This window comes from Treponema bryantii, from assembly GCF_900113965.1.
Taxonomy (GTDB): domain Bacteria; phylum Spirochaetota; class Spirochaetia; order Treponematales; family Treponemataceae; genus Treponema_D; species Treponema_D bryantii_A.
In genome coordinates this window covers 346,029-403,699 of record NZ_FORI01000002.1, presented here as the reverse complement: position 1 = coordinate 403,699, position 57,671 = coordinate 346,029, and the positions used below count along the sequence as shown (strand labels likewise).

54 protein-coding genes, 1 tRNA gene and 2 pseudogenes (2 of these 57 cut by a window edge) are annotated in these 57,671 nt (G+C 40.3%); 23 read left to right on the top strand and 34 right to left on the bottom strand.

Features of this window, described 5'->3' with window-relative positions; genetic code table 11:
* The 4 genes and pseudogenes from BM161_RS04535 to aat form a co-directional block, all read left to right on the top strand.
* Window positions 1–83, top strand: a pseudogene (locus BM161_RS04535) (Rid family hydrolase) (its annotated part extends 19 nt beyond the left edge of the window); the annotation flags it as partial.
* A gap of 90 nt (window positions 84–173) precedes the next feature.
* A complete protein-coding gene (locus BM161_RS04530; RefSeq protein WP_074930758.1) occupies window positions 174–401 on the top strand; it encodes a hypothetical protein in 228 nt (75 codons plus the stop codon).
* A 26-nt stretch (window positions 402–427) separates the two neighbouring features.
* Window positions 428–730 (top strand): Dabb family protein, encoded by a 303-nt coding sequence (locus tag BM161_RS04525; protein WP_074930756.1) that lies wholly within the window; start codon window positions 428–430, stop codon window positions 728–730.
* A gap of 26 nt (window positions 731–756) precedes the next feature.
* A complete protein-coding gene (aat, locus tag BM161_RS14175; protein ID WP_083425670.1) occupies window positions 757–2,307 on the top strand; it encodes a leucyl/phenylalanyl-tRNA--protein transferase in 1,551 nt (516 codons plus the stop codon).
* Between the two features lie 7 nt (window positions 2,308–2,314).
* On the opposite strand, the gene BM161_RS04505 is transcribed toward aat, so the two are convergent.
* The 3 genes from BM161_RS04505 to BM161_RS04495 are packed head-to-tail and all read right to left on the bottom strand — an operon-like array spanning window position 2,315 to window position 4,051.
* The gene (locus tag BM161_RS04505; protein ID WP_074930753.1) at window positions 2,315–2,527 is read right to left on the bottom strand and encodes a SlyX family protein; all 213 of its coding nucleotides are present in this window, start codon (window positions 2,525–2,527) and stop codon (window positions 2,315–2,317) included.
* Between the two features lie 42 nt (window positions 2,528–2,569).
* Window positions 2,570–3,427: a patatin-like phospholipase family protein gene (locus BM161_RS04500; protein WP_074930750.1), complete on the bottom strand. Its 858-nt coding sequence runs from the start codon at window positions 3,425–3,427 to the stop codon at window positions 2,570–2,572.
* 3 nt (window positions 3,428–3,430) lie between these two features.
* Window positions 3,431–4,051 (bottom strand): LexA family transcriptional regulator, encoded by a 621-nt coding sequence (locus BM161_RS04495; protein WP_074930748.1) that lies wholly within the window; start codon window positions 4,049–4,051, stop codon window positions 3,431–3,433.
* A gap of 94 nt (window positions 4,052–4,145) precedes the next feature.
* On the opposite strand from BM161_RS04495, the gene BM161_RS04490 reads away from it, so the two are divergent.
* Together BM161_RS04490 and BM161_RS04485 are read left to right on the top strand one after the other, a co-directional pair.
* Window positions 4,146–4,463 carry a S24 family peptidase gene (locus BM161_RS04490; protein ID WP_074930746.1) on the top strand — a complete coding sequence of 106 codons (318 nt, stop codon included), beginning with the start codon at window positions 4,146–4,148 and terminating at the stop codon, window positions 4,461–4,463.
* On the top strand, window positions 4,460–5,716 hold the full coding sequence (locus tag BM161_RS04485; protein WP_074930744.1) for a Y-family DNA polymerase: 1,257 nt from the start codon (window positions 4,460–4,462) through the stop codon (window positions 5,714–5,716). Before BM161_RS04490 ends, BM161_RS04485 begins: the two co-directional genes overlap by 4 nt.
* Window positions 5,717–5,722: 6 nt before the next feature.
* Here the strand turns inward: BM161_RS04485 and mfd are convergent, their stop codons facing one another.
* Window positions 5,723–9,361, bottom strand: a complete 3,639-nt coding sequence (gene mfd, locus BM161_RS04480) for a transcription-repair coupling factor (protein WP_074930742.1) — start codon at window positions 9,359–9,361, stop codon at window positions 5,723–5,725.
* A 56-nt stretch (window positions 9,362–9,417) separates the two neighbouring features.
* On the opposite strand from mfd, the gene BM161_RS04475 reads away from it, so the two are divergent.
* From BM161_RS04475 to BM161_RS04460, 4 genes are all read left to right on the top strand, one after another.
* On the top strand, window positions 9,418–10,398 hold the full coding sequence (locus tag BM161_RS04475; RefSeq protein WP_074930740.1) for a hypothetical protein: 981 nt from the start codon (window positions 9,418–9,420) through the stop codon (window positions 10,396–10,398).
* Window positions 10,398–10,970, top strand: a complete 573-nt coding sequence (locus BM161_RS04470) for a response regulator (protein ID WP_074930738.1) — start codon at window positions 10,398–10,400, stop codon at window positions 10,968–10,970. The genes BM161_RS04475 and BM161_RS04470 overlap by 1 nt, the downstream gene beginning before the upstream one ends.
* A complete protein-coding gene (locus BM161_RS04465; protein WP_074930737.1) occupies window positions 10,954–11,373 on the top strand; it encodes a double zinc ribbon domain-containing protein in 420 nt (139 codons plus the stop codon). The genes BM161_RS04470 and BM161_RS04465 overlap by 17 nt, the downstream gene beginning before the upstream one ends.
* A gap of 46 nt (window positions 11,374–11,419) precedes the next feature.
* Window positions 11,420–11,503 (top strand) — tRNA-Leu (locus BM161_RS04460).
* 108 nt (window positions 11,504–11,611) lie between these two features.
* Here the strand turns inward: BM161_RS04460 and BM161_RS14540 are convergent.
* The 8 genes and pseudogenes from BM161_RS14540 to BM161_RS04420 form a co-directional block, all read right to left on the bottom strand.
* Window positions 11,612–12,175: pseudogene (locus BM161_RS14540) on the bottom strand (pseudouridine synthase); the annotation flags it as partial.
* On the bottom strand, window positions 12,175–13,140 hold the full coding sequence (locus BM161_RS04450) for an RluA family pseudouridine synthase (RefSeq protein WP_074930734.1): 966 nt from the start codon (window positions 13,138–13,140) through the stop codon (window positions 12,175–12,177). The gene BM161_RS04450 and the pseudogene BM161_RS14540, both read right to left, overlap by 1 nt.
* Window positions 13,140–13,658, bottom strand: a complete 519-nt coding sequence (locus tag BM161_RS04445; protein ID WP_074930732.1) for a hypothetical protein — start codon at window positions 13,656–13,658, stop codon at window positions 13,140–13,142. Before BM161_RS04445 ends, BM161_RS04450 begins: the two co-directional genes overlap by 1 nt.
* Window positions 13,658–14,377 (bottom strand): YggS family pyridoxal phosphate-dependent enzyme, encoded by a 720-nt coding sequence (locus BM161_RS04440; RefSeq protein ID WP_083425669.1) that lies wholly within the window; start codon window positions 14,375–14,377, stop codon window positions 13,658–13,660. The genes BM161_RS04445 and BM161_RS04440 overlap by 1 nt, the downstream gene beginning before the upstream one ends.
* A complete protein-coding gene (rsmA, locus tag BM161_RS04435; RefSeq protein ID WP_074930730.1) occupies window positions 14,374–15,234 on the bottom strand; it encodes a 16S rRNA (adenine(1518)-N(6)/adenine(1519)-N(6))-dimethyltransferase RsmA in 861 nt (286 codons plus the stop codon). The genes BM161_RS04440 and rsmA overlap by 4 nt, the downstream gene beginning before the upstream one ends.
* Window positions 15,231–16,523 (bottom strand): ComEC/Rec2 family competence protein, encoded by a 1,293-nt coding sequence (locus BM161_RS04430; RefSeq protein ID WP_074930729.1) that lies wholly within the window; start codon window positions 16,521–16,523, stop codon window positions 15,231–15,233. Before BM161_RS04430 ends, rsmA begins: the two co-directional genes overlap by 4 nt.
* Window positions 16,514–17,689 carry a hypothetical protein gene (locus tag BM161_RS04425; protein ID WP_143090497.1) on the bottom strand — a complete coding sequence of 392 codons (1,176 nt, stop codon included), beginning with the start codon at window positions 17,687–17,689 and terminating at the stop codon, window positions 16,514–16,516. The genes BM161_RS04430 and BM161_RS04425 overlap by 10 nt, the downstream gene beginning before the upstream one ends.
* 31 nt (window positions 17,690–17,720) lie before the next feature.
* The gene (locus tag BM161_RS04420; RefSeq protein WP_074930727.1) at window positions 17,721–18,947 is read right to left on the bottom strand and encodes a flagellar brake protein; all 1,227 of its coding nucleotides are present in this window, start codon (window positions 18,945–18,947) and stop codon (window positions 17,721–17,723) included.
* A 126-nt stretch (window positions 18,948–19,073) separates the two neighbouring features.
* On the opposite strand from BM161_RS04420, the gene BM161_RS04415 reads away from it, so the two are divergent.
* Window positions 19,074–19,676: a CPBP family intramembrane glutamic endopeptidase gene (locus tag BM161_RS04415; RefSeq protein ID WP_177206204.1), complete on the top strand. Its 603-nt coding sequence runs from the start codon at window positions 19,074–19,076 to the stop codon at window positions 19,674–19,676.
* Here BM161_RS04415 and BM161_RS04410 read toward each other — a convergent pair.
* From BM161_RS04410 to BM161_RS04380, 7 genes are all read right to left on the bottom strand, one after another.
* The gene (locus tag BM161_RS04410; protein WP_074930725.1) at window positions 19,646–20,608 is read right to left on the bottom strand and encodes a DUF4340 domain-containing protein; all 963 of its coding nucleotides are present in this window, start codon (window positions 20,606–20,608) and stop codon (window positions 19,646–19,648) included. The two genes, BM161_RS04415 and BM161_RS04410, sit on opposite strands and share 31 nt — an antisense overlap.
* Entirely contained in the window at window positions 20,589–22,814 is a 2,226-nt protein-coding gene (locus BM161_RS04405; protein WP_074930724.1) for a GldG family protein, read from the bottom strand. Before BM161_RS04405 ends, BM161_RS04410 begins: the two co-directional genes overlap by 20 nt.
* Window positions 22,815–22,817: 3 nt before the next feature.
* Entirely contained in the window at window positions 22,818–23,561 is a 744-nt protein-coding gene (locus tag BM161_RS04400; RefSeq protein ID WP_074930723.1) for an ABC transporter ATP-binding protein, read from the bottom strand.
* 8 nt (window positions 23,562–23,569) lie between these two features.
* Window positions 23,570–24,496 (bottom strand): ribonuclease Z, encoded by a 927-nt coding sequence (locus BM161_RS04395; protein ID WP_074930722.1) that lies wholly within the window; start codon window positions 24,494–24,496, stop codon window positions 23,570–23,572.
* A 44-nt stretch (window positions 24,497–24,540) separates the two neighbouring features.
* Window positions 24,541–26,685 (bottom strand): HD-GYP domain-containing protein, encoded by a 2,145-nt coding sequence (locus BM161_RS04390; protein ID WP_074930721.1) that lies wholly within the window; start codon window positions 26,683–26,685, stop codon window positions 24,541–24,543.
* 97 nt (window positions 26,686–26,782) lie between these two features.
* Window positions 26,783–28,138 (bottom strand): MATE family efflux transporter, encoded by a 1,356-nt coding sequence (locus BM161_RS04385; RefSeq protein WP_074930720.1) that lies wholly within the window; start codon window positions 28,136–28,138, stop codon window positions 26,783–26,785.
* On the bottom strand, window positions 28,138–28,362 hold the full coding sequence (locus BM161_RS04380; RefSeq protein WP_074930719.1) for a hypothetical protein: 225 nt from the start codon (window positions 28,360–28,362) through the stop codon (window positions 28,138–28,140). Before BM161_RS04380 ends, BM161_RS04385 begins: the two co-directional genes overlap by 1 nt.
* A gap of 35 nt (window positions 28,363–28,397) precedes the next feature.
* Between BM161_RS04380 and BM161_RS04375 the strand changes: the two genes are divergently transcribed.
* From BM161_RS04375 to BM161_RS04365, 3 genes are read left to right on the top strand one after another with little or no spacing between them, the layout of a single operon-like run.
* Window positions 28,398–29,351 (top strand): AAA family ATPase, encoded by a 954-nt coding sequence (locus tag BM161_RS04375; RefSeq protein WP_074930718.1) that lies wholly within the window; start codon window positions 28,398–28,400, stop codon window positions 29,349–29,351.
* A 3-nt stretch (window positions 29,352–29,354) separates the two neighbouring features.
* Window positions 29,355–30,443: a DUF58 domain-containing protein gene (locus tag BM161_RS04370; RefSeq protein ID WP_074930717.1), complete on the top strand. Its 1,089-nt coding sequence runs from the start codon at window positions 29,355–29,357 to the stop codon at window positions 30,441–30,443.
* Window positions 30,427–31,875, top strand: a complete 1,449-nt coding sequence (locus tag BM161_RS04365) for a hypothetical protein (protein ID WP_143090496.1) — start codon at window positions 30,427–30,429, stop codon at window positions 31,873–31,875. The genes BM161_RS04370 and BM161_RS04365 overlap by 17 nt, the downstream gene beginning before the upstream one ends.
* On the opposite strand, the gene BM161_RS04360 is transcribed toward BM161_RS04365, so the two are convergent.
* Entirely contained in the window at window positions 31,844–32,650 is an 807-nt protein-coding gene (locus BM161_RS04360; protein WP_074930715.1) for a CE1 family esterase, read from the bottom strand. The two genes, BM161_RS04365 and BM161_RS04360, sit on opposite strands and share 32 nt — an antisense overlap.
* 115 nt (window positions 32,651–32,765) lie before the next feature.
* On the opposite strand from BM161_RS04360, the gene BM161_RS04355 reads away from it, so the two are divergent.
* On the top strand, window positions 32,766–34,154 hold the full coding sequence (locus BM161_RS04355; RefSeq protein ID WP_074930714.1) for an ATP-grasp domain-containing protein: 1,389 nt from the start codon (window positions 32,766–32,768) through the stop codon (window positions 34,152–34,154).
* Between the two features lie 6 nt (window positions 34,155–34,160).
* Here the strand turns inward: BM161_RS04355 and BM161_RS04350 are convergent, their stop codons facing one another.
* Window positions 34,161–34,763, bottom strand: coding sequence for a helix-turn-helix domain-containing protein (locus BM161_RS04350; RefSeq protein WP_074930713.1), 603 nt, complete (start codon window positions 34,761–34,763; stop codon window positions 34,161–34,163).
* A gap of 371 nt (window positions 34,764–35,134) precedes the next feature.
* Between BM161_RS04350 and BM161_RS04345 the strand changes: the two genes are divergently transcribed.
* From BM161_RS04345 to BM161_RS04330, 4 genes are read left to right on the top strand one after another with little or no spacing between them, the layout of a single operon-like run.
* Window positions 35,135–35,959, top strand: coding sequence for a class I SAM-dependent methyltransferase (locus tag BM161_RS04345; RefSeq protein WP_074930712.1), 825 nt, complete (start codon window positions 35,135–35,137; stop codon window positions 35,957–35,959).
* Window positions 35,960–35,961: 2 nt separating this feature from the next.
* On the top strand, window positions 35,962–36,150 hold the full coding sequence (locus tag BM161_RS04340) for a hypothetical protein (RefSeq protein ID WP_074930711.1): 189 nt from the start codon (window positions 35,962–35,964) through the stop codon (window positions 36,148–36,150).
* A gap of 1 nt (window position 36,151) precedes the next feature.
* Window positions 36,152–36,682, top strand: coding sequence for a hypothetical protein (locus tag BM161_RS04335; protein ID WP_074930710.1), 531 nt, complete (start codon window positions 36,152–36,154; stop codon window positions 36,680–36,682).
* Window positions 36,683–36,694: 12 nt separating this feature from the next.
* On the top strand, window positions 36,695–37,810 hold the full coding sequence (locus BM161_RS04330) for an alkaline phosphatase family protein (protein WP_074930709.1): 1,116 nt from the start codon (window positions 36,695–36,697) through the stop codon (window positions 37,808–37,810).
* A 27-nt stretch (window positions 37,811–37,837) separates the two neighbouring features.
* Here the strand turns inward: BM161_RS04330 and BM161_RS04325 are convergent, their stop codons facing one another.
* The 6 genes from BM161_RS04325 to BM161_RS04300 form a co-directional block, all read right to left on the bottom strand.
* Window positions 37,838–38,704 (bottom strand): DUF5718 family protein, encoded by an 867-nt coding sequence (locus BM161_RS04325; RefSeq protein ID WP_074930708.1) that lies wholly within the window; start codon window positions 38,702–38,704, stop codon window positions 37,838–37,840.
* 1 nt (window position 38,705) lies between these two features.
* Complete coding sequence (locus tag BM161_RS04320; protein ID WP_074930707.1) at window positions 38,706–40,007, bottom strand: lipid II:glycine glycyltransferase FemX; 1,302 nt, start codon at window positions 40,005–40,007, stop codon at window positions 38,706–38,708.
* Between the two features lies 1 nt (window position 40,008).
* On the bottom strand, window positions 40,009–40,758 hold the full coding sequence (nadE, locus tag BM161_RS04315) for an NAD(+) synthase (protein ID WP_074930706.1): 750 nt from the start codon (window positions 40,756–40,758) through the stop codon (window positions 40,009–40,011).
* A 108-nt stretch (window positions 40,759–40,866) separates the two neighbouring features.
* Window positions 40,867–43,185 (bottom strand): methionine--tRNA ligase, encoded by a 2,319-nt coding sequence (gene metG, locus BM161_RS04310; RefSeq protein ID WP_074930705.1) that lies wholly within the window; start codon window positions 43,183–43,185, stop codon window positions 40,867–40,869.
* 234 nt (window positions 43,186–43,419) lie between these two features.
* Window positions 43,420–44,490, bottom strand: a complete 1,071-nt coding sequence (locus tag BM161_RS04305; RefSeq protein WP_074930704.1) for a Fic family protein — start codon at window positions 44,488–44,490, stop codon at window positions 43,420–43,422.
* Window positions 44,491–44,752: 262 nt separating this feature from the next.
* Window positions 44,753–46,588 carry a S41 family peptidase gene (locus BM161_RS04300; protein WP_177206203.1) on the bottom strand — a complete coding sequence of 612 codons (1,836 nt, stop codon included), beginning with the start codon at window positions 46,586–46,588 and terminating at the stop codon, window positions 44,753–44,755.
* 137 nt (window positions 46,589–46,725) lie between these two features.
* On the opposite strand from BM161_RS04300, the gene BM161_RS04295 reads away from it, so the two are divergent.
* The 3 genes from BM161_RS04295 to BM161_RS04285 are packed head-to-tail and all read left to right on the top strand — an operon-like array spanning window position 46,726 to window position 48,536.
* A complete protein-coding gene (locus tag BM161_RS04295; protein ID WP_074930702.1) occupies window positions 46,726–47,037 on the top strand; it encodes a PadR family transcriptional regulator in 312 nt (103 codons plus the stop codon).
* Window positions 47,038–47,039: 2 nt separating this feature from the next.
* The gene (locus tag BM161_RS04290; RefSeq protein ID WP_074930701.1) at window positions 47,040–47,600 is read left to right on the top strand and encodes a DUF2812 domain-containing protein; all 561 of its coding nucleotides are present in this window, start codon (window positions 47,040–47,042) and stop codon (window positions 47,598–47,600) included.
* A 36-nt stretch (window positions 47,601–47,636) separates the two neighbouring features.
* Window positions 47,637–48,536 (top strand): hypothetical protein, encoded by a 900-nt coding sequence (locus BM161_RS04285; RefSeq protein ID WP_074930700.1) that lies wholly within the window; start codon window positions 47,637–47,639, stop codon window positions 48,534–48,536.
* A 5-nt stretch (window positions 48,537–48,541) separates the two neighbouring features.
* Here BM161_RS04285 and BM161_RS04280 read toward each other — a convergent pair whose 3' ends face one another.
* Genes BM161_RS04280 through BM161_RS04265 form a run of 4 tightly spaced genes read right to left on the bottom strand, consistent with a single transcriptional unit; the run spans window position 48,542 to window position 52,538 of the window.
* A complete protein-coding gene (locus BM161_RS04280) occupies window positions 48,542–49,363 on the bottom strand; it encodes a carbohydrate ABC transporter permease (RefSeq protein WP_074930699.1) in 822 nt (273 codons plus the stop codon).
* Complete coding sequence (locus BM161_RS04275) at window positions 49,360–50,268, bottom strand: carbohydrate ABC transporter permease (RefSeq protein ID WP_074930698.1); 909 nt, start codon at window positions 50,266–50,268, stop codon at window positions 49,360–49,362. The genes BM161_RS04280 and BM161_RS04275 overlap by 4 nt, the downstream gene beginning before the upstream one ends.
* Window positions 50,268–51,239, bottom strand: coding sequence for an ABC transporter ATP-binding protein (locus BM161_RS04270; RefSeq protein WP_074930697.1), 972 nt, complete (start codon window positions 51,237–51,239; stop codon window positions 50,268–50,270). Before BM161_RS04270 ends, BM161_RS04275 begins: the two co-directional genes overlap by 1 nt.
* 27 nt (window positions 51,240–51,266) lie before the next feature.
* Window positions 51,267–52,538, bottom strand: coding sequence for an extracellular solute-binding protein (locus tag BM161_RS04265; protein WP_074930696.1), 1,272 nt, complete (start codon window positions 52,536–52,538; stop codon window positions 51,267–51,269).
* A 229-nt stretch (window positions 52,539–52,767) separates the two neighbouring features.
* Here BM161_RS04265 and BM161_RS04260 point away from each other — a divergent pair, with 229 nt between their 5' ends.
* Window positions 52,768–54,384 carry a carboxylesterase/lipase family protein gene (locus BM161_RS04260; RefSeq protein ID WP_074930695.1) on the top strand — a complete coding sequence of 539 codons (1,617 nt, stop codon included), beginning with the start codon at window positions 52,768–52,770 and terminating at the stop codon, window positions 54,382–54,384.
* A gap of 103 nt (window positions 54,385–54,487) precedes the next feature.
* Here the strand turns inward: BM161_RS04260 and BM161_RS04255 are convergent, their stop codons facing one another.
* From BM161_RS04255 to BM161_RS04245, 3 genes are all read right to left on the bottom strand, one after another.
* Window positions 54,488–56,182 carry an AMP-binding protein gene (locus tag BM161_RS04255; protein WP_074930694.1) on the bottom strand — a complete coding sequence of 565 codons (1,695 nt, stop codon included), beginning with the start codon at window positions 56,180–56,182 and terminating at the stop codon, window positions 54,488–54,490.
* Window positions 56,183–56,191: 9 nt separating this feature from the next.
* The gene (locus BM161_RS04250) at window positions 56,192–56,743 is read right to left on the bottom strand and encodes a helix-turn-helix domain-containing protein (protein WP_074930693.1); all 552 of its coding nucleotides are present in this window, start codon (window positions 56,741–56,743) and stop codon (window positions 56,192–56,194) included.
* 220 nt (window positions 56,744–56,963) lie between these two features.
* Window positions 56,964–57,671, bottom strand: the final stretch of a protein-coding gene (locus BM161_RS04245) for a peptide ABC transporter substrate-binding protein (protein ID WP_074930692.1). Its footprint extends 1,038 nt past the window's final position; the window shows 708 of its 1,746 coding nt (coding positions 1,039–1,746); the start codon falls outside the window, past its right edge; the stop codon is at window positions 56,964–56,966.

Below are 57,671 nucleotides of genomic sequence, written 5' to 3'. Positions count from 1 at the left end.
AATCAGCACCGGCAGCAATCGGACCTTACTCACAGGCAATTCTTGCAAACGGATTTTTATATACATCAGGACAGATTCCTTTGTCCGACTCCTTTTAATTCAAGCTGAGATTTTAACACAAAGCACTGTATAAACTCTCATTTCGTGATAAAATGTTTTCAAAAGGGAACACTATGGCAAGCATTTTGATTAAAGACACAACCCGTGAACAGCGCGAGCAGATTGTACGCGAATCATTGGGGGATGATTATGATGTTGGCTGCGGATACGAATCTACAGGCATCAACTATCAGCTCTATATTGATGGAGTAAAAGAGCTCCGCGAACTCAACATGGAAGCCAACTGCGGCTTTGAAGTAGCACATCCGGAAGAAAGAAAATCCGGCTGTAATATGATTTAAACTGATATAAAAAGAGGACAAAAAAAATGGTAAAGCACATCATCTTATGGACATTAAAAGAAATGAGCGATTCTGAAAAAGAATCAGTAAAAGCCGGAATCAAAGAAGGTCTCGAAGGCCTCAAGGGAAAAGTCCCAGGCCTCGTAGATATCAAAGTAATCACCAGCGGCCGCCTCGCCTCTTCCACCGCCGACCTCATGCTGGACTCAACCTTCGAGAACGAAGAAACTCTCAAAGGCTACTCAAAACATCCGGAGCATGTAGCCGTAGCTGACAGCAAGGTTCGTCCTTATACTGCAAGCCGCGCTTGTTTGGATTTTGAAATATAAAAAATTAAACTGCAATAATTCTCATCATGGCTGAAGCAGAAATCAACATTGCAGAAATTTTTCGAAGAGTCCCGTTTGGAGAAGATAAGGCAGATTGCGGTTATTTTTCAGACCGTGAATGTACAAATGTCTTAACCTCTTTTAACTGGATGGGGTCAAATCTTCCGGTTGAAAAGCTGGACTGCATTCTTTATGAAAGGCTTCTCCGACAGGGCTTCCGCCGTTATCATTCGCTCGTTTATCACACTAAATGTCAGAACTGCCGTGAATGCATTCCAATACGAATCCATGCAAAAGACTTTACTCCTTCAAAAAGCCAGAGAAAAATCCTTCGTATAAATCAGGGTGTAGAAGTCACAATCATTACAAATCCTGATGATTTTTGCACTGACGAAAAAGCCCTTATGTATCGCAACTACTATAATCATCACAATGAGGGCACCCCTGGTTTCAACCGACTTACACTCCAGAAAGCTAAAGACGATCTCAAAAAAATGAATAGCGGCTACAGCGGAATTATCAATCTTGATTATAAGGTTCAGGGCCAGCTGATTGGAGTAAGCATTATTGATTACGTTTTTGATGAAGGCGGATTTGTCACCGGTATTTCTTCGAACTATTTTTATTATGATATCAGCAAGGAAGTACTCAAAAGAAGCATTGGAGTTTACAGCGTTCTTTTTGAGATTGGCTTCTGTGTTGAAAATCATTTCCCATATTATTATCTCGGACTTTATCTGCCTCACTGCCGGAAAATGAATTACAAGACAAACTATAAACCATATCAGCTTTTGCTTAATGGATTATGGACAGACAGTACCGGCCTCGAACAATGTCCTCAGGTTCTGGAAAACTATCTGCGGATTGAAAATGAAAAATCACGCTCGACAAAGATTGATACTTCAGATGTCTTTACGTTCCCTGAGCCAGGCCTGCTTTATGGTTACGATGAGATTTCTCTTATTACAGAAAATATTCCTCTGCGTCTGCTTTATTCAGCTTATAATCAGGGAGTATTTCCATGGTTCAATGAAGACCAGGGAGAGCCGGTAATCTGGCAGTCTCCAAAGAAACGTTTTGTGATTTCACCAGCCAAACTTCACGTTTCAAAATCGATTGAAAAGTTTTTGAAGCACAACCCCTACACTTACACAATCGACAAGGCATTTTGTGATGTTATAAAAAACTGTGCAAAACAAAAACGCCCGGACCAGAATGGCACTTGGATTGGCCCAAAGATGATCAAAGCCTACAAGAAGTTTCATAAAGCCGGATACGCCCATAGCATCGAAGTCTGGAAAGATGACAAGCTCGTCGGCGGTTTTTACGGAGTCTTACTCGGAAGCGTCTTCTGCGGCGAATCAATGTTCACGATTGAACCAAACAGTTCAAAAAGCGCCTTCGTTCTATTTGCCCGAGCCTTCCAGAAAGCCGGTGGCAAACTCATCGACTGTCAGACTTACACCGAAAACATGGCCCGCTACGGCGCTAAAGAAATTCCTCGCAAACAGTACATTGAAAAACTGGGGAAGTATTCCAAAGTGCCGCTTAAGTGCAAGATTGAAAATTTACTCTAAATTATTATTAATAATGCGGCGGCTTCCTATTAGGAATCTCCCCTTCCATCGCGTTGGACATTTCGCGGACTCGGTCGGACATTAGTTTCATTTCTTTCTGGAGTTTATCAATAGTCTTTGCCTGCTCAACGGCTACGTTCTGGATCTGGTTTACAAAGTCTTCCATGTAGGCAAGCTTCATTTCAATTGCGGTCAGGCGTTCATCAGTTTCTTTTTCCATTTGCTATTGTTCTCCTCTTTTGTTCTAAATACTTTACCAAAACTACTTCTTCAAGAAGCTCTTAATTTCCATCAGCTTTGATTTTGCTAAAAGACGGCCCTCGTTATATACACGGTCTAATTCAGCAGGATTGTTTTCGGTTCGGCTGATTCCTAAATCGTGCTCCGGGCAGAGAACAAAGGCGGCACCCTTCTCTTCCTGGCTGAACACGTATTCCTTTTCCTGATTATAAACAACGTGTCTTTGCTTCATTGCCTCAACCAGGGCCGGATATTTTTTCAAGGTGATTTTCATCAGGCCAATCAACTTGTTTGGTGATTTAGAAAAATTCTTTGGCTGTGTCAAAATCACAAGATTCTTTTTATAACCGATTTCTTCAAAATATTTCAAAGGAATAGAATCTGTCATGCCGCCATCTAAAAGCTTGTAGCCGTCAACCTCAACAACTTTTGAAGCAAGCGGCATACTGGCACTAGCGCGCATCCAGGTCAAATCATTCTTATCACAAGTTTCAAGTTCCTTGTAAACAGGCTTACCGGTTTCACAGTCGGAAGCAACACAATAAAACTTCAGTGGATTTGCTCTGTAAGTTGCAGTGTCAAAAATATCAAGCTGATTTGGAAGCGTGTCATAACAAAACTCGGCTCCATATAAATCACCAGTCTTAATCAGAGAACGGAGCGAACAATATCTCCAGTCCTTGCAAAAGCGTTTATTATATCTGATGGCTCGCCCAATCTGTTTTGATTTATAATTGCAGCCAAAGGTAGCACCGGCAGAAACTCCGATCGCACCGTCAAACTCAATGCCGTTTTCCAGAAGAACATCGAGCACGCCGGCGGTAAACATTCCGCGCATTGCGCCGCCTTCCATTACAAGACCTGTTTTTCCAGCTTCCATAATTTACCCCTGTACCTTGTGAACAACGTAGCGAACTTTCCCTACTACGCGGAAATCTTCACTTTCAGCACTCTCTGTCATTTCAGCGTATTTCTTGTTGTCGGAGATGATTCGAACAAAATTGCTGCCACGCTGTAGTCGTTTTACATAGCCGGCACCCTTATAGTTGATGACGTAGATTCCATCAGTACCATCATAGCCAAAGCGATCATAAATAATCACATCATCATCAAAAAGAGTTGGCTCCATTGAGTCTCCACGAACATAAGAGGCACTGATATTTGAACTGTATTTTTTCAGATGAGAAGGAATTGCAACCCAGTCCATAATTTCTGCTGTATCCGGAAGCTCCTGGCCACGGCCTGCAGAAAGCGCCTGCTCATAAACCGGAATGGTGATAACGTCCTTTGCAGGTACATCCGGATAAGCCTTGAACTCTTCCATTGTCATACCAAAGGCTTCAACAATTTTCAGAGCTTCATCAAAGGTCGGCAAACGACCAAGAGAGATTTTATTGCGCAGTGTTCCAATGATAATTCCAGTCTGTTCGCAAAGCCAGTCTTGGTTCACACCACGTTCAGAGAGAAGCATCTTCACTTTTTTCCAAAAGATTTCGGCATCCATGGCCTTTATTATACTGTGAGTTTTAAAATAAATAAATAACTATTTGGTTATTTTTATTGACAAACTGTTAATAGCGCATTATCATGTTTTTTGTATGGTAACAGGATTTCCAAGCCCGGCACAGGGCTATGAACAAAATACAATTGATCTCAACGCAGCTTTAATCAAGCATCCTTCGGCAACAGTTTTTATGCGGATGGATAATTCTCATTATACGAACATGGGGATTTTCGATGGTGACCTGCTCATCATAGACCGGGCAAAGAAAATAAACTCAAACAGCCTTGTTGTTTATGAATCCGATGGGCATTTCGTTTTAGGAAGAGTTTATAACATCAAAGCCAATGGCCAGACTGATGTCATAATCACAGGTTCAGTCACCCACGTAATTCACACGGTAAAAGAAATATGATTCTACACGCAGACGGCAATTCTTTTTATGCATCCTGTGAACAGATTTATCGACCGGACCTTCGCGGTAAGCCTGTCGCTGTTCTCTCAAATAATGACGGAATTATTATAGCGCTCAATAAGGAAGCCAAGGCTTGTGGTATTAAACGCGGGGATCCCTACTTCAAGGTGCGCGATATTTGTGACCTCAGGGGAATCACAATCTTTTCCAGTAACTACACTCTTTATGCAGATATCAGCCGCCGAATTTCTTCTATCTATCGTGAATATGCACCCGAAATTGAAGAGTATTCCATTGATGAGTCTTTTCTTTTTTTTGATAAATGCAACTGGAGCAAAAAGGATTATGAAGAAATCGGCCATGAGTTGAAGCACCGGATTTCTAAGGAAGTCGGAATTCCAATCTGTGTTGGTGCAGCACCTACTAAAACCTTGGCCAAACTCTACAATAAAAAAGCAAAGGAACATGGCGGAGTTTTTGTTTATGATCCTGCCGAGGTAGATGCCCTGCTCGAACAGACTGATTGCGGAACTATCTGGGGAATCGGCCATAAGCGGGCCCTGAAGCTTCAAATGCATGGAATCAACAATGCACTGATGTTAAAGCACATGCCTTTATGTGATGCAAAACGTCTGCTCACCAGTCAGGGCTTTGATACAGTCCAGGAACTGAACGGAATCCGCTGCATCGAAAAAATCACCAGAGAAAAAAAAGACATCATAACTTCCAGTCGTCAGTTTTCAATAAAGGTGTATGATCTGGAAACAATTGAATGTGCTGCCGTTGAATATGCAGAGCTTGCCGTGGAGCGCCTCAGACAACAGAACTCAGAATGCAAAGCCGTGCAGGTCACAATCTCTACCTGCAATTATTATTCTGATGATTTAGCGAGTCAGTATTCCAACGGCGTAATTGTAGAGCTCCCCCGCCTTACCTCTTACACTCCCGACATAGTAAATGCAATCCGCCTTGCCCTTCCTCATATCTTCCGTCCTGGCTACGGCTACAAGGTTGTTATGATTTCACTGTTAGATATTATGCCCGCGCAGTACCAGGGCTTGCTCTGGATAGATCCAAAAGAAGATATCAAAAAACATAAGCTGATGAATGCGGTTGATCATATAACATCAATGTACGGCCGCCGTTCAATCACCCTGGCCAAATCTTACACAAAGACTGGCTGGGAAATGAAACGGGATTTTTTGAGTCCAAATGTTACGACAGTTCTGGAGAATGTGCCAGCGATACTGTAGAGATCATCACGCCAGCTGACTGAGCTTCTCACGTATAAACTCTGACTTTTCCTTTAAGCCGATTTTTCCAAGTTTGATAAAAAGAACGTTCGGTAGTTTCTGATTAAGACGTACCGAGTTCGGATTGTCTTTAATTAGTTTGAGAATCTTATCAATTGAGATATTTGAAACCTGCTGGAACTCTACTGCTACTTCGCCCTGTCGTTCCTTAATAGATTTTATGCTGAGTTTGCGGCAGATAATGCGGATTTCGGCAAGGGCCAGAAGACTTGAAACTTCTTCTGGAATCGGGCCGAAACGGTCTGCGAGTTCTGCAAGTACTGCGTCGAATTCTGCATCGTCTGTAACGGCTGCAATCTTCTTGTAGATTTCCATTTTGATCTGCGGATTGATAATGTAAGTGTCCGGAATAAAGCCTGTGTATTCCATTTCCATAAGAACTTCGGTCTGTTCCTTGTAGTCCTTCTGGAGAGCCAGGCGGTTTACGGCTTCGTTCAAAAGACGAACGTACATATCAAAGCCGACAGAGTATACGTCGCCGCTCTGGTCACGGCCTAAGAGATTTCCGGCCCCGCGGATTTCCATATCTTTCATCGCAATTTTAAAGCCGCTTCCAAGCTCGGTAAAGTCGCTGATAACCTGCAAACGTTTCATTGCGACCTCGGAAAGTGCTTTGTTTTCCGGGTACAGAAGATATGCGTAAGCCTGACGGTCACTACGTCCAACACGGCCGCGCAGCTGGTAAAGCTGTGAAACACCGTACATGTCGGCACGGTCAATAATGATTGTATTTACGTTTGGAATATCAATTCCGTTTTCAATAATTGTAGTTGCAATGAGCACGTGGAAGCCGCCCATCTTAAAGCGATGGAAGATTTCTTCAAGCTGTGTGCTTGTCATCTGGCCGTGAGCTACATCTACGAGAACTTCAGGTACAAGAGTTTCTACCTTACGGCGTATTTCCTGCAAGGATTCAACACGGTTGTGTAAATAGAAGACCTGGCCGCCGCGCTCAATTTCGCGTCTGATCGCCTGAGTAATGCGGTCGTCGGTAAACTCGTCAACAACAGTTTCAATCGGCTGTCGGTTCTGAGGCGGTGTTGTTAAAAGACTCATATCACGGATTTTCAAAAGACTCATATGAAGAGTTCTTGGAATTGGCGTTGCAGACATTGTAAGACAGTCAATATTATTTTTCATAACCTTGAGCTTTTCCTTGTCCTTTACACCGAAGCGCTGCTCTTCATCAATAATCATAAGACCAAGTTTTTTGAAGCTTACGTCCTTCTGAATGATTCTGTGAGTTCCAACAAGAATATCAACTTCGCCTGCAGCAACCTTTGCGAGAATCTTTTTCTGTTCTGCTGGTGCAACAAAGCGTGAAAGGCGCTCAATCTTTACCGGGAAGTTCTTAAAACGGTTCTTACAGGTTTCGTAATGCTGTTCTGCAAGAATTGTTGTTGGTGCAAGGAAGGCAACCTGTTTACCGCCCATAACAGCCTTAAAAGCCGCACGCATGGCAATTTCAGTTTTTCCGTATCCAACATCACCACAAACAAGGCGGTCCATTGGAACCGGCTTTTCCATATCAGCTTTGATTTCTTCGGTTACGGTAATCTGGTCTGGTGTATCTTCATAAGGGAATGCGGCTTCAAAAGCTGCCTGCCATTCTGTTTCCTTAGGGAATGCAAAGCCAACTGAAGCCTGACGGCGTGAATACAAATCAATGAGCTTCTGTGCAATGTCTTCTACAGCCTGCTTTACTTTATTCTTTCGGCTTTCCCATGATTTACTTCCAATACGGTCAAGGCGCGGTTTATCGCCTTCATTACCAATATAGCGTTGAACAAGGTTTACCTGCTCAATCGGAACAAAGGCAATTTCGTTGTCGGCATATTCAAGTTTGATGTAATCGCGCTCGTTCCCCATTGCCTTTACGCGTTCAATTCCATGGAAAAGACCAATTCCCCAGTTTACGTGAACAATATAATCGCCCGGATTAAGTTCAACAAAGGTATCAATTGCCTTTGATTTAGCCTTATTTACAGACTTTGGAACGTACTGACGGCGTCCAAAAATTTCATTTTCCTGAATAACGAGGAGTTTTGCTTCCGGAAGACGGAAACCTGCAGATATTGCTTTTGGAATAAGAACTACCGGATGAATCGCTCCATCGTCCTGAATATCAACAAAATCCTTGAAAATTTCGTGAATTCTTAGCTGCTGGTTCTCATTATCAGTAAAGATGAAGATATTCCAGCCGGCATTCTGCAGTTCTGTAAGCTCCTCTTTCATAAAGTTGATGTTTCCAAAGAAGCTTCGTGCAGGTTCTGCAGAAATCTGATGTTTTATGACAGATTCTGTCTCCTCTGCCTTTTGTAGTGTTCTAAAAAGTATACACTTTGAGATATTTTCTAACAGTTTGCCATAATCAGAAAGCACCATATCAGGAGGTAGAACAGGATATTCCTCTCTTGATGTGCGGTAAAGCTTATTATACTCGCGGTTTATTGTAAGTCGTGCGTTTTCCTGTTTATCATAATTATAGAAAAGCACAAAGGTATTTTCATCAATATAGTCTAAAAGTGTGTGAGTTTTGTCGCTTACAAGCTGATAAAGGAACTCTTCTCCCTCGGCTTCTCCACTTACGCTAAGTCCTGTAAGAAGGTTTTTAAGATATTCCTGAGCACTCTCTGTGAGTGGAAGGTGTACGGAAAAATCACTTGGAGCACCCCCGCCAACACCGCCAGCGGCAAATTCTGCTGTTCCCGCCCCATCTTCTTTAATTGCTGTTGCCTGATACTCTTCCATGCGCTGTCGGGCTTTTTCAATGAGTTCTGGTGTCCAGAGCACTTCTTTTGTCGGATAAATCAGCAAATCCTTCTTTGAGCCAACTGTAGCCTGTGTATCTGCTTCAAATTCCTTAAAGGATTCAATTTCATCAAAATCAAAAATTACACGGCTGGCATGTTCATCGCACGGAAGGAAAATATCCAGAACTTCACCGCGAAGACTGAACTCACCGCGAACATTTACCTTAGGAACACGGGTATAGCCCATAGCGGCAAGCTTTTGAGCAATGTTTGTGGTATCGAGTTTATCACCCTTGTTGAGCTTAAAGGAAAGAGTTTTAAGATATTCTGGAGAAGGCAGCGGCGACATAAAGGCACGCTGGGTAAAAATGAAGATGCGTGGAGTTTCGTGGAACTGCACGGACGACTTTTTAGAAAGCAGTTTAGAAAGAACTCCGGCACGTTTACCAAAGGTTACAGAACCGCGGGCAGCAGGTCTGTAAGGAACAGTTCCCCAGTCCGGAAAAATATGAACTTCTGCTTCATCATAAACAGCGGCAAAATCACCTGCAATGTCACGGGCATCAGCTTCCGTAGGAACAACAATAATTAGGTCAGCAGAGAAAACTTTGTATGATGGAGAGCTTTTGCTTGAAGCGGAATACTGCGCTGCCTGTACTGCTTTTACGTGATTTGAGCGGCATACTTCTGCTGTAAAGAGACTAAAAAGGCTTCCGTGAAGCCCTTCAATATTCAGTGGAAAAGCTGTGTTTTCATCAAAAAATGCCTGGGCTGTGCTGCGTATTTCAGCCTGATTATGCAATATTTCGTCTATAGAAGTTAATGATTTCATTATTTATTCCGATTATAATATAGTAAAAGAAAAAATCTTTTAAATGGAGAAATACGTTGAAAATCCGTAAACTGCTTTCAATTATATCAGTTCTTTTTGTTTTTGGACAGATGGCAATTTTTGCTGATGATGCTGCCGTGCCAGACTATTCTAATGCTTCTGTGTCCATCAAATATTACAACCGTACTGTCTACTATCCTGGCAATGAAGATGAGGCTCCGATTTTTGTTCACATCACAATCAAGAACAATGGATCTGATACCCTTCGTTTTAAGCTGGCTGACGACCGTTCGTTCAGCATGGACTTCAACGCTTACACTGTAAAAAATAGCCGTCTTGAACAGACAGATAATATCATTGAAAAGCGTACAACAAATCAGACTGTATACTTCCGTGAAATTGCTCTTGAACAGGGTGAAGAATATTCTTTCGTTGAAAATGTAAAGAGCTTTATAAAAGTTGAAGAACCTTCAGTTTATTATCTTGAACTCTTCTTCTATCCGGAACTTTACAAATCAAAATATCTTACTCTTAAATCTAACAGACTTACTCTTGAAGTTCGCCCTTCTCCATCTGCAGCTTCTTCAAACTTTGTAGCAGTAAAGAATGAAACAGTAGAACTTCTTAAGCCAATGGATATTTCTCCAGACAAGGTTGTTGAGCAGACAATTATTGCACGTCAGAAATCACTTTGGGATCAGTACTTCCTGTATATGGATGTTGAATCTTTGATTCAGAGAAATCCAAGCCTTAAGAAAAAGTACATCACAGTTTCTGCAGAAGAACGTTCAAGAATGCTTCAGTCTTTCAAGGGAGATTTGATGCAGGCTCGCATTGAAAATGATATCGTTGCAGTGCCAGAAAGTTTCCAGATTGAAAAGACAACTTATTCTCCAACTGAAGGAAGCGTTACTGTAATTGAATGGTTTAAGTATCCAAACTTCAGCGAAAAGAAACGCTATACTTATAAAGTAAGACAGCATGAAGGAATCTGGAAGATTTATGATTACACAGTTGTAAATCTTGGAACAGAATAATGAAAGCACTCCTTATATCAGACAGAAAAGAAATAATAGATTTTGTAGCTCCTCTGCTTAAACAAAAAGGCTTTGATTTAATTCATTACAGATGGATTATCAAAGCTTTGGATAATATCGAAGAAATTCAGCCTGATGTAATTGTCCTCAGTTCAATTGAATACCCTCGCCACTGGAAAACTCTTGCAGGCTTTGTACAGAGCGGAATCGGTGGCAATGATGTAAAAATGTATCTTTATGATACTGAACCTCTTTCACAGGAAGATTCAAAGAAGGCTACTGATTTGGGGATTCTTTCTTTTGAAGATTCTTTTAATGCTCCTGAGCCTGTTGATGTTCAGCTTGCTATTAATAATCAGGATGGAAAAATTAAACTGTTCAATGCAAAATTTGATGCAGACAAAAACTGTGTTCAGTTTAATTTCGAAGATAATGATTTTAAAAATGGTTTGATGAAATATGTGAGTATGTTTGATGGAAAAAATGTGTCAGCATTTTCAGCAGATTTCAGCAAGGTAGATGAACATAATGCCTACCTTATTATAAAAGATTATTATGAAAAAAAGATCTAAGTCAAAAGAAGCAAAATTTTTCTGTGAGAGCTGCGGCTCAGAAGTACCTCGTAATTCCAAAACCTGCCCTACCTGCGGCAAGTTCTTCGCGTCTGTAAGATGTCCTCAGTGCGGAAGAATCGGAACAAATGAAGATTTTAAGAACGGCTGTCCAACCTGCGGTTATGCAGTAAATCCAGATACAGAACTCGGCCACGGAAGCTACGGAATTGCCGGCGTGAACGGCCGAAACAATAAAGGCAAAAACAGATACGGTGCCCGCGGTCTTTTAGGTCTTTCAGGCTCAAGAAGCGGAAGCTCTGGAACCGGTGGTTATGTAGAATCGAGTCTCCCTTGGTGGGTTTATCTTGTTTGTTTATTGATCCTTGCAGTTCTTGTGGCCGGATTATACAGCTGTTTGTAATCTTGACTAAGACCCTCGATTTCATTAATATTAAATAACATTTTTAGCCCGGGTGGCGGAATTGGTAGACGCGCTTGGTTCAGGTCCAAGTGTCCTTACGGTCATAGGAGTTCAAGTCTCCTCTCGGGTATTCAAAAGAGATTTTAGTTGCAGAAAACAAAAGGTTTTCTGCATTTTTTTTGTCTGAATTGTATAACTGGTCGCCGATTACTGGATAGCCTGCCCAGGCTAGATGGCAGCGAACCTGATGGCGGTAACCTTCTGTAATTTCGCAAGTTGCAATGGCACGGGTATCTGAGAGCTTTTGTATTTCGATTTTTGTAGTATAAAGTTTTTTCTTACCGAGTTTTGAAAGGGCTGCTTTTCCTGAATTTTCGGTAACAGGGCGAACTTCTTTTCTTCCCTCTCCGTATGGACGGAAATATGAACTTACTTCCGGAAGAACTGGAATGTCTGCCGGGAAGCCTCCGAGGAGTTTTGCGTTGTCTGGAAGAATATTACATTCTGCAGTGTATGTTTTTATAAAACGGCCTTCTGCCTGTTCTGTCATGATGAAATCATAACATTCCTGAGTAGCCGCAATAACCATCAGTCCATCAGTTGCCGTGTCGAGGCGGTGCAGCAGCCCGTACTCAATTGGCTTTTTGCCGCAAACTGTTTTAATTTCCGGAAACATGGCAACGGCCTGTGACAGCGCGTTCTCAGAATCTTCGGCGGTAAGAGGTGCAGACGGCAGACCTTTTGGCTTATAGATTACGAGGAAAGGTTTATCTTCTGTTGGTTCTTTTATAATTTCAATCATTATAAAATTACCTTAGGAAACATCTTTTTGAGTTTCTTTTCGATTTCGATAAAACGTGAAGGCGTTGGAGTTCGGAAAATTTTATAATCACCTTCGCCTGGTAATTTTATTTTTAACTGGACAGAATGAAGCATAAGAGTTGCATTAGGAAATTTTGAGTCAGGCTTGTTGTATATGCTGTCTCCAAGAATCGGGCAGCCAAGGTGTTTCATATGTACGCGAATCTGATGTGTACGGCCAGTCTTAAGTCGTACACGAATCAGGGAGTAATTTCCGTAGCAGGCAATGCAGTGGTACAAAGTGCGTGCAAACTTGCCTTCCTCTGTGTCTGTAACTGCCTTAAAGCGGTGACGGTTTTTCGGATCGCGGATAATCTGTGTGCGTATGTCTCCGTCGCGTGCCGGCGGTCTTCCACAACAGATGCAGATGTATTCTTTCTGAAGAGATTTATCTTTAAACTGTTTCTGCAAAAACTCTTCGCTGTCGCGGTTCTTTGCAGTGATGATGATTCCAGAAGTTTCTTTATCAAGACGGTGAACAATGCCCGGGCGGCGGCGTTCAAGAATTTCTGAGGCACTTCCCTCTTTGAGCTGTTCTACAGACTGGCGCCCCCAGTGATACAAAAGAGCATTTACAAGTGTTCCTGTCCAGTTTCCGCAGGCCGGATGTGTTACCATTCCCTGTGCCTTATTTACAACCGTAACGTTATCATCCTCATAAAGGATTTCAAGCGGAATATTTTCAGGATCAATGTTGTCTGGAATGTTGTCTTCCCACTGAATGTCTATCTGATCTCCGGCTTTTACTTTCTGAGAGAGTTTTACTTTTTTGCCGTTTACAAGAATTTCAGTTACACCGCTTTTAAGCTTTGAACGGTTCATTCCGTTTGGAAGAGAAGCAATGAATTTATCGAGGCGCTGCTGTTCAGGAAAATCCTGAGGAACCTTTGCACTGAAAAACGGCATTATTCTGTAATCTCCTGAATCTCGGAATCACTGCCTTCAGCAGAATCTTCACCTTGGCCCGGTAGCGGAATCACTGACGCATCTTCATCTTCTGAAATTGGAATTACCGCAATATCATCATAATTAACCTGAACCTTGCGTTTTTTAGAAGAGCGTTTGATTATCTGAACAACTAAATCTGTAAGACCAATGCCAACGCAGATTCCAACTGAAGTTAGGATTATTCCTTTCTGTTCTTCCTGTGTGTAGGATGAAGCAGAAAAGATATCGGGCTTATAGGCAGAATCAAAATCGTTTCTGGCATATCTGTAAGTTGAATAAGCAAGAGAAGTATCGAGAGTTACAAAAGGAAGCGCGCCGATTGTAATGATTTCAAAACGGCGGATATCCTTGAGAGTCTGAGGAAACTCCTTGTCGTCATAAGGCTTTGGCGTAGTATCTTCTGCTGCAAACAGTGGAAGTGCAGAATTAAAAAGAAGAGCGAGAATCAGGATTTTAGCAGCAAAGCGTTTTTTCATTATTTTGAATAATCCCTTTCTCCAAAGATTGCAGTTCCAACTCTAACGAGTGTTGAGCCCTCTTCTATTGCCATTTCAAAATCACCGGACATTCCCATTGAAAGTTCTGTGAGTGAGAGTTCTTTGTATTTGTCCTGAAGTTTGATTGAAAGTTCACGAAGCGAAATAAAAGATTTTCTAACAAGCACTTCATCATCTGTAAAAGGTGCCATTGTCATAAAGCCCTTTGGAACTATGTGCGGAAAGTTTCCCTTGATACATGCTTCAATAGATTCTTCAAGATCTTTTTCATTTGTATAACCGGATTTAGATTCTTCTCCGGTGTGGATTTCAAAAAGAATATCGATTGTGCGGTTGAGTTTTGCACACTGTTTTTCAATTTCTTTAAGAAGGTCTAAACGGTCTACAGACTGAATGCATGAAGCAAACTCAACAGCCTTTTTTACCTTGTTAGACTGAAGCTGGCCAATCATATGTACACAGAGTTCAGGATGCTGTTCAATAAGCGGCGGAAATTTTTCTGAAGCTTCCTGCACACGGTTTTCACCGAATAAAAGCTGGCCTGCATCAAAGGCTTCTACAACAGCCTGAGCCGGATGAAACTTACTAACGGCCATTAGTTTAACTGAGCCGGGTGTACGTCCGGATTTCTTTTCAGCAGTTTCAATTCTGCTTCTGATTGCTTCGAGGTTTTCTTTTATGCTCTGGTTTGTGTTCATTTTTCACCTTCAATAACATCAGAAAGTTTGAGAAGCTCTGGAAGAGTCAGGACTTCTGCTCGTTTCATAATATCAATGCCGGCCTTTTCAAGACAGCTTACTGCAAGGTCGTTGTTCTTTAAGAACTGAGAAAGATTATTGCGTACTGTTTTACGGCGTGAGCTGAAAAGTGCTCTCTGCATTTTTACAAACAATGCAGGATTTTTACAGCAAGGGAAATCAGATTTTTTAGTAAATACTACAGCACGAGATTCTACATTTGGCTTTGGCCAGAAGTTTCCGCCGGCTAAATCCAGAAGAGGCTTTACATCATAAGCCCACTGACAGAGTGCTGAGAAAGAAGAATAATCTGCAGTTCCAGGATTAGCACTCATTCGCTGAGCAACTTCCTTTTGAACTGTAAATACACAGCGGTCAAAGCGAACGTTGTTTTCGATTGTATCTGCAATAATTGTAGCGGCAATATTGTAAGGAAGATTTCCAAAGAAGCGGTCTGGCTGGCCGTCTTTTTCAAACTGCCCTTTCCAGGTTTTCATTACATCGCCTTCTGTAAGATGGAAAGTTCCTTTTGCTGAGTATTCTTCAAAAAACTGACTGATGAGAGAAGCAAAGCCACGGTCAATTTCAAAAACTGTAAGATTGGCTCCGCGTTCAAGAATTGTATTTGTCATCGCTCCTAGGCCAGGGCCTACTTCCCATACCTTCATTCCCTCTGTGAGTTCAAGGGCATCTACAAGGCGGTTTCTTGCATCTTCGTTAATAAGAAAATTCTGTCCGAATTTTTTCTGCATTGAAAAACCGTTTATGTCGAGAACCTGTTTTAGTTCGGCAGGTGAATTGTAATCAGGATGCTTCAAGGTATACTCCAGTTTGGTACGAGTGAAAAAATATTCACAATATATTTAATGACAGTATACTGCAAATTGATAAAAATTCCACTAGGTTTAGAAAGGATTGGAAAGATAAGGCTAAGGATGATAAGGAGAAGACCGCTGTAAATAAAAACTGTTACAAACGGAGAAACTACGGTGGCTGAAATAATTCCTATTGGGCTGAAGGAGCCGAACTGTTTAAGCGAAATTGGAGCAGTAAAAGTTTGAGCACCGGTGGCTGCAGACAAAGAGCCTGCAACAGTACGCGGAGTGAGTTTTGAATAAAAACGGTTGAAAAAGCTGCTTGTAAAAAGGATGCCTGCAAGCGCTCCATACGACAAAATAAAAGCTGCGTTATGAATATCTTGAGGACACAGTGCACTCTGCAATAAAAAAGAAAAACACAAAATTGAAAGCATATCTGGTTTTTGTGCTCCGGCAATGGTGGCCGCAATTGTAAGCAGTGCACAAATAAAAGCACGTACCAAAGACGGCGAAAAGCCTGCAAACCACACAAAGCCGAATAGCGCTGTAATGCGAAGAATGAAGGTAAGCTTACGAACACCTGTTCGGCTTCCAAAAAACAGTGCAATGGCAGAGAACATTGAAAGGTGCATTCCCGAAAGAGCTAATATGTGGGATAGGCCGGCGCGGCGGAAAGCTTCTGAGGTGGCGGCTTCGGTGTATTCGCGGGCCCCGCAGAGGAGCGCCAGGAGGAGGCCGCCTCCACTGCCCCAGCTGTACATTAGCCTTTTGAAGTGAAGGCGGCAGAGGGCGCGGAAATGGCTGAGGCGGCCCCGCCACGACGAGGGCCAGTATGAGGCGGCGCATTTGTGGATGTAGAAGATATTATTTGTGAGCCGGCCGCGGAAGGTATAATGACCGCCTGTTTCAAATAATAGAGTCTGTGTTGTATCTCCGTGACCTGTCCGCTTGTAGTGGCTTTGAGAGAAAAGTTTTCCCGGAGAGTAAGCCTCGGCAAGTTCGGAGGGAATCATTACCTTAAGCCTTCCTGTGGCGCTTGAAGAAAAACCGCGGGCGTCTGCGGCAGAGTCCAGCGAGAACGTTGCAGAGTAATATGAGCCGTTTCCGATTTTAGAAGGTGACGATATGAGTTTTCCTGAAATCTCAGTAATCTCATTAGTTTTTAAAAGAGAACGTACGGCCGTTCTGTCTGGAATACAGAACAGCCCTGAATAGAAAATAAAAATGCAGATTAGTGATGCAAGGAATACAGGTTTCTTAAAATAGTTTAGTGAACTGTCTATTGCCATCTGAGTCCTGACAGTGCTTCTCTGGCAGCAGTCAGAACCGATTCCTCATAATTAAGATAAGTCACAGCAAGCAGTGAGTCGAACGCATCTTTGTTGCCTATAGCACCTAAAGTATTGATTACTGCCAGCGCAATTTCGGAAGATACAGGACTTCCATTTTCTGTGCGGGCATTCAATTCTTCAAGATAACTGATAAGCGGAGCAACAGCATCAAGAGGCGCAAGATTTCTGAGCGAAGTAATTACAGTCTTTAACTGCTCTTCATTCATATTCTTTTTCTCGTACAATTTCTTTGAAAGATCAAAATATGAAAGTGCAACATTAGAAGCACGAGTCCAGTAATTTTCACTGAGAATATTCAAGGCAGAAAGCTGAACCTTAATATTGTCCTGTGAAGTTCCCGAAGAATTGTCTACTAATAATATAGACTCACTTAACACATTTTCGGAAATCTCACAGAGATTTTTTTTGGAAATTTGTGTATTTTTCTGAACTAAATCAAAAATCGAAACAATCTTCTTAAAATCAGCACCCTTAATCAGACCGATAACTTCATCCATTGCATTTGGAATAAGTGCAATTGTTGTTTTTTCAATTTCTTTTTTGTAGCCTGAATAAGCAGAATCATTTAAGAAGCCGTAAAGAATCTTAAACGATTCTTCATTTCCAATTGATTCAAGAGCTGCAATACAAGCTTTGAAAACTCCGCTGTCTGCAGATTTTACATCAGTTGTTTTAAGATAACTGTTAAAGAGTGCTGTAAAAGAAGCTGTAGCAACGCTGTCTTTAAGAGCTGTAATTCTTGAGATTACTGCAATCTGAACTGTACTGCTTTTATTGAACTCTGTAAAAAGAGAAATAAAATTATCTGTAAGTTTCTGCTTCTGTGAATCGCTGTATCTTTTTACTGTGTCTGGAGAATATGAAAGAATTGCAGCTACAGCAAGACCATCAAGCTCTCTGTCGTTTCCAAGAAGCTGTTTGTTTTCAAGACAGAAAGCAACTGCCTGATCAGAAATCCATTCTGCTTCCCCTGCTTCGGCTTCGCGAACTGCAGAAGTTTTATCAGCGATATTTCCCTTAATAAACTTAATCTTGCTTGTCTGCGCAGCTGCCGACGCAACGGCAAAAATTGTTAATATAAAAACAATTAATGATTTTTTCATTCTGATAGCTTTCATCCTGTTATCCTCTAAACTAAAAAACATTGATTTCATCAGCCTGATTAGGAATGTCATCTCCAGATTTTGCAGGAGAAGCATCCACAGAACCAGCGGCTGCAGTATTTTCTTCCTTAACCTGATTTGCAGCTGCTTCAACTTCTTCTGCTATTGCAGAGTCTACCTTTGGTGTATCCTCTGACTGAGTTTCTTCCTGTGATGTAATCTGCTCGGCCTTTTCATCATCCTCTGTCTGTTCAAGCGCTTCAAGAACTTCCTTCTCGTTTTCTGGCATCATGTTGTAAACGAACTTGAGTACTTCATTGCGCATTGAAGTTTCAATATGAGTACATTCAAAATGAAGAAGAGATTGATTCTGCTCTTCATTGAATTCAACTGTACGTACAACTCCAACCATAAGAATCAGTTTATTATGCACATTGAACTGGAGTTTGATTTTAACATTCTGAACACCTTTACCACCAATTCTGATGAGTGCTCCGGCTTCAGAGATGTCCTCTATTAAACAACGGAAACCGTTCTGGGTTTCAATTGCATTGATATCAACCTTATCTTTTTTGATAATATAAAGCATTCCGTAAATCTGACACTTTACGCGAACAGCCTTTCTTTTCTGTGTGCGCACAAGGTTAGACGAATGCTTAAGGAACAATGAAGATTTTCCAAGAAAGAGTCCACTCTGAGTTACTGTTGTATCAAAAACATAACGGGCATCTCCCTTTCTCCAAAGGTAAACGCTGATTACTTTACCAACCCAGTCTTCTCCTGTATACGGAATAAGATTTTTCTGACGTGGAACATTGATTACAAGAAAGTTTCCGTTACCAACAATTTCAGAGGTAAATACACCTTTTCCCGGTAAAATAATTCTGAGGGTCTGTCCTTTATCGAGGGAATGAGTTGTTGTCATTCCTTTTTTGTCATCTGCTTCGTTCTGGATTTTTGTTCTGTAGTTAAAAAGCTTTGTCATTAAAAGCTGATTTTTAGGATTGTTGTCTGAACTTGTAACATTTGAGATTTGAGTCATGCAGCTTGTGAGTGCTGGAAGTGAATAAAAGAGAGCGGTTGGCTGTTCGAGATTACATAATTCTGCTGCATTCCAGAGCATTGCAATTTCTGTAAATGCAAAGCCTGCATCGAGGCCTGTGATAAAAAAATTTATTCTTTGTTTGAATGCCGTATATACTGCACCCATTATTGCAAGAATAACTATTAAAATAATTATAAATGTTACAGTGTACACAATTCCCTCTTTTTTATTATAATACAATTATATCACATTAGCATGAAAAAGCATACTTTATTATCGGATATAGCAGTTTTTTTGCTTATTTTTTCTTTGTTCATAATTCCTCCGTTTTTTGCTGAAATGATCTCGGCATCAAAGCCTTTGTTTGTAAGCTGGGGCTTTCCCTTTTATAAAATTGCCATTGCTTTGCTTGGCAGTATGCTTTTGTATTTTTATTATGAAAATAATAACGGAGAGAATTCTGTTCCTACCGTATGGCAGAAGTTAAATGTGTTCCCGGTCTTATTCACCTTTGGAATGCTTTTTGCAATTTCCTTACTGAGCAGATTTTTATCTGAGCTTGCAGGTTCTGATTCAGTTTTTTCTGATCATGCAACTTCAGAGTTTATTGTAAAACCTCAGGGCGCTCTCGAATGGTTCTTCTGTCTTTTGTATTTTCTCTGTGCTGCTTTTTTTGAAGAAGTGATTTACCGTTTTTATTTTATTGATGAGCTGTATCTTCTGGTAACAAGAAAAAAAGAATGGCGGTTCAGCAAAATTCTTTGCGAGCTTTTAGGGCTTGTTTGTTTTGCATTTGCTCACCGCTACATGGGCTGGATACCTGTATTGAATGCTGCCCTCGCCCATATTGTACTCAGACTTTGTTATAAAAAGTCAGGCAGGCTCTGGCCGTGTGTAACTTCACATTTTGTTTATAATGTAATCTCTTTGATTTTGTTGTAAGTCCAGCTGCTGATTGTTGAATAGGAATTATAAATCTGCCAGCCTTCTGAATCATAATAAACAGTTTCAACCAGATAAGTTTCTCCTGAATCAAAAGGCTTAATATTCATTTTTATCGAAGTCTTATCTCCGTTTTCAATTTCAAGCTTAAGTGTAATTAGTGTATCTTTGATGTCCAGTATCTGATCGTTTGTTGGTAGTCCGCCATGTCTGAGGTCTAGAAGTTTATTTGTCTCTGCTGAGTTGCCGTCAAGTTTATTCAGAGTTTTATGATTAGTCTCATCTGTAAAAGTAACTGCAATTGACTGTATGTCTGTGTTTAAAACCTGTCGTGAAATTATAAATGGTTCTGTCCAGTTTTGAACTGAGGTTGTAAGATAGGTGTCCAGAGAAGAATCAATTTCATAAACCTGAGTATTTTCACCGGTCATCATATAGCGTGAACTGAGAGAAAAATCCTGGTTACCAAAAATCAGTTCGCGGAAGGTGCTGTCGTCGCAGGTATATCTGATATGAAATTCTGTACCGTTTGTGAGTCCGAGTGAGCTGTTTTTATTGATTTTGTCTGATATTTTATACAAGTTACGAATCTTTGTTAGTTCTTCCAGAAGATTATTGATTCTTTCCTGTGATGCAGGAAGATCAATTCGCAGTTGAAGCGGCCCGTTTTGAGATTCGGTTATTCTGGCAACAGTCCAGAAATCACCTTCATTTGTAAGTTTTATACTTCCACTTGCATCCTGCAAAAGGATTTCTTTTATGCTTTCTTTGTATTTCTGATTTACAAGAGCAGTTTTTACCTTTTCTCTTTTGTCTGCTGAAGAGCAGCTTTTTGTAAAAGACAGAAAATATGTGATTGTGAGAATTGCTGCAACAGCGATGAGTATTTTTGAATTTTTGTTGATTTTTGCACTATTTTTGTCTTTTAACATTCAAAATCACCCCAATAGCGATGAGTAAAAGCGGTAAAATGATAAACAGGATTATAAAGGTAATAAGTCTCAAGGTATTAAACTGAACAATATCCGTAACCTTATAAAGGCTTGTGTCACGGCTTGTTCGGCTTTGAAGAGCAGCTAGTTCTTCTTCTCCATTGAGCTTTAATAAACAGTTTGTAAGGAACTCAAAGTTTCTGTAGTCTCCGGAATCACTACCGATATAGCCATTCATCAGAGTGCTTACAAAATACTGGTCTGGAATTACAATGATGTGAGAGTTCTCCGAGCCCCCCGCATTATACAGCCCTTCCAGAGCTCCCCTAATCTCAACTCCAAGAACCTGAGTACTATAAGCAGAAGCCGCCCCATTACTACTTTCTTTCAAAAGGAATGGATTGGTTTCGAAAAGCTTTTCAGGGCTTGCCTTATCTTCATCAATCAAATAAGCGTATGGAGAACTCAGTAAATATGGACTAGCCTTTTCGTCCTGTAATTCCAAAGCTGTTGCCCAGAACAAAGTCATTCCAAGCGGTGCATTCTGCTGAGACATAAGGCTTGGCCACAAGGGGTAATTCAAAAGCTGAGTTTGATTATTGTCGTCTGCATACATTGTAATTCGTGCGCTTGAAACATCACCCACTATCTGAGGCAAGAAACGTACTCCCCAGTTTTCAACCATTTCAACTACATTAGTTCGAGGAGCCTGAGTGATGTACCAGGTATTTTCAATATCAGCAACGTAAGGACTCAGGGCAAGAAGCGCCCCGCCCTTGTTCTGTAAAATATAATTTTCAATTGCAACTGCTGCATCAATTTTTATTTCACTGTCGCCAAGTAAAAGAAGCGGGCCTGTAGTTCCAGAAAGCAGGTCGTTAAAGGCCGGGTCTTCAATATAAATCGGATTACAGATAAAGCCCTGAGACTGAAGCCATGGCATAACGTAACTGTAATCTTCTGAAAGGCTCATACCGTTTCCCACAACAATATTCACATTGCGTACAGTTCCGGAAAGCAGATGTTTGAGTCTTCCGTCCAGATCATATTCAAGAGTATTTGCGGCCATTGTAAAACCAATGGTCTCTGCATTGCCGTCCATCTCAATAACAATTGCAGAATACACTGTAAGGTACTCTGTAGAAGTTCCAGAAACGGTTCTAAGCTGCTGGCTTGCAATTCCGTAGTTTTCAAGCATAGATCTAACAGAAGCATCTTTGTCCGGGTCTTTAATAATCAGATTTACCTTGCTGCTCTGTGCTGCATATTCCGTAAGGAAGTCTGCAACGTCTCTAATCTGAGGATAAAGCTTTGCAATTGAAGAGGAACGGTAATAAGTAATTTTTACAGGGCTTTCAACTCTGCTTAAAAGACTCTTTGTGTATTTAGAAATTGAATAGGTTTTGTTTTTAGAAAAATCAATTCTTGTGTACCAGCGGTTTGCATTAAGCATAACAAGCAGGCAGATTACAGGAAGAAGTATATGACGCAGTTTGAGATTCTTATTAAAACGTCTTCCCTTTTTAATCTGCACAACAGAATCACTTAAAAAGATAAAAAGTCCTGTGCAGCCTGCAAGCCACAGAATATCCCTTGTATCAAAGAGTCCTTTTCCCGCAGCATCAAAATGCCATGCAAAACTTAAAAGACGGAAGAAAGAAACAAGAATGCCCGGAAGCTGTACATAAAGTGCAAACAGATGGGCTGTATTGAAAATCACAAGAACAAGTGCGCTAATAATATAGCTTGTAATTTTATTTGAGATTGCTGTCTGAATAAAAACGCACAGTGCAATTACTGCAGCTCCGTAAAATATGAGGCAGATAAAACTTGTGAAAATCTGTCCACAGTCTGTTGAACCAAAAAGGTTTACAAGAAAAACTGCCGGCAGGAGAAGTACAAGCTGAATACAAAACAAAATCAGTCGTGTAAGGAAAACTGCAGCCTGTCTTTGAAGTTCTGTGAGCGGAATAAAATCATCATAAACTGAAAAACTCTGTTTATAGCAAAGAGACGGAATTGCGATTATGCAGATGTAAGGCACCGCAGAAAAGAACAAAACTAAATCTGTTGTACCGCTTCCGGTAAAGAACTGTCCGCGTATAAAATAATTGATTGCCGCAATTACCGGAAACAGAATTGAAAGAATTATAAAGGACGGAGACTTAATACTGTTTATAAGATTTCTTTTCAAAAAGCTCTTCATCTTCTATTCTCCGTTTGACTGAGTAAGCTTTATGAAGGCTTCTTCGAGTGTTTTTGTGCCGGCTGATTTTGAAATCTCTTCTTCTGTGCCACTTGCAGTAATGTTACCGTTACTCATTATATAAATATCTGAACACAGGGAACGTACTTCCTGCAGAATATGTGTAGACATCAGAACAGCCTTTGTTTGTGCAAGGCGCTGAATGAGTTCTCTCATCTGTATAATCTGTGCAGGGTCAAGACCGCTTATAGGTTCATCAAGAATAAGATTCGGCGGATTATGGATGATAGCCTGCGCAAAGCTTACCCTCTGCTTCTGACCTTTGGAAAGAGTTCTAATCTTTTTGCTTAGAAATTTTTCGAGGTTACATTCTTTGATTACCCGAGTACAGGCTTCTTCAATTTTATCTTTTGGAATTGCGTGTGTTTCTGCTGCATAACGCAGAAAATCACTTACATACATATCCTTTGGTAAAAGAGGAATTTCTGGAACGTAACCAAGGTATTTCATGCAGAGTTCTGGATTATCATCTGTTGTAAAACGGGTTCTGTCTGGCGCGGTTATTGTAATGCTTCCTTTTGTTGGAAAATGAAAGCCACAGACAGCCTTTATAAGTGTGGTTTTTCCTGAGCCGTTTGGGCCTAAGAGTCCTGTGATTTCTCCGTCTTTAATTGTGAGGGAAACGTCTTTTACTGCGAAACCGTTGTTTTTATTATAGCTTTTTGAAAAACCTTTCAGTTCAATCATATTAGAACTCAGTCAATATACGGAATATCAATCTGCATTCGGTCGCGGGAAAGCTCTGTCTGTGGCCATACTTCCTGTGCTTCCTCCAGGAGTTTCTGGAGTTCTCTGTCTGTATAGCGCGGACTGTAATGAATCATACACATACGGCGCACATTTGCTTCTTTTGCAATTGTTGCAGCCTGAACTGCAGTCATATGCTTTTTTTCTTTAGCCTGATCTTCGAGCTCTTTTTCAAACATACCTTCACAGATAAGAAGATCTGAGCCGCGAACCTCATCAATAATAGAAGGCTTGAAAAGCGTATCGGTTACAAAAGAAAACTTACGTCCACTGCGTTTTTTTCCAACAACCTCTTCAGACTTTACAACACGTCCGTCTGGAGTTGTTACTTCAAAGCCCTGCTGAAGCTGAGACCAAAGTGGTCCACAAGGAACGCCAAGCTCACGTGCCTTATCAGGATAGAACTCGCCCGGGCGATCCATTTCTTCAAGTGTATAGCCTACGCAGGTTTTTGTGTGCTCAAGCGGAAAGGCGCGGATGTAAAAATCTTTTCCAGAGTGGACAATGCACGGCGCGGTGATTTCCTTTACTACAATCGGATAGTTAATATACATATCCAGAACCCGGCGGCTTGTTTCGATATATTCTTTGATTTTTGGAGGACCGTAAATATAAAGCGGTTCTGTGCGGTCTACCTGAGAAGAAAGCATAAGTATTCCAGGAAGGCCTGTAACATGGTCAGCATGTGTGTGAGAAACAAAAATTGCGTCGATTTTTTTCCATTTGAGATTCAGCCTCTTAAGGCTTACCTGAGTTCCTTCGCCGCCATCAAAAAGGAAAAGATTTCCTTCGCGCCTCAAAAGAACTGAAGTCAAATGTCTATATGGTAAAGGCTGCATTCCCCCGCAGCCCAGAATAAAAGCTTCCATGTTCATGCGGCTATAATATCAGAAAATAAGGAAAAATAAAACAGGTGGCCTTAATTTTGCTCTTCTACATGGTTATACATCTTCAATACTGCCTTAACCTTATCAAGGGAAGCTACAAAGACTTCTACACACTTTGGATCAAACTGAGTGCCGTTTCCTTCCTCAATAATTTCGATGGACTTTTCAAGTGAGAAAGCAGGCTTGTAGACACGTGGAGAGGAAAGCGCATCAAAAACATCTGCAACAGACATAATACGTGCAGAAAGCGGAATCTCTTCGCCGGAAAGTTTTTCCGGATAGCCTTTACCGTCCCAGCGTTCGTGATGGTAGGCTGCCATGTTGCGTGCTTCTTTAAGATAGTGCTCACCTTCTACAGTACTGATTACGCTGTCCATAATCTGCTTACCGGCTGTAGTATGAGTTTTCATAATCTCATATTCTTCATCAGTAAGCTTGCCAGGTTTATTGAGTACACTGTCTGGAATTTTGATTTTTCCAACATCATGGAGAGGAGCCGAACGTACTACATCAGACATGAATTTTGAAGTAATTGTTTCTGCGTAGTATCCTTTTTTCCTGAGTCCTTCCACAATGATTTTGACATAGGCGGCAGTTTTCTGAACGTGAGCACCGGTATCTGAGTCACGGTTTTCAACAAAGTCTGCCATTACCATAATCAGACCATCCTGCATCTTAGCAGTTTCATTAGAAAGCTGTCTGATACTTCGTGTCTGTGCTACCTGGTTTTCGGTCATTCGGCAGATAGATTTAAACAGCTTCTCAACTTCATCACCCGTATGAATATCAACTTCTTTGAGTTCTTTTACGTACTTATCAAGCTTTGTCTGCGAGCCTTTTGCATTCTCAAAATTATCAACATGAGTAGTAATGGCTTTAATCGGATAAACGAGATTATAATCACTAAGCCATACTGAGAACGTACACATTAAAAGGAAGAAGCCTAGGAATACGGCAATAACTTCAACAAGGAAGCTTCGTTCATCTGCCTGCAGTTTTTTAATATTTACATCTGCAACTGCATAACAGACACATTCTCCTTCTGAATTAAAAATTGGCTTAACAGCCGTAAGCAGATTTCCCCTGTCATCATTTGATATGATTGGTTCAATTTCCATACCGGAAAGAAGCTTTGGTATAAACGGTGCAAAGCCTTTATCAAATGGAATCAGAGTGCCAATTTTTTCTGCAACCGATAAATTAGTTTCTACCTCAAAAACTACCTGAAAGCCCTTAAAGAAAACTTTATGAATGTGCAGATTTGAGATTTCTGGAGAACTTGTGAGAATATCCTTTAGAAGTTTCTTGGTCTGCTTATAGTCATCTGTAGTGCCGTTAGTTGCAAGATATTCTTCAATCTTATCACCATCTATAATTTTTGCTGCAAGAGAAGCTGTTCCCATGGCAAGCCTTTTATGGTCATTCATTATGGATTTGTGATAAATATAAAGACTGATATTCGTTCCCGCTAAGGCCACAATTGAAAAGGCAAATATAAGTGCAAGAAGAGTTTTCATTCGCACAGAAATAACGCGGACTTTTGTCTGGTCTTTAGTCTTTAATTCTTCGTTATGAAAAGGCTTTTGAAGCCACATACAGAAGCTTGCATATTTATAAAAACGTTCAGGTAGAAAGTGAATTGTGGTTTCAACAAGATAAACTGTAATTATTTTATCCGGCAGGTCCATAATAATGCTTGCAAAAAAATGTGCAAAAAACAGATTATTAAGACCTGAATTATAAAGAATGGTTCCAAGCTGCTCGCTGTCAAAACTTATGCCTTCCATAAACCATGGAATAAGGGCACCAACCCCTCCACCAATTAAAGAATATGATAAAATACTAACTACAATTTTATGCCATTTTCTTTTAAAATTATGATTAGCTATAATGGTTGCAATTACGGCAATGATTACATTTAATACGCCGTAATAAAGTGATGCAGGATCATCAAAGCTTTTAATAATATTTGTAAAAAAGCCTACTGCTACACCAGGGAGAAAGCCACCGATTGAGGCAATTATAATTGTTCCAACAGTATCAAGATAAAGAGGAAGTTCAAGATAGTTTACAAGTTTGAATAATATGATGTTAAGATAAAGTGCTGTGCTACAGATAAAAAGTGCAGATAGGTTCTGATTTTTGCGTAGAAAGTCTAACACCGGTCTATGTTTCATCGGCCACTCCATCATAAAATTACTAGCGACTTTTAAATAATACAGACTTTTAAATAGATTTAGACTTTATCTTAGCATTCTATATTTTGTTTTTTACTTATGCAATAGATATTTTTAATTTCTTCATATACTTATTATACCAGATCACATTTGCAATAAACGTAAGAATCCAGCTGATAGGATATGAAATGAAGATTGTCTGTGGTGTATGGAACTGAGGAATAAGGAATATCGTGAACAGCCATATAATTCGGAAGATGCAGGCCCCGAGGAGCGAAGAAATTACCGGCATAAGTGAGTGGCCGATTCCGCGGATGGAATTTGCCATTCCGTCCATCATTCCGCACAGGAAGTATGTTGTAAAGATAATCCAGAGACGGATCATGCCGGCATCAATTACTTCAGGATTTTTAGAGAAGATTCCAAGAAGCTGTCTTCCAAAGAGAAGAAACAGTGCACCAAGGACTCCGCCAATCACAATAATAGAAGCCTGAGAAATCCATACAACCTTACTGATTCTGTCTTTTTTACCGGCACCAAGGTTCTGTGAACAGAAGGTCAAAGAGCCCTGTGAAAAGCCGTTCATTGCAGTATAGATAAAGGCTTCAAGGTTAATTGCAGCAGAGTTTCCGGCAATTATGATTGCACCAAAAGTATTTACAGAAGACTGAATGATTACATTTGAGAAACTGAACATAATTCCCTGAAAGCCTGCAGGGAGACCGATTTTTACAATCTGAATAAAAATCATGCGGTTGATTTTGAGTTTACGCAGGTTCAAATGAAAATCATCTGGTTCTTTTATCAAAAGAATGATTACAAGGATTGCTGCAAGAATCTGAGAAATTACAGTTGCAAGCCCTACTCCAGCTACATCCATTTTTAATGGGATAACAAAAACAAGGTTCAAAATGAAGTTTAAGATTCCGGCACCAAAAAGAATATAAAGCGGACGTTTTGTGTCGCCCTTGGCGCGGAGAATCGCACTTCCAAAGTTATAGACCATTGTTGCTGTAATTCCACCAAAGTAGATTCGCAGGTAAATGGCTGCAAGATTCAATACTTCTTCTGGAGACTGCATAAAGGTAAGAATTGGCTTTGCTCCAATCACACCAACAACAGTAAGAATAAGTCCGCTGATTACAGAAACAAGCATTGCGGTGTGAATTGTGTCTGTAAGTTCGTTTTTCTTTTTTGCTCCGAAATAGTTTGCAACTACGACATTTGTACCTACTGAGAGGCCCATAAAAAGATTAATCAAAAGATTTACAAGAGAACCTGTTGAGCCTACTGCTGCCAGTGAGTTGTCTCCTGCAAAACGGCCTACTACAACTACATCTGCAGCATTAAAAAAGAGCTGTAAAACGCTTGAGGCAATTAATGGAATAGAGAATTTGAGGAGCTTTCCGAAAATCGGGCCCTCTGTCATATCAATTTGATTTGTGCGGTTCATTAGAATATATCCAGCATATCTTTAAAGAAATGATTTTCGATTTTAGCCTTGTTGAGGAACTCTCCTACAGAGTCGTATTTCTGCTTATCTGCAATGTCCCCAAAGATAATCCATTTACGTCCGTCATGAGATTTATCGTAAGTAATGGTATAAGTTTTGCCCTTGTATATGAAATCATGGATTGTCTCAGTTTCTACAAGAAAAAGAAAATCATCTTTAGTCATTGCGGGTATTTTAATGAATATGATATAATTAATCTATGTCAAAAATCAAAGAAGTTTCAGATAAAATCAAAGAAGAAGTATGTCAGGTTTTCAAGGGAAACACTGATGTTGTTGATATGGTACTTGCCTGCCTTTTTGCCGGCGGTCACGTACTTCTTGAAGATGTTCCGGGTACAGGTAAAACAGTTCTCGCTAAATCGGTTGCTAAGGCTTCCGGCCTTGAGTTTTCCCGCATTCAGTGTACGCCAGATCTTATGCCTTCGGACGTAACAGGTAGTTCTGTTTGGCTTCCAGATTCAAAGAGTTTTGAATTCCGTGCCGGACCTGTTATGGCAAGCATTGTTCTTGTAGATGAATTAAATCGTGCTACTCCTAGAACTCAGTCCGCACTTTTGGAATGTATGGCCGAAGGTCAGGTAAGCGTGGATGGTGTTCGCCACTCTCTGGATAAACCATTCTTTGTTTTAGCTACAGAAAACCCTGTTGAATCAGAAGGTACCTTCCCTCTGCCAGAAGCTCAGAAAGACCGTTTTATGATGACTCTTTCTATGGGCTATCCTAGTGATGTTGAAGAAGCTCAGATTATTACTGCTCAGAGAAGTCTTGTACATCCTGTAGAAAATGTAAAAGCTGTTGTTTCTAAAAAAGATATTCTTGAAGCAATGGAAGAAGCTGTTGAAGTTCATGTTGATGATGCAGTTCTTGCCTATCTTATTGCGCTTGCAAAAGCTTCCCGTGAAGATATGCGCATTGCCGCTGGTGTTTCACCTCGTGGTTCAATTGCTTTGTATAAGGCTTGTCAGGCATATGCTGCTGTAAACGGACGTACTTTTGTTACACCAGAAGACGTAAAATTACTTGCCCTTCCTGTTTTCAGAAAGCGAATTATTCTTACAAGTGATTCTCTGCTTAAAGGATATGATGCAGACAAAATCATCAGAGATATTATACTTCAGGTTCCAATTCCTGCATTCAAAGCACATGTCTAGTATATGATTGAAGTAAATCCTCTTGTATATATTGCTTCTGCATTAAGTTTAATCTTTTTCCTCTTAGCTCCGTATAAGCTTTTACAGTTTGTATGTCTTTCAGTGCTTTTTGTATTTTTGATTTCATTTTTGTATGCACTGGTATTGAGCCGTACAATTAAAATTGAGCGCGATACAGATAAGATTAAACTGGCGTGTAAGGAAAAATCAGATATCTCTTTTATCTTAAAAAATTATTCTCCGCTTACGGCGCATATTCTTTATTTTTTTGATGATATCCCTTTCTTTTATATCTACAATCAGAACAATAAAGGAATTACTTCACTACGCCCTCATGAGCTTAAGCATGTAAGCTACACGGTTTCTTCGCAGGACCGCGGGCTTTTTCATGGCGGGCCTGTAAGAATTAGAACCAGTGATCCTCTGGGGCTTTTTCTGATTAATGTTGAGATTCCTTCTCCTATTGAAATTACGGTAAGACCTGCAAGAATCAAACTCATCACAAATGAAATACCGGGCTTTCCTCAGGGACATCTAAAAATCAATAATCCCTGCTATGAAGATATTACAATGCGCCGTTCTATCCGCGAGTATCAGAATGGTGATGAACAAAAGCGTATAAACTGGCGTGCCAGTGCTAAGTTTGATTCACTGTATACAAATCAGTATGAAGATTCTTTTGATGCGCCTTTCTTTGTTTTTCTAAATCTTGCAGAAGAAGATTATGATTTACATAACCGCCGCTACTATTCGGAAAAAGCAATTGAGATTGCGGCAAGCATTGTTGAAAAATCGCGTGTGCTTCGTCAGCGCTGTGGTTTTGCAGCTTACGGCTCAGATTTTCCATATCTGCCGCCAAGACAGAATCAGGCAGACTGCATTCTGGATATTCTTTCGGTTATTCAGATGGAAGGCGGAAAACTGGAATATGACCCGGTAAAGAAATTTACAAATCAGCTGCCTGCGGGAACTTTGCTTTTTGTAATTGGTCCTAGAGAAGTTGAATCTTATTTTGCAAAGGTTGAGGCAAATAAGGAAAATATAAACACAGAAAATACAGGAATGATGAAAAAGTATGGAAAATCGGTTTAGCAGACTTTTTGAAAGAATATTAGTTTTCTCAACAATAGTGTCATTAATGCTTACTGTAACTTCTATATTTTCTACAGTAATCAATAACTACGAAGTTGACCGGGTTCTCATAGACTGGTTTTCATACCTGATTATCATCGCTTCTGGAATAATTTTTACTATTGTGCTGCAGATTTTTACCCTCGAAAAAATCAAGCCTGCAATGCATATTGTTTTCATTGTTTTTTATCTTTTGATTTTGCTTGTTGTCTGTTATTTTACTGGCAAAACAAATGCACCTTATGTACTGCTTGTTCTTACAGCAATTCAGTATTTTTTACAGGCCGGAATCAATGAGCTCTTTATTTTCCACGACAAGTTTACCGCAGACTGTGAAACCTTTGAAGGAAAAGAACTTGAACAGCATCTTTTTCACAACAATCTTTCAGCAATAGATTTAACTGAAAAAATAAAAGGACAGCAGGCAATTATGTTTGCACTGTCTGTGGTAATGTTTATTGTTCTTGTATTCGGAAAGCTTTCAGAAGGTCATTTTACACCGCTTACAACAGTGCTTGTTGCCATCTTTTATATTAGCGTGCTTTTCTGCTGCTTTATGCTAAGTATTTTTAAGAATGATATTTTTTATGCCTTCCTTGGTTTTAAAAACTATATCAGCCACGGCAAAAAGCTAGTAGGCGCGGTTTTACTGATTGCTGCAGTTTCGGGGGGCGCGGCTGCTGTTATTTCTTCTGATACTCCGCTAATCAAAATCAAATATGTTGAAGAGTACAAGGAATCAAAAGAAAAAAAGCCTCAGATTATGTCAGAAATGAATTATCTGAATCTTCCAGATTTTGAGCCTGTAAATGATGATTTCTATGGCAAAGAATCAAAGCCTTCATGGATTATTGATTTGATTTTTGAGCTGATTAAATACGCCGCAATTATTGCTTTGATTGGTGGTGCATTATACTTTTTTATCAAACCGTTTTTTACAAGACATTTCAGAGTATTCTGGAGCGAAGGCCGTCTTTTCAAATTCCTTCGCGAATTATGGCATGATTTTATAGATTTTCTTAAATACATCTTTGCTAAGAGCCCTGATTTATCAAATAAGTATTCCACTGTTCAGAGTAAGAAATTCCACGACACAATGATGGATTTTTTGAAAAAGACAAAGCGAAGTAAAGAAAAGATTGAAGAAATTGACCGTCTCACAAAACACTTTATGCGTTTAATAGATTTCGGTCAGTCGCAAGGCATTAAGTATACCCAGACACTGGCTCCTGCAGAATACACTGCTCTTTTCAAAATGTCTGCCGCAAATAAAGCAGGCCTTCTTTTTGAGAAGGCCCTGTACGATAAAAATACTCTTTCATCCGAAGAAGAAAAAGAGTTTATAGATAATGTAAACCGCGTTATTTCTGAGTATCAAGGAAATCAAGAATAAGGTTATTGGTTTCAATGTTATTGAATGTAACACTTGGCCATGCATGGTGACCATCTTTTACAAGAAGATGCCATACCTGCTTCTTTGATTTATCTCCTGTGTACTTTGTAAGTGTTGAACCATAACCAATTTTCTGTACTTCAGGGGCGTCAAAATTTAGCCTGTTAGAAGTTGCATAGTATTCCATTACATCTTCAATTGCCGGGTCGTAGGCATATTTAGCAGTGCCATTACTGATTTTTGGAACAGCATCGTCTTTTTCACCGGAAATCTGGAAAAAACTTACCTTGGTTTTTGATTTACGGCTTTTCCATACAGTTTTACTCATATCACCGGCTACACAGATACCGCCTGCAAAAGTTCCTTTTCCTTCAACAACAAGTCTGTGTGTCATAAAGCCGCCGTTACTGAAGCCTGCAACATACATTCGTTTTTTATCAAAATGAAATTCTTTTTGAATTGATTTTGCGAGTGCACATATAGCCTTTACATCATCATTTTTATCGGCTCCTGCCCCTGCGCTCCAGCCGGCATCTGTACTGGTAAGGTAAATTACTGCGTAGCCGCGGGCATTTGCTTCCTGTTCAAAATGTGTGTCAGCCTTAAAGTTTTCTGCAGAGCTTCCATAACCGTGGAGCATAAATACAACCGGCGCTCCCTGAAAATGCTGTGGCAGATTAACAATATATTGATAATTCGTGGTTTCTTTACAGCTTATAAAAAGTGTTGAAAGTACAATGAGAAATAAATACTGTAAATACGGGTGTTTTTTCATACTCTGCTCCAAATAAGGTTTTGAAATATTATAGCATGATTATCAAAAATTATAAAAAAATGTGGTCGAGAAGTCATACAATCGGTAAAATAGAGTTATTGTTTTGAGGAAGAATATGCGGATAGTTTTTTACAGTACGAACTCTAATGTTTTTGATGATAAGACTTTTAAGATTACTGTGATGCCTTCGAATACTCAGGTCTTTCAGGAGTTCTGTGCTGCGCATCCGGAAGATGAGTTCTTCTGTGTTACTCAAAAGCCGGGAATGTTTTTGCCTGAAGATTCTGTAGGTTCTCAGGAAATTGAAACTGGCGCGGCTCTCAAAAATATCCGTTACCTTCCGCTCGAAACTGATACAGATACTTTTACAGAAACTGTTCTTTCCTATAAGCCCGACCTTGCTATTGCAATGACTTTCTGGATTGAGCCTTATGACTGGCTTCCTGTAAGCGATGCAATCATTGGTGAAAAACTGCGGGAGGCCGGAGTGCGAACAATCTGTCACAGCGTACAGACAGCCCTTATCTGTTTTGATAAATGGCGGACCCATAATGAACTGGCGCGGCTGGGCTTTAATGTGCCGGCAGGAGTTTTCTGTGATCACGATTTATATTTTTGCGCCGGAAGCAATAAAGAAGTTTTGCGGAATGTTTATAAGGAAAGCGTAATTGCGCAAATCAAAAATCTTCATCTGCCTCTGATAATTAAAGACACAACCGGTTTGAGCTCGTATGGAATGACTGTTGTTCACACTTACGGTGAAGCTGCCGGATATCTTAATTCCAAGCGCAATAATTCTAACAGACTCATTGAAGAGTTTATTACGGGCCGTCAGTTTGGTCTTGAGATTTACGGAACTCCTGGAAACTATACTGTGCTCCCTCCGTTTGAGTTCAGCGTAAATCAATATGGAATTACAAGTCCAAAACAGAGCATAAAGCTTGGCCCTTGCGAGCTTCCTGTGGCTTTGTATGAAATGATGTTGAAGCTGGCAGAGGGACTTGGGCTTTGCGGTGCGGCTCAGGTTGATTTGATTTTAGATGATAACGGACACTGGCACATAATTGAGATTAACCCAAGACTCAGCGGAATGAGTTATACCTATTCGTGTATGCTCGGCATGAGTGTTTTTGAGATAATGTATAATATGGTGATTGATCAAAAAAATACGGTGGTTGATCAAAAAAATACGGTGATTGAGCCTGTCGAAATCACCGCAGATATCAACAAGTTTGTAATGAGTCTGAAGCTCCCCCTGATGTCTGAAAATCAGATGAAAAAAATTCTTCAGATTCCCGGTGTTTGTCTTCTAAATCAAACTAATGACCTTGCCGCAAAACAGGAACGCGAAAAAGGCTTTTGCGAGTGTATAATAGTTGCCGAGGAAAAATCGGTTTTACATAATGCAGTCGCCAGGTTCGAAGAGCTTTTTCCCGGCGACGCAATTATTCTCCAGGCAAAAAAGATCATTGAAGAGAAAGACTTTACCGTTAGTGAAGTCTAATGCAAATTAACGCAAAGCCTTTCTGTCTACTTCAAAAAGCCCGTGCCGGTTGCAGTAAGCATAAAGCTTACGAACACGGTTGATTTTGAAGCGGGCCTCAGCATTACCTTCCGGATAAAGCTTTACAAGCTGAACTCCATTATCTAAAATTGCCGCTATAAAAGAAATATAATGTTCCTTTGTCATGGGGTGATTCATAGTTACAAAATATTCATCTTCTACTGTTTCGATTTTCAGAGAATGGTCCTCGTCTGAACCGAACGCTTCTGCCTCCAGTGGCGGCAGAGTAATTCCACAGCAGGAGATTAGAGCTTCTCCTGTGGTCTGAATCACATTTCCGCAAACCGGGCAGACATAAAACTTTCCCTTTGCCATATTGCAGGCTTTATTCAGATTTGTAATATCCTCGCCCGAAAGAAGTTCAATCACAGAAACATCCAGTGCCTTTCCCAGAGCCTCCAGTAAGCCGATATCCGGAAAGCCCTTCCCTGTTTCCCATTTACTCACGGCCTTGCTGGTTACAAAAATCTTCTGGGCAAGTTCTTCCTGAGTCATCTTTTTGTTTTCACGGAGCTTTTTGATAACTGCTCCTGTTACATAGTTGTCCATTTTCAAATCTCCTTGTAAAGCCCAACCGGCTAAGAGCTTCTTTTATGATTTGAGAATATCATAGCCGATTTCAGAAAACAACCTACGCTTCGTGGAATTGAAAAAATCAGATAGATAAAAAAACAGACTTGACGTAATTTATGTTTTTTTGTATTTTCACGTTATGATGTTCAATTTTGTGACTCCAGATACACGTTCTCTTACCACAACCACCACAAATGATGATGGCAAGATTAGCGTATGCCTGGGGTACAAAGTGCGATAGTACGATAGATTGAACAATTTTTAATCTGGATAATCGGCCACTTGCCTTCGGGTAAGTGGCCTTTTTTGTTTGCAGGGCCCGCAACAAAAATCCAAAAGGAGGATTTATGGATTTGCACGATTACAAAGACGTAGCTGAGAACTACGACAGATATCTTGAAGTTATGTACAGGGACTTTGATGCTCATGAAGGCTTTCAGGATTTTTATCTTGAGCTTGCAAAAAAGTATGGCAAAGATGGCGTGATTGATGTGGCTTGTGGAACCGGCGCGGTTTTGCTTTACCTTGCTGAGCATGGTGTAATTGCTGACGGCACTGACCTGTCTGAAGAAATGTGTCGTGTCTGTTCAGAAAAAGCTGCGGAAAAAAATCTGAACTTGAGAATTTTTCCTGGTAATATGACTGATTTTGATGCACTCAGAAAATACTCTCTTGTAATTATTGCAAGAAGCGGTTTTATGCCCTTGCCAGACCAGAAGTCTCAGATTGCAGCTTTGAAAAATCTTGGGCGACATCTGGTACCTGGCGGTATTCTGACACTTAATACTTTTGACCCATGGCCGGCCGTGCAGGCTCAGCAGATGAATACAAAAGCAGATGACTACACTTTCCGTTTGGAATATGTGAACAGCGAAGGTTACCGTGAAAAAATCTATAATTCAATTTCCTATAATCCCTGGACACAGATTATGAGCGGAAGCTGGAAATTCGAAACTTATGATGATGAAGGAAAGGTGATTGGTGAAAGAATCCGCCCTCTTACAATGCGTCAAACTTACCGCTGGGAAGTCTTCCTGCTTGCTGAGCTTTGCGGCTTTGAAGTCCTAGACATTTACCGGGGCTACAAGGGTGACAAGGAAGATTTGAATGACCCGATGAGTGCCGCGAAGTATCAGAGCAATCTGATCTGGATTTTGCGAAAGCGAGGATAAAAATGATTAGACAAATAGAAAAAAAAGAATTACCAATCTGCCTGGATTTTATCCATCTGTGCTTTTCAACAGTTGCAGAAAAGTTTGGTAAGGAATGGTATTTTAAGAATGAATTCGAGTTTAAGGGCACTGTAAAATATGAGCATCTGCCCTTCACCGTTGGATTCGCAGAATGTTATGTAGGAGAATAATATGGACGAAATTATCAGACAAATCAAAGACCAGACAGAAATCAATTTTATAAATATCCGTGACCAGATTGAGGTTGCAGAACTTGAGGCTGTATTTGATGGAGTAAATGGTTCCAGATACATTTTTCATAATCTTCATTCAATGGACAGATTTTTTATAAATCCTGTTTCTTATGTTTATGAAGGAGAAAAGCTTTTTGGTATTCCAGAAAATCTTAGTGTAATTTCTACCGCCCGCGAAGGTTATGTGGAAGATACTTCAATTGTGATTTCTCGTGAAAAACTGCTTGCATATTTTGAATATGTGAAAAGTAAAATCGAAAAATATTTTGACCAGCTTACAGGCGATCAGCTTCTTCAAAGACCGGAAGGCTGCGAGTATACAAGACTTGAATTGATTCTTGGCCAGTTCCGCCATCAGATGTGGCATGTGGGACTTTCATCTGCAATCACCTTTGAAGGAAAGAAAATCTGGAATGAGTTTACTGGACTTAGTGGTCTTCGTAAATTGATTAAAATGAAAGAGAAATAAAAAGGACAGATTATGGAAAAAAATAAAATCGTATTACCGGACTATAAAAACTGTATCGCAAATTTACCTAACTCTATTTTGAAAAAGTTTGGTGTTCCTACAGTTGGAGATTCTCTGCCTCTTCTGGATAAGTATCTGGAAAAGGATTACAAAAACATTGTCGTAATTCTTCTTGATGGCATGGGTAAAGTAATTCTTGAAAGACACTTAAAAGCAGATGGCCCTTTCAGAAATCATCTTGCCGGCATTTACAGCTCAACTTTCTGTTCTACCACAGTAGCTGCTACTACCTCTGTTATGTCCGGGCTTCAACCGTGTGAGCATGCCTGGCTTGGCTGGGATTGTTATTATCCTCAGATTAATGACAACGTAACTGTTTTTCTGAATAAGATTCAGAATACAGAGATTCCAGCTGCAGACTACAATGTTGCCTGGACTTTAACTCCGTATGAAAATGTAACTGATAAAATCAAAAAGGCCGGAAAAGAAGCCCATCTTGTAGCTCCATTTCTTGATGCTACGAAAAACAGTTTTGAAAAGATTTGTGAACAGAGTAAAAATATCTGTTGCAATAAGAACGAAGATGGCGCAGAAAGCCCAAGATACATTTATGCCTACTGGAATCAGCCGGATGGACTTCTTCATGATTATGGCTGTGGTTCAATCGAGGCTCATGAATGTATGATAGATCTGGAACAGCAGGTTGCAAAGTTGGCCAGTGAACTGGAAGATACTCTTGTTGTTGTAACTGCAGATCACGGTCATATAGATACAGAATATGTTTATATTCAGGATTATCCGGAGCTATTTGATTGTCTTGTACGTAAGCCTTCTCTTGAGCCCCGTGTATTAAATCTTTTTATCAAAGACGGAAAGAAAGAATTTTTTGAAAAAGAATTTGAACGTCTGTTTGGTGACAAGTTTATTTTGATGCCAAAAGAAGAATTGATTGAGAGAAAACTTATGGGAACAGGAACTCCTCACGAATTATTCAGTTCAATGCTAGGAGATTATATTGCAATTGCCATAAGTAATCTTTCAATTTATTGCGGCAAACAAAAGTTTGTGTCGCTGCACGCAAGTCTCACACCAGATGAAATGCTGATTCCGCTGATTGTGTTTCCGTAATTTACAGATGGGACTTTGACAGCAGAATTACATTTCAACAGTCTGAACTAAGGCAGAAATTGAGCGGTCTGAAAAGTCGCCGGTTTCTGCCATTTTTTTGATTTGCTCAGGTTCGTATTTTGATTCAGGATAAACAACAACTACAGCCTTGTCTCCGTTCTGAAGGAAGTTTGATTCTCCCCAGGCTGTATAGCGTGTTGCACCGATTGAAACCATAATCTGCTGTGGGTGGCCTGCGGCTACAAGATAGCTGTGAATGTCTTCTGCAGGACCTTCGTTGAGCTGATGATTGAATTTGTCCAGCATCCAGGCTGTGAGCTTTTTATAGATGTAGCTATAGTCGCGGACTGCGGAGTTTTCGCCGTAGTCATAAACTACGCCATTACGGATGAGGAAGCTTGCGATTCTGTAGGCGTCGAGAAGGCAGCCTGATTCAAATCCGTCAGCTGCTATCTGATTTTCTGAAAAGCCTTTTGTACAGCTTCCCCAGTTTTTCTTCTCACTGATTTTTTTTGCTCCCTGTTTACGAATCGAACAGTCGTTAGAAGCACCAAAGCTTACTGGCTTGAGTTCTGTAAGAGTGTCGCCCTTCCAGGTTGCATCAAAGATAATTGCACATTCCGGCTCAATCTGAAGCTTTTCTTCGCCTTTTGGGAAAATAATGCGTTTTGAATCAAATGGGAAGATTGTAAGAAAATCCGGAATTACTGAAGCGTCTGAGTTCGAATTTGGCTGTTTTAACGGCAAAAATGTCGGAAAAATGGCCTTTGGAGCGTTTTGCTCGAGCGTCTTAACGTTTTTAAAGTCAGCAGCTTCCCCGGCCTGCTCAAGGTGTCCTGTGAAATTTCCAGCCACACCGAAGCATGGAATATTGGTTGTGTCGTAGAAGTTCATATTAGCGGCCCTTTAATTTCTTAATAACTTTCTTATGCCAGAACGCGCGGAGTTTTTCTGCGGCGCTGTAGCAGCGGTAAACTGGTTTGAGTGGTACATCCCAGCTTCCTGTGCGGTGGATGTTTTTGCCACCGAAGTTGGCTTTGAACATGTAGAGGCCGTGCATCGGGTGATTTTCATCTTTACCCTCTGGCGGCATTCCGTACATGTCGTAGTATTTGCTGCCGTAGGCTTTTGCGTCCTTCATGGCAGTCCATTGCAAAAGATGATTTGGCATGAGGTTGCGTTTGCTGTTGCTGCTTGCGCCGTAAAGGTAGATTGCTTCGTCGTGGCTAAAAAGTGTCATGATGGAAGCAATTTCCTCACCTTCGTGTTCTGCGATGTAGAGGCTGATTACAGGAACGTCGCGGCCCTTGCTGATTTCTTCTGCAGAAGATTTTATCAGATCAAGATAATAAGCCTTTGCGTGGCTTGCATTGCCGTCACGGGCATTTGTAATCTTTGTCAATTCATAAAACTTGTCTAATTTTTCAGACAAGTTAATATCATTTCCTAAGTAACGGTGAATTGTTACGCCCTTTCTTTCGCTCAGGCGGATGTTGTAGCGCCACTTAGAATGCATTTTTTCGAGGATTTCTTCTTCTGTACCTGTGAGGTCTACAAGTGTGCTGTCCGGAGGCTGAATGTCTACCGAGTTCTTTTTGAGCTTGATGCGGTCTGCATATGCTACGGTTTTCATTCCGTAATTGAAAAGATCCCGGTCTTCCGGTGTACTGAAAATAACATCAGGGTCAAAGCGGATAGCGATTGTATTCTTAGGAAGCTCCGGTTTAAGGGCTGCAGCGAGTTCACTTAGTAAGTGAACGAACTCAATTGTCTGAGTTTCCGGAGTTATGATTTCCTGAGAAATAACTCCGGTGGTTGAGTAGTCCGAAGGACGTATCGAAACCACATTTTCATCAGATTCAAACGCCTTATTAATCACCTCTTCCGGTGTACATTCATAAGGCAGTTTTGGAAAAAGCGGAATATAAGCAATTGAGAAGGCGCCTTTCGCGAAGCTGCGGTTGAGGACGGCGAGTTCGGTTTTTACTATGCCGGTAGTTTCGATACGTTCGCTTCGCGAACACTCAACCACCGTATTTTCTTCTGCATTCAAGGGCGGCAGTGTATATTCAACTTTAAACCGTCTGTAGGTCCAGCCGTGTCTTGCCTTGAAGTTGCACCAGAAAGGAGTTTGTAAAAAAGTTCCGTCGTTTTCGTGGGCGGAACTTTCGATTGGTTTTATTGTAATGTCGAACATTCTATTTCCTAATCGATGGAACGAAGCATGGGATATTCAATAACTGCTTCTTAAAATCCATTGTTTCAATTCGTTTTTTGATTACGGCAACTTTTGCTTCATCCATGCCTGAAGTTTTGCCTTCAGCTACTGCACGCAAATCAGCATAAGTAAAGCCGAGGTTGTCTTCATCAGTTTTTCCAGACATTCCGTCTGAAGGAGCCTTGTGGCAGAGTTCTTCAGGAAGCCCGAGAGAAAGTCCGAGCTCCACTACTTCATCAACATAAAGATTTGCAAGAGCCGCAAAGTCTCCAGCCCCATCACCCCACAAAGTGAAATACCCTGCAAGGCGTTCGCTTAAGTTACCGTTATTTGAAACACGGGCATTTCCTTCCATTGCGGCAATTCCGTAAAGAGTTGCCATGCGGAGGCGTGCCGGTGTGTTTGTTCTATACTGAGCCGGTACTTCATCTGCTCCAAGAGAATCTTTGATTGAGCGTGTAAGTCCGTTATATGCATCAGCAATGTTTACAGTGTAGTTTTTAATTCCGAGGAAAGCACAGAGTTTTTTAGAATCTTCAATATCAGACTGAACACCGTTTGGCATCATAACACCAATAACACGGTCTTTACCAAGAGCGGCACAACAGAGGGCGGAAACAGTAGAAGAATCCTTACCGCCTGAAATACCGATTACTGCTTTTGTCTGTGGGTTGCCGTTTTTTTCAAAATAGTTGCGGACCCATTCTATTGCTTCATCTTTTAAACTCATGATTTCCTTCCTTGAACATTATTGTCATGTTCGGGCTTGACCCGGGCATCTGTACAACACTGTGTTTTGCAGATTGCCTGATCAAGTCAGGCAATGACATATATTTAATTAGCCGATTTCACTGTTTACAGCGTTTACTGTTTTAATTTCTTTTCCATCAGCAAGCAGTTTCTTTCCGGCAATCTGAACTACGCCATCTTTTGCTGCAATCTGAACTGCAAAGAACTCATCGCCTGTAATCTGCTCTTTCTTTGCAGCATTTACATCAGCGCCCTCAAGAACAACCTTAGTTCCAGGAGCTGCCCAGCTGGCATCAAGAACTTCTACGCAGTCCTTGCCATCAGCATCTTTGTAATCACCAGCCAAAAGCATACCGCGGCTTTCAACACCACGCATTGTACGAGGAGCAAGGTTTGCGGCGATAATTACATGCTTACCAAGAAGGTCGCTCTCTTTGAGGTACATGCGAAGGCCCGACTGAATAGTACGAGGAGTTCCGCTTCCATCATCAAGAGTTTCAATATAAAGTTTTTCTCCTTCAGGATTAGGCTTTACATCAACAATCTTTGCAACAGTCAATTCGATATTTTTGTTGAAGAAATCAGCCTGCTGGTCTAATGGAAGTACAAGAGGTTCCATCTTCTTCTTATCAGCTTTCTTTTCTTTTTTGCCCTCGCCCTTTGCGGCATCCTTATTCTGCTTACCGCCGAACTTCTCGCGGAAGGCAAGCATAGTCTTCTGATCCATTGGCTTAAAGTAAACTTCAGTTGGACCAACGGTGCTCAAACCTTCAGTCACTCCCAAATCAGCCCATGTATAACCAGGCTTTGTTTCCATTCCAACCTTGCTTTCCTGAATAGACTTACCGAAGTAGCTCATAATCTTCTGAGTATACTGAGGCATATAAGGATTCATCATAATCATCAAATCCTTAATTACATAACAGAGGTTGTGGATAAGGCTTTCAGCCACAGCAGGGTTTTCTGTACGAGCCTTCCAAGGCTCAGTTGCCTGGAACTTCTTATTACAGATATCAGAAATCTCAAACATAGTGTGGAAAGCGTCTTTCAAATCAGCCCACTCAAGACTTTCAGTAGCCTTAGCCTCAAGCTCGCGAACCTGCTTCCAGAGCTCTTCATCTACAGGAGCGTCTGGAATCTTTCCATCATAATATTTAGTAACAAACAGCAGAGTGCGGTTTACAAGGTTACCAAGGTTACCAATCAACTCGCCGTTGAGTTTTTCCATAAAGTCTTTCCAGGTAAACTGGTAGTCCTGCTTTTCAGGGCGGTTATAGAAAATGTAGAAACGCCATGCATCAGCAGGGATTCCGCTCTCAATAGCGTCGCTTCCAAATACACCAATTCCAAGACTCTTAGAGAACTTACCATCCTCATAATTAAGGAACTCTGTAGAAGACATGTGGTGAAGCTTAGTCCAGTCGTGAGGAGATCCGAGCATTGTACAAGGGAATACAACAGTGTGGAAAGGAATATTGTCCTTACCGATAAACTGGAACAAATCAACCTTTTCCTTACCCTTAGCCTCTTCGCTCTCACTTGGCAGCCACCAGCTCTTCCAGTCAAAGCTCTGCTTACCAGCCTTTACAAGTTCATCAGCCAGCTGCTTTGTGATAGAAAGATATCCGATTGGCGCATTGAACCAAACGTAGAAAACCTTGTTTTCATAACCAGCTTTTGGAACCGGAATACCCCACTTAAGGTCGCGGGTAATAGCGCGTTCCTGAAGACCGTCGCGGATCCATGCCTTAGTCATATTGATAGCATTGTCAGACCAGCGTCCTTCTACACTAGCCTTATCCATCCATGCGTTGAGTTTGTCACTCATAGCAGGAAGGTCAATGTAAAGATGTTTTGTTTCTCGAACCTCAGGAGTTGAACCACAAGTGTGGCAGCGAGGCTCTTTAAGTTCGATAGGATCAAGCAGCGAACCACATTTATCACACTGGTCACCGCGAGCCTTTTCATAACCGCACTTAGGACAAGTTCCGTCAACATAGCGGTCAGCAAGGAACATATTACAGTGAGGACAGAAAAGCTGCTTGTTTACATGCTCGTGAATCAGACCGGCCTTGTCCAGATCATTAAAAAGAGCCTGTGTAATTTCAGTACACTGCTCGTTCGAAGTGCGTCCGAATTTATCAAAATTGATGTGGAACCATTCATAGATTTTTGTGTGCTCGCCATAGTAGTGATCACACAGCGCGCGAGGTTCAGTCTTCTCCTCAAGCGCCTTAGTTTCAGTTGCAGTACCGTATTCATCAACACCGCAAATGTAAAGAGTATCATACCCGCGGTTACGGCAGAATCGTGCAAAAACATCTCCCGAAAGAGACTGAATGATATTTCCCAGATGTGGAATATTATTTACGTATGGTAAAGCTGCTGTGATAAGTCGTCTGTTCATTTTACTTCCTGAATTCACCGGTGGTTGAGTGCCCTCAAAATCCTCGGTTGCTGAGCGAAGTCGAAGCACGAAACCACTTGTTTAATTTGAAAATTGATTAAAACATTATATAGAATAAAGAAGTAAAATTCAATTATAAGGGGAAAGCCTTCCCCTCGCTCGCACTTCGTTGCTTGCTACCCCTTCTCCTAGGGGGCTCCGCCCCCTAAAACCCCCGGTAAATTATCCGACTTATTATTTTAGTTTATATAATCTACCCTTATTCTCACCGAAACCAACAATAAGACCTTCTGTTTCAAGTTTAGTGAAAATCTTTCGAACGCCAGCAGATGAAAGACCTGTAATTTCTCGAGCTTTTAGATTGTTGATAGATTCATTATCTTTAAGATAATTTAGAATTATATCGCTACTTTTTTGCTTTATCGCTACTTTATCGCTACTTTTTTGTGAATTTATCGCTACTTTTTCATTGTATCTGATATGACAGTATCTGTTCTTAAGCTCATTATGCTCTCCCATCAACAGATTTCGGAAGAATCGTTCAAGAAACTCTGGATTTTCCTGTATTCCCTTCTGCAGATTGTTGTAATTTGCACGTACCAAAGCATTTCTAAAATACCAGGAATTTTCAGCAAAGATATCATTATTTACATTAAATCCAAGCGAGCGAAGATATTTGATTGTAAATACAGCCGTTGTTCTTGTGTTTCCTTCTCCAAAAGCGTGAATCTGCCAGAGACGAGAAACAAAGAAGGTAATATGTTTTACAATTTCTTCTATACTCAAATTCTTGTAATTAAAGTTTCTTTCCTGCTCAAAGTCATAATCCAGTGCCATCTTTAATTCAAATGCTGCACCATACATAACAGTATCGCCATCTAAAACCCATTCACGCTTTGAAATATCGTAATCTCTGAGCTTTCCTGCAAACTTAAAGATTCCTTCAAACAATCTTCCATGTATTGCAATTAAATGAGAAGGAGAAAAATTGAATGATTTTTCACTTATTATTTGTGCAATTCGGGAAGCAACTTTATCAGCCTCTTCCGTCCGTTCTTCGGAAGTATCGAGTCGTTCTGTTTTAGATTCATAATAAGTATCTATAAGCGATTTTGCTTCATCAAAGGTGATTTCACCTTCAATATTTCGTTTTGCAGTATCAAAAAGATATTTTGATGGAGTAAGCCCATCCACCTGCTGTAAACCTATAGCCGTTGTCCATGCATAGGTTTTATCTTTCTTAGCAGGTTCTGTATTGCGAATATATTTTTCAAAATCTAATTCATATGGATTCTTCTCAGCCATCTATGTAATTATACTGTATTAAATATAAAAAATCATCAATGATATATCTGGGGTTTGCTGATGAGGTTATATTTAAGAGGATGAGGGGGAAGTCTCCCCCTCGCTCGCACTTCGTTGCTCGCTACCCCTTCTAACGGGGGACACCCCCGTAACGCCCCCAGATAGTTTGCTCACAGCGCATCATATTGAACAAAAGCAAATAAAGCCGCAGATTCTGCAAGTCCGATTAACACGGAATAAAATATGCCGCTTATATTCTGCATTATTCCTTTTTCAAATAATCAATTACATAATCCAGAATAACATCCCGGGTTTCGTATTCTGTGTAAAGCGAATGCACAAGCTCTTTTGTTAATGGAATTTGAACATCCAGCGGCAGTGTACATTCTCGGCTATCATCTGTGTCTATGTAGCGGCGGCCGTCCAGCTCGTAAAGCCAGTTTACCGGATAATTAATCCAGCAGATTCCATCTGAAAGAAAAGAGATTCCACCCGTTTCCTGGCAGGAACAGTTACTCGGCATAAGTCCCATAACTGTTACATTCGGGCACTGAGATAAAACTTTTACAAGTGAATCCCCTGCACTCATGCAATACATATCAACAAGAAGAATAACTTCAATATCGCTGAAGCGGCCGTCAGCCTCAACTAACACTGTGTGAATCATCTGGGGCTTTCCAAAAAGTTCGGTGCCTCGCCTTGCCATTTCAAAAGGCTCCTTTGTAAAAAGACTGGCGGTTTCAACTCCTTCTGCCCAGTAGCCTCCCTGATTACTTCTGGCATCTATAATCAGCTTTTTCATACCTTCTGCTTTACGCGCATCAAGTTCCTTTATAAGATGGCGGCGGACTTGTGGATTATGATTTGTAAAATACGAAAGCACATCAAAAAACTCACCAAACTGTTCGTTATAACGAACCATGTAGGCAGTATCCTCATTAATCATAACTGTATGAAGATTTTTCAAATCCGGGAATTTTTTATAGCTGTGCCAGGTTATAGGAACAAAGGCCTTTTCCATTCTGTAAGCACCGGTCCCTTTTGCAGTCAGTTCAACCACAACCTCTTTTCCATTTTCATCAATAAAGCCTGCAAGAGCTGCCGGCCTCTGGGAATCTTCTGTAATATCTGCAATTTGCATAAGCTCTTCTACAATTCCGTATTGGCCGGGCTTTCCGTCTGACCGCTGGCCTTTGGTAGCAAGCATGACAGGCTTATAAATTTCTTCTGAAGCTTTTACCGGAAAATTTTCCCTGCCATAAATAAACTCTACAGAATCAATTGCTTTATTTATTTCAACTCCATTCCAGCTGGTCATTACTGTCCACTCACGAATTCCCTTCTGATAAGCCGAGCCTTCTTCATCTACAAAGACTGCAACGACACTTCTATCAGAAAGACGAATCATGCTCATACCATAATCATGTCCGCCAAGCATACAAACTGAAGGCTCCCAGACATCCCATTGAGAAACATAGGGAGAGACATGACCGTCATAAAAATAATAAGCATAGGCCTGGATAGCAGCTGCCAAAAGCTTTGGATTTTTTGTATCCTGGGCCTTTTGAATTACAGGCAGAAACTTTTCCCTCAGAGCCGGAATATCAATTTTTTTCCAGTCTTTAAGAGAATAATATTTTTCCATATCTTTAGTTGTTGAAATAAATGATTTAACATAGTTCTGTCTTGTATGATTTCTCATTGCAGAATCCCAGACCAGAGGCTTGTAGATAGTGTAAAGTCCACAAAGAATACAGAAGGTCATTATAAGAGGATGCAGGATTTTATTAATGCGTGGCCAGAGTGAAGTTAATGCCGGCAATGCAAGCACTAGAGAAGCTATATAAAGCCATAAATAATAATATCTGGTACTCCAGAAATTTCCCTTAATTCTGAAAAAGGCAAAATGAAAAAGCGCAAGAGCAAGGGGGATAAAGCAAAGAAGCCGCCAGAGTTTGAGGCTCTTACCAGCTCGAAGAAGCTTTTTATAAAACTTACGCAGGAAAACCGCAAAACAAATCAGAAAAATTGAAAAAATCCATATGACGGGATTGTTGGAAAAGACTCTGTTCAAGAGCAGCAAAAAAACATTTTTCATTTTTATATTATAACACAATAATGTATCAAAAAAAATATTCATAAAAAACTTGACATATATATCACACTGCGATATATTGTATCTAGCTTCGTTATAGCGAAGTACGATATATCGAGATACAATATGCAGGAGTTGAGATGGATGCAAAAATAAAACGTGTTTATGTTCCAATGACAGAAACCGGCTTTTACATTTTGTTTTGCCTTCAGGAAGAAATGCATGGATACAATATAACTCAAAAGGTAAAACAGATGACCGAAGGCCAGGTAGAAATTGGACCAGGCACAATGTATGGAACTTTGGGAAAAATGGAAAAGGATGGTTTGATTGAGTTTGTTCGCGAAGAAGAAAAACGCAAGCTTTACAAAATCACACCAGTTGGAAAAGAAATATTGCAGCTCGAAATTGAGCGTATCAAAAGACTTTATAGAAATATTGGAGGATGTTAATCATGAAAAACACAAAAACACTTTTTAGATTTTATACACTTTTTGAATATGAAGAGGAAGAAGCTTTTCTTGAAAAACAGCACAAGGAAGGCTGGAAGGTTGTAAGCTTTAAGCTACCTGGTTTATACAAGTTTGAAAAATGTGAACCGGAAGATATGGTTTATAGAATTGATTTTACAAATGAAAACGGTTCAAAGAATACAGAATATCAGCAGATGTTTGCAGACAATGGCTGGGACTTCCTCTGGTCAGTAAACGGCTTTTCAATTTTCAGAAAGCCGCTTGCTGCAAATACTAACGATAACAGCAACGAGATTTTTTCAGATAATTCTTCAAGGCTTCAGATGCTTCAGAAAATTCAGCAGCGCAGACTTCTGCCTCTTGTTACAATTTTCTTGTGTGCTGTTGTTCCAAACTTTATAAAAGGCATTAATGGTGATTTTGGTTCATCCATCTTTGATAATATATTTACAGTTTTCTTTGGATTAATGTTCGTTCTTTATACTTATGTGTTTATAAAGAGTTTAAGCAAAATCAAAAAGCTTAAAGAAAAACTTCAGTAAATTGAAATAAGTCATTGCGAGGAAGGTTTGCTACGTATGAAAAAAAGAAGTGAGCTTGCAATTGAGTTTCTAAAAAAAGAATTATCAAAAGAACTTTCATCACTTGAAAAAAGTTATATCCATTTTAAGCAGATTTACGAATACTTTCAGTCTGAAGGTGAAAAATACGGCAATGTCGATGTAAAAAAACTGTTAACTCTTGATGAATCTAAAAGCAAATATATTTTTATCAGACTTTACGATCCTGTCTATAAATCAAATCTTCCCGCTGAGCTTTTGAAAAAAGGCCAATACATTACCAATTTAACTCAGATTCCCGCTGCTCATGCGGCAATCGGTTTTGACCTAACCGACAATTTTTACGGTCTCACAATTGGCGGTGACTATGATTTTAAAATTGAACAGTGCAGCACACCTGAAAACTGTCCTTACATGTCCACCTGCGATGCTGAAAAATCTTATCACTATACCTATGCAATTAAAGTAAATGAAAATGAGTATGAAGCGGCAAAACAACTTGTTCAACGATATTACGATTCAAGAGAAGTAAAGTATGCTGTGTTCCATAACTTTCCGGTTGCTCTTTATTGTATCCGCAAAAAAATCAATCTGCCTGAATTACCAAAACTCCCCTTGCCTGCTGCTTACCGCGAATTCTATACAAATCTGAAAAAGACTTTACGTGCAGTAAAACAGCAGAAAGAAAAAGATCGTTTTGTATGCTCTACCTTCTGCTGCTATATTTTGATTTCAAGTGTACCGCGTATTGCTCTTTATTTTTGTGAGAGAAATCTTAATTATGATTACATCACACCAAGCGAGCTTTCAATGCTGCCCGGAATGAAACTTTTGTTTTCCGGTAACTGGCTTGATTTTAAAAAGGATGCCGAAAAATTTGCAAGAGAAAATAAAGAGTTTGCAAGCTATCTGTTGTGAACAGTTCAGGCTTTAATACCGCCGGTAGAAACTCCGCTGACAATATATTTTCTTGTGATGATAAAAAGAATAATCATTGGAAGAACAACTACTGTTGAAGCGGCCATAAGATATTCTGAATAGCTTGCGGCTTCTGTGGTGAAAACCTGGAGTCCATAAGGCAGAGTGCGCGACTTTGCATCAGATGTAACGTAGAGGGGCCACATAAAGCTATTCCAAGAAGACAAAGCGTTAAGCAATATAATTGTAAAAAGTGATGGCTTTGCAATCGGAACCATAATGCGCCAGAGATACATCCAGTTTGAAGCACCGTCTATTCTTGCTGAATAATAAAGACTGTCTGAAATTGTGTCAAAAAAGTTTTTGAGAATGTATGTATAAAAGATGCTTGCGATAAACGGCATTACGAGGGCCGGTATTGTATTATACAATTTGATTTTTACAATGGTTGTATAGTTTGTGATAATCAGCATTTCAAAAGGAATCATCATAAGGCTGAGCAGAATTGAAAAGATAAGGCTGCGGCCCGGGAACTTGAGTTTTGAAAATGCGAAGGCTGCAAGAATTGTTGTGGTGGTTGTTGTAAGAACAGAAAGCACCATTACAATTACTGAGTTTACAAAATATTTACCAAACGGAGCCATTGAAAAAGCTTCGCGGTAATTTACAAAAGAAAAACTTGCCGGAAAGAATTTTGGCGGGAACATAATTGCTTCGGCGTGAGTTTTAAATGATGTGAGAATCATCCAGATGAATGGGAATAACATTATAAGTGAGCCGAGGATTAAGAAAAAGTAAACGGGGATTTTCTTCAATGCAATTTTCATTTCAAGCCCTTCCTTCCCATTCTTTTTTTGAGATGGAGCTCAAGCAATGTTACTACAAAAATACAGAGGAAAAGAATAACGGCTGCAGCAGCTGCATAACCATACTTTCTCTTTTCCATCATCGCATATCTGATGTAATAAACCACGGTATACAGATTGTAATAAGGTCCCGGTTTTCCATAGAACAATGGATAAAGCTCACTGAAAACCTTAAAGCAGCTGATAGTATTTACAATGCACACAAGGAAGATTGTCGGAGACAAAAGAGGAACCGTAATCTTAAAGAAAATCCTCATTGGCTTTGCTCCGTCTACGCGCGCAACTGTATAATACATTTCGTTGATGTTCTGCATACCAGAAAGCAGAATGATAATTGTAAATGGAAGAATATTCCAGATTCCAAATATGATAAGGGCAAGCAGCGACCACTTTGATTCAGTCACCCACCCGATTTTTTCGATTCCGAATTTTGAAAGTACCCAGTTAATAATTCCGTACTGCTGGTTATACATAAGACGCCAGATAAGGCCCACGGCAGTTACAGAAGTTACCATTGGAAGGAAGAAGGCTGTCTGGAAAACTGCACTTCCCCGCACTTTTTTATTTAAGAGATTTGCAAAGAAAAGTGATATTGCTGTACTAATTGGAACAACAAACAAAACATAGAGCGCTGTGTTCTTTAAGCCTGAAATAAATTTGTCATCAGTTAAAACATATTTATAATTTTCAAAATTTAAGGCTTTAAAAGTTCCTCGCAGATAGCTGTAATTTTCCTTAAAGGAAATTGTAAATACATTGATTACAGGATAAAGAGTAAAGATGATTATGAAAATCAGGAACGGAGCAAGATAGAGCCATGGCTCAATTTTATTAAAACGGTTATGGCGTTCAGGTGAATACTTCACTAAAGTCTCCTTCCCTGATAATCAAAATAAAAGACACCTTTTTGTTTAAGGCTTACTTTTATTTTTGAACCGGTTGTAAGGCTTTCATCTTCAAGATTCAAAACAGCGCGAACTGTATTTCCAAGGTATGAAAGAGTTACAATCTGATCTTTTCCCATTTCACTGATTGAAAGGATTTCTGCTTCTGTACCATTGTCATCAAGGTAGAAGCTTTCCGGACGGATTGCTGTAATTTTCTGATCCTGTACAAGTTTATTTGCCGGAGGGTTACCTAAGAACTCTGCAACAAATAAACTGTTTGGATTTCTGTATAATTCCTGACACAAACCGCTTTGAATTAAAAGGCCGTCCTTCATCAAAAGAATGCTATCTGAAATTGACATTGCTTCTTCCTGATCGTGAGTTACAAAGATTGTAGTAACTCCGGTTTCCTTCTGGATGCGGCGGATTTCTTCGCGCATTTCAAGGCGGAGTCTTGCGTCAAGATTTGAAAGTGGTTCGTCCATCAAAAGTAACTTTGGATTTTTTACCATGGCACGGGCAATCGCAACTCTCTGCTGCTGACCGCCACTGAGCTCTGATGGGTAACGGCGCAAAAGAGTATCAACATGAACAAGTTTTGCAATTGCGTCTACTCTAGCCTTTCGCTCTTCTTTGTTTACCTTCAAGACTTCAAGCGGGAACGAAATGTTTTCGCTTACTGTCATATGAGGATAAAGCGCATAGTTCTGGAAAACCATGCCGATGTTTCGCTGGTCTGGCGGAAGAGCTGTAACATCCTTATCATCAAAAAAGATTTTACCTTCAGTTACAGGAACAATTCCGCAGAGCATATTAAGCAGAGTTGATTTACCGCAGCCCGAAGGACCAAGAAGACAAATCAGATGGCCGTCTTCAAGTTCTGCGGAAAAATCTTTAACAGCGAGTGTTGTGCCGTATTTTTTTGTTACGTTTTCAAGACGAACTTTCATTATTTTATACCGTATTTTTCTAACGTATTATCTACCGTTAAGAGCGTCGTTACACTGCTTTTCGATTGCAGCTACGGCTTCTTTTGCAGTCATCTTTCCATCAACTACATAGTTGAGGTACTCTTCAAGAATCTTACGAACAGCAGCAGAACCTGTTACGTTAGGGAATGATCCAGATACAGCCATGTTAGCCTGAACGTAAGGAAGAGCTGAAGATGCAGGAAGATTCTTAAGATAATTTACATATTCTGGAACATCAGCTGAAGTTCCGTAAGGACAAAGTGCAGAGTTTGCAATTGCCCACTTAGCAGCGTTTTCACGGTTCAAGAAGAACTTAACGAATTCGTAAGCACCTTCATCAACTGCGTCATTTCTGTGAAGGAAGATTGGTCCACGGTTCCATGCTGTATAGAAATCACCTGCAATCCACTTAGCCATTCCAAGCTCACCCTTTCCTTCTACCATCTGAATGTACTGATCATTTACACAAGAACCAGAGAATGAAGCGATATCTCCGTTAGCGAGGTCTTCTGAAGAATAGCGTCCGATTGTGTTGAATGAGAAGTAACCTTTCTTACAGTTGTCTGCATACCACTGATAGATTTCTTCAAGCTTTGGACCACAGAAAGTTACGCGCTTGTTAGCAACGTCAATGTAACCGAGACCGTTGTGCATAATAAGTTCCTGAATATTGTCTACAAGACCATCTGAGTGGAAGCCAGGGATTCCTTTCTTTTCTTTGATTGTCTTAGAAACTGCAACAAGTTCATCCCAGTTTGTAGGAGGATTCAAGCCAAGCTCTTCGAAGATTGTCTTGTTATAGAAAAGAACAGGACCTGTTGTACAACCAGGAAGATAGTAAATTCCACCATCTTCAAAGCCAAGTACGTCAGTCTTCATTGCCTCTGGAAGTGAGTCAATGATGTTCTGCATTGTCTTGTCGCCCTTCTTGTTGTCTTTCTTAATATATTTGCGGATATCAATTGCAAGACCTTCGTTAGCATAGTCTACAGCTGTTGTACCATAGTTGAAGATGATGCTAGGACCAATTCCGTTTGCTACTGCATTGTAAACAGTATCTGTAAAGCCTGCATAATCCTGGTTCTTTACTTCTACAACATATTTTGTCTGTGAAGCGTTGAAACGATCTGCTGCATCGTTGAGGGCAGCTGCTTGTTTACCATTGTAAGTGTGCCAAATTTCAACAGTTACTTTTTTGTCTTTAGCCTTTTTACCTGCACCAAAAACAAGTCCGGTAACCATTACCATTGAAACTAAGATTGTTGTGATTTTTTTCATGAGATACTCCTGAGTCCGCCAGTTAGCGGTGATTGTTTTATCGCGTTGCCGTCGTGAGGCAAGGAAAGTGATGTGGAGTTCATCACTGCGGGTTGTATTTTTTTAGGATAATATCATTTTTTTAGATCTTTTGCTATATACAACGATAAATATAACAAAAAAAGTTTTATATAAAATTAAAACAGAAATTTATTTGTAATTTCATAAGAGTTTTCAATATATTATAGATATGAAAATCAATACTATTAAACATATTGGCGCTCTTTCTGCGCTGTTTTTAATTTTTCTTTCAATTACAGGCTGTGCTTCTAATGCACAAAAAACAAGTCCTACAGGGCTTAAAGTTCAGATGCGTACAGACGTTGTAGCTGTTACTGGCGGCGATGTTCGTGGAATCTTTAATAAAGATGGAACTGTAGAAATATATGCCGGTATTCCTTTTGCCGCTCCTCCTGTTGGAGAACTTCGCTGGAAAGAACCACAGGATGTAATTCCATGGAACGGAGTTCTTGAAGCAGACCACTTTGCTCCAATGGCAATGCAGAATCAAAGCGGCTGGCTCTACAATTCTCTTATGAATCTTTATACCCATGCTAAGAATGACCGAACTTACGGAGCTCCAGTAAGTGAAGACTGTCTTTATCTGAATGTGTGGAAGCCTTCTGGAAAAGCACCTGAAGGCGGATGGCCTGTTCTGGTTTATGTACACGGTGGTTCTCTTATGACCGGTTCAAGCTGGTATTCAAAATATGATGGAGAGAATCTGGCACGCAATGGAATTATTGTAGTAAATATTGCATACCGCACAGGCGTGTTCGGCTACTTTGCAGACCGTGAACTTGCTGCCGAGTCTGAACATGGAACAACCGGAAACTATGGTTTACTTGATCAGATAAAAGCTCTTGAATGGGTTCATAATAATATTACAGCCTTTGAAGGAGATGCAGGTAATGTTACAATTGCCGGAGAATCTGCAGGTTCTTCTTCTGTTAATGCTTTGTGCGCTACCCCGCTTACAAAAGGATTTTTCCGCCGTGCAATTGGTGAAAGCTCTTCTGTAGTTCAAAAGACTCCGCCTCATACTTTCCGCACAATCGATGCAGCCCTCAAAATGGGTGATGATATTAAAAAGGAATTTAAGTGCAACTCTATTGAAGAACTGAGAGCTATTCCAGCATCAAAGCTTATCAAAACAAAGTACGCAAATAATTCGATGACTGTTGATGGATATGCTTTGCCGGAAACTCCTTACGAGATTTATCAGAAAGGCTTGAATCATGAAGAAGCCCTTTTGAACGGATTTAATAAGCGTGAAGGCTTTGGCTTTGCTTTCTTTACAAAAGTAAATAAAAAGAATATCGCTGCCCTTCTTAAGCCAAGCATGAAGGACAATACTTCTGCCTTCCTTGAAAAATTCGGAACAAACAATAATAAGCAGCTTAAGGAATTGTATAATGATGTTTTCTCTGTAGTTTGCTTTACATATCCTCATGACGATTGGACTAAAACTGTTGTTGCTCAGGGACGCCCTGTTTATGAATATTACTTCTCCCGTGAAAATGGTGAAATTGGAACAAACCATTCTGGTGAGCTGATTTATGCATACAGAAATGTTCCGAGAACTAAGAACTATACAGCGCGGGACTATGAGCTTGAAGAAATCATGAGTTCTTACTGGCTGAATTTTGTGAAGTATGGAAATCCTAATGGAAAGGATACAAAGGGAAATGATTTACCTGAGTGGAAAACATCAGCAGAAAGTAATGGACTATTGATGGAATTTGGTGATACCTGCGGAATGGTAGAAGATCCGTTTGGGTATATTTATGAATATTTAGTGGAATAACAGAAATGGTCGGCAAGCATAGCTTGCCTCTGAGGCATTCTTTCGATGAGCCTAAACTGGCCTGCTGTCGCAGCCCAGTTTTTAACGGCTCTTCGATTGTTGCCTACTTAATATCCTTTCGTTTAATCTTACCAGAAATTGTCTTTGGCAGCTCTGTTACAAAGTCTACGATACGTGGATATTTGTATGGAGCTGTTGTTTTCTTAACAAAGTTCTGAATATCTTTTACAAGTTCTGGAGAACCTTCATAGCCCTTTGCAAGAATGATTGTTGCTTTAACAACCTGACCGCGAACAGGATCAGGAGCTGCAGTAACTGCACATTCAACAACAGCAGGATGCTGCATAAGAACAGACTCAACTTCGAAAGTACCAATGCGATAACCAGAACATTTGATAACGTCGTCGTTACGGCCTGTGAACCAGAAGTATCCGTCTTCGTCACGCCATGCGTTATCAGAAGTGTGATAGTAGCCGTCGTGCATTACAGACTTAGTCTTTGCTTCATCACCAAAGTATTCCATGAACAAGCCAGGGAAATTTCCGTTAGACATATCTACTACGATTTCTCCAACTTCACCGTCCTCTACTTCATTTCCCTCTTCATCGATAAGTGTTACGTTGTAGTACGGTGCAGGCTTACCAAGGCTGCCAGGCTTAATACGCTCGTTGCCATAATTAAAAAGCGACAAGGTAGTTTCAGTCTGACCAAATCCTTCACGGATTTCTTTTCCAGTGATTTCCTTCCACTTGTTGAAAACTTCTTCTGAAAGTGGTTCACCGGCTGTAGACCAATGCAGACAGCTTGAGAAATCATACTGAGTTAAATCTTCCTGAATAAGGAAGCGGTAGATTGTTGGAGGCGCACAGAAAGAAGTTATGTGATGCTTTTCAATCTGTTTGATAAGATCGATTGGCTTAAACTTGTCGTGATAGTCATAGATGAATACAGAACATTCTGCAATCCACTGACCATAAAGTTTTCCCCAAACTGCCTTACCCCAGCCCGTATCAGCAACTGTAAGGTGGAGTCCGCCCTTCTGTACCTGCTGCCAGTAACTTGCAGTAACGATATGTCCGAGCGGATAAAGGAAGTTATGAGAAACAAGTTTTGGATGACTTGTAGTTCCAGATGTAAAGTATGCAAGAAGGATGTCATTGTTCTTGCTGATATCTTCGCGTTTAAGAGCGTGGAAATCAGACAAGGCAGCATCACTTACGTTCATATAGCCTTCTGTAAAGTCTAGCCAGGTTGGATGTTTTGCCTTGAACTCTGCACTCATTCCCTTATCAATTCCAAAAGGAGGAACTGCAACAAGAGTTTTGAGAGATGGACATTCTTTCTGAGCATCTTCGATATATGTGAAAAGATCTCTGTGGTCAACAGCTACAACTGCTTTAATAAAAGCTGCATTACAGCGGAAAACAATGTCTTCTTTTGTAAGCATGTGAGTTGCAGGAATTACAGCTGCTCCAATTTTATGAAGTGCAACAATAGAAATCCAGAACTCGTAACGGCGCTGAAGAATCAGCATAACAAAGTCACCGCGCTTAATTCCAATGCTGCGGAAATAAGCTGCTGCCTTGTCTGTACGTTCCTTGAGTTCGCCGAATGTCATGCGAACTTCTTCATCATTGTCGTTGCACCAGATAAATGCTGTTGCATCTGGGGTGCGCTGTGCAAGTACATCAACTACGTCATATCCGAAGTTGAAGTTTTCCGGCACTTTTATTTTGTAGTTCTTAAAAAAGTCGTTGTAATCTGTAAACTCTGTTCGTTCTAGAAAATCTTCTAACATATAAAAATCCTATATAATTATTGCTAAAAATTTAGCCTTTTTATCATTTAATGCCTGCATACCATGCTGCTTTGTTGCATCGAAGTATACACTGTCACCTTCTTCGAGTGTCATTTCTTTTCCGTCCACCACAAGCTTCATCGAACCTTCGATCATATATTCAAACTCGTGTCCTGGGTGAGAATTGAAATGAATCTCACGAGTTTCTTCGGGTGTAATTGTTACGATAAACGGATCAGCCTTTCTGTTCTGGAAGCCTGCAGCAAGTGCCTGGTATTTATAGTCACTGCGGCGATCCACAGAGAGCCCCTTGTCTTTCTTTGTCAGGCAGTAGGAGTGCATATGAGGTTCCTTGCCGGAGATAAGAGTGCCAAGGTCAATACCATACTTCTTAGACATAGACTGAAGAATACCAACTGGAATATCAACAGTACCAGTTTCATATTTCTTGTACTGGTCAATTGAAATGCCGCATACACCCGCAGCTTCTTCAACAGATACATCCATAATTTCACGCAGACCGATCAAACGGTCTGCTACAGCCTTTATCTCCTCATTCATAATTACTCCTCGAGGCTCTTATGCCTCATTCATATTTTGAATATTACAAGATTCGGGGGAAAAATTCAATAGAAAAATTAAAATATAGTAAAGAAATTTAGTATAATTAAAGAGTGTTAAAAAAGTATGGTTTCGATACGGCCTGCGGCCTACTCAACCACCGATGGTTGAGTGATGCGAAGCATCGTATCGAAACCATTGTTAAGTTCAACAGGTAGTATTAGCGACCGAACTGGCAGTCGTTGTTTCCAGAGTTTGTAATCCACATTTCAAGCATGTTGATTGGGTCGTTGAAGTCTGCAATCCAACCTTCACGTGCAATGTCGAAGTTACCGCTCTTGCGTTCTTCAAGGAATACGTTCCAGTCCTGAACCTGAATTGTCATCTTAATACCAACTGCAGAGAAGTCCTGCTGCATAGATTCAGCAACAGCAATATGACCTGTGCTCTGGTTTGTGAGGTATTCAATAGTAATTGGAGTTTCAGAAGAAAGTTTTCCTTCTGCATCGAACTTGTAGCCGGCAGCCATAAGAAGTTCTTTAGCCTTAGCTACAGTTGCAGCCTGATTTGTGTTGATAGCAGATGGATCATAGTATCCCTGCTTTACAGCATCAGACTTGAATGTACCACCGTTACCATCAGCCATTCCGAGTGGAATGAATGCGTTAGCAGCAACCTGTCCTGTCTGACCAATGTTTTCACAGATGTAATCACGGTCGATAAGGAGAGAGAATGCCTGTCTCATACAAGCAGCCTGCTCAGGTGTTTTTCCGTCAAAGAGCTTGCTCTTTGCGTTGAATGCAACATAGTATGTACCAAGTTCGTCAACGATGTAGAATTCAGAGTTCTTTGTTTCAAGAAGCTTTTCAATTTCATCTGTTGGAACTGTATCAGCAAAGTCAAGGTTTCCAGCATTGTAAGCAGCAAA

Bases quoted from the DNA above. Each gene is read 5' to 3' on its own strand.
- BM161_RS04300 (WP_177206203.1), bottom strand. From the start codon at position 46,588: ATGAAAAATGTTTTTTTGCTGCTCTTGAACAGAGTCTTTTCCAACAAT.
- BM161_RS04500 (WP_074930750.1), bottom strand. From the start codon at position 3,427: ATGGAAGCTGGAAAAACAGGTCTTGTAATGGAAGGCGGCGCAATGCGC.
- BM161_RS04385 (WP_074930720.1), bottom strand. From the start codon at position 28,138: ATGAACCGCACAAATCAAATTGATATGACAGAGGGCCCGATTTTCGGA.
- BM161_RS04430 (WP_074930729.1), bottom strand. From the start codon at position 16,523: ATGGCAATAGACAGTTCACTAAACTATTTTAAGAAACCTGTATTCCTT.
- BM161_RS04345 (WP_074930712.1), top strand. From the start codon at position 35,135: ATGGATTTGCACGATTACAAAGACGTAGCTGAGAACTACGACAGATAT.
- BM161_RS04395 (WP_074930722.1), bottom strand. From the start codon at position 24,496: ATGAACATGGAAGCTTTTATTCTGGGCTGCGGGGGAATGCAGCCTTTA.
- BM161_RS04445 (WP_074930732.1), bottom strand. From the start codon at position 13,658: ATGAAAAAACGCTTTGCTGCTAAAATCCTGATTCTCGCTCTTCTTTTT.
- BM161_RS04350 (WP_074930713.1), bottom strand. From the start codon at position 34,763: ATGGACAACTATGTAACAGGAGCAGTTATCAAAAAGCTCCGTGAAAAC.
- BM161_RS04405 (WP_074930724.1), bottom strand. From the start codon at position 22,814: ATGAAGAGCTTTTTGAAAAGAAATCTTATAAACAGTATTAAGTCTCCG.
- nadE (WP_074930706.1), bottom strand. From the start codon at position 40,758: ATGAGTTTAAAAGATGAAGCAATAGAATGGGTCCGCAACTATTTTGAA.
- BM161_RS04530 (WP_074930758.1), top strand. From the start codon at position 174: ATGGCAAGCATTTTGATTAAAGACACAACCCGTGAACAGCGCGAGCAG.
- BM161_RS04495 (WP_074930748.1), bottom strand. From the start codon at position 4,051: ATGGATGCCGAAATCTTTTGGAAAAAAGTGAAGATGCTTCTCTCTGAA.
- BM161_RS04250 (WP_074930693.1), bottom strand. From the start codon at position 56,743: ATGAATGAGGAGATAAAGGCTGTAGCAGACCGTTTGATCGGTCTGCGT.
- BM161_RS04325 (WP_074930708.1), bottom strand. From the start codon at position 38,704: ATGAACTTCTACGACACAACCAATATTCCATGCTTCGGTGTGGCTGGA.
- BM161_RS04295 (WP_074930702.1), top strand. From the start codon at position 46,726: ATGGATGCAAAAATAAAACGTGTTTATGTTCCAATGACAGAAACCGGC.
- BM161_RS04320 (WP_074930707.1), bottom strand. From the start codon at position 40,007: ATGTTCGACATTACAATAAAACCAATCGAAAGTTCCGCCCACGAAAAC.
- BM161_RS04365 (WP_143090496.1), top strand. From the start codon at position 30,427: ATGGAAAATCGGTTTAGCAGACTTTTTGAAAGAATATTAGTTTTCTCA.
- BM161_RS04465 (WP_074930737.1), top strand. From the start codon at position 10,954: ATGAAAAAAAGATCTAAGTCAAAAGAAGCAAAATTTTTCTGTGAGAGC.
- BM161_RS04335 (WP_074930710.1), top strand. From the start codon at position 36,152: ATGGACGAAATTATCAGACAAATCAAAGACCAGACAGAAATCAATTTT.
- BM161_RS04380 (WP_074930719.1), bottom strand. From the start codon at position 28,362: ATGACTAAAGATGATTTTCTTTTTCTTGTAGAAACTGAGACAATCCAT.
- BM161_RS04290 (WP_074930701.1), top strand. From the start codon at position 47,040: ATGAAAAACACAAAAACACTTTTTAGATTTTATACACTTTTTGAATAT.
- BM161_RS04470 (WP_074930738.1), top strand. From the start codon at position 10,398: ATGAAAGCACTCCTTATATCAGACAGAAAAGAAATAATAGATTTTGTA.
- BM161_RS04390 (WP_074930721.1), bottom strand. From the start codon at position 26,685: ATGAAACATAGACCGGTGTTAGACTTTCTACGCAAAAATCAGAACCTA.
- BM161_RS04340 (WP_074930711.1), top strand. From the start codon at position 35,962: ATGATTAGACAAATAGAAAAAAAAGAATTACCAATCTGCCTGGATTTT.
- BM161_RS04450 (WP_074930734.1), bottom strand. From the start codon at position 13,140: ATGCCGTTTTTCAGTGCAAAGGTTCCTCAGGATTTTCCTGAACAGCAG.
- BM161_RS04415 (WP_177206204.1), top strand. From the start codon at position 19,074: ATGATCTCGGCATCAAAGCCTTTGTTTGTAAGCTGGGGCTTTCCCTTT.
- BM161_RS04255 (WP_074930694.1), bottom strand. From the start codon at position 56,182: ATGTTAGAAGATTTTCTAGAACGAACAGAGTTTACAGATTACAACGAC.
- BM161_RS04370 (WP_074930717.1), top strand. From the start codon at position 29,355: ATGATTGAAGTAAATCCTCTTGTATATATTGCTTCTGCATTAAGTTTA.
- BM161_RS04410 (WP_074930725.1), bottom strand. From the start codon at position 20,608: ATGTTAAAAGACAAAAATAGTGCAAAAATCAACAAAAATTCAAAAATA.
- BM161_RS04360 (WP_074930715.1), bottom strand. From the start codon at position 32,650: ATGAAAAAACACCCGTATTTACAGTATTTATTTCTCATTGTACTTTCA.
- BM161_RS04285 (WP_074930700.1), top strand. From the start codon at position 47,637: ATGAAAAAAAGAAGTGAGCTTGCAATTGAGTTTCTAAAAAAAGAATTA.
- mfd (WP_074930742.1), bottom strand. From the start codon at position 9,361: ATGAAATCATTAACTTCTATAGACGAAATATTGCATAATCAGGCTGAA.
- BM161_RS04355 (WP_074930714.1), top strand. From the start codon at position 32,766: ATGCGGATAGTTTTTTACAGTACGAACTCTAATGTTTTTGATGATAAG.
- BM161_RS04505 (WP_074930753.1), bottom strand. From the start codon at position 2,527: ATGGAAAAAGAAACTGATGAACGCCTGACCGCAATTGAAATGAAGCTT.
- BM161_RS04305 (WP_074930704.1), bottom strand. From the start codon at position 44,490: ATGGCTGAGAAGAATCCATATGAATTAGATTTTGAAAAATATATTCGC.
- BM161_RS04260 (WP_074930695.1), top strand. From the start codon at position 52,768: ATGAAAATCAATACTATTAAACATATTGGCGCTCTTTCTGCGCTGTTT.
- BM161_RS04525 (WP_074930756.1), top strand. From the start codon at position 428: ATGGTAAAGCACATCATCTTATGGACATTAAAAGAAATGAGCGATTCT.
- BM161_RS04490 (WP_074930746.1), top strand. From the start codon at position 4,146: ATGGTAACAGGATTTCCAAGCCCGGCACAGGGCTATGAACAAAATACA.
- BM161_RS04330 (WP_074930709.1), top strand. From the start codon at position 36,695: ATGGAAAAAAATAAAATCGTATTACCGGACTATAAAAACTGTATCGCA.
- BM161_RS04270 (WP_074930697.1), bottom strand. From the start codon at position 51,239: ATGAAAGTTCGTCTTGAAAACGTAACAAAAAAATACGGCACAACACTC.
- BM161_RS04485 (WP_074930744.1), top strand. From the start codon at position 4,460: ATGATTCTACACGCAGACGGCAATTCTTTTTATGCATCCTGTGAACAG.
- BM161_RS04400 (WP_074930723.1), bottom strand. From the start codon at position 23,561: ATGATTGAACTGAAAGGTTTTTCAAAAAGCTATAATAAAAACAACGGT.
- BM161_RS04265 (WP_074930696.1), bottom strand. From the start codon at position 52,538: ATGAAAAAAATCACAACAATCTTAGTTTCAATGGTAATGGTTACCGGA.
- metG (WP_074930705.1), bottom strand. From the start codon at position 43,185: ATGAACAGACGACTTATCACAGCAGCTTTACCATACGTAAATAATATT.
- BM161_RS04425 (WP_143090497.1), bottom strand. From the start codon at position 17,689: ATGAAAAAATCATTAATTGTTTTTATATTAACAATTTTTGCCGTTGCG.
- BM161_RS04375 (WP_074930718.1), top strand. From the start codon at position 28,398: ATGTCAAAAATCAAAGAAGTTTCAGATAAAATCAAAGAAGAAGTATGT.
- aat (WP_083425670.1), top strand. From the start codon at position 757: ATGGCTGAAGCAGAAATCAACATTGCAGAAATTTTTCGAAGAGTCCCG.
- BM161_RS04440 (WP_083425669.1), bottom strand. From the start codon at position 14,377: ATGAACACAAACCAGAGCATAAAAGAAAACCTCGAAGCAATCAGAAGC.
- BM161_RS04280 (WP_074930699.1), bottom strand. From the start codon at position 49,363: ATGAAAATTGCATTGAAGAAAATCCCCGTTTACTTTTTCTTAATCCTC.